This window comes from Pseudomonas kilonensis, from assembly GCF_001269885.1.
Classification (GTDB): Bacteria; Pseudomonadota; Gammaproteobacteria; order Pseudomonadales; family Pseudomonadaceae; genus Aquipseudomonas; species Aquipseudomonas kilonensis.
The window spans coordinates 1-55911 of record NZ_LHVH01000027.1 but is presented as its reverse complement, the minus strand read 5'-3'; the positions used below and the strand labels follow the sequence as shown (position 1 = coordinate 55911).

Below are 55911 nucleotides of genomic sequence, written 5' to 3'. Positions count from 1 at the left end.
GGAAGGCAAGCAAGTTGCTCAGTTCGCCAAGATCTTCGTAGGTCTGGCCAAGCTGTTCAAGGATCACGACCTGGCGCTGCTGGAAGTGAACCCGCTGGTGATCAAGGCCGACGGCGACCTGCACTGCCTCGATGCCAAGATCAACATCGACGCCAACGCCATGTACCGTCAGCCTAAGCTGAAGACTTTCCACGATCCGTCGCAAGACGATCCGCGCGAAGCGCACGCTGCCAAGTTCGAACTGAACTACGTAGCCCTGGAAGGTAACATCGGCTGCATGGTCAACGGTGCTGGCCTGGCCATGGGTACCATGGACATCGTCAACCTGCATGGCGGCAAGCCAGCCAACTTCCTCGACGTGGGCGGCGGTGCTACCAAGGAACGCGTAACCGAAGCGTTCAAGATCATCCTGTCCGACACCAACGTCGCTGCAGTACTGGTCAACATCTTCGGCGGCATCGTTCGCTGCGACATGATTGCCGAAGGCATCATCGGCGCCGTGAAAGAAGTTGGCGTGAAAATCCCGGTTGTTGTTCGCCTTGAAGGCAACAACGCTGAGCTGGGCGCTAAAGTACTGGCAGAAAGCGGTTTGAACATCATCGCTGCTACCAGCCTGACCGACGCTGCTCAACAAGTTGTCAAAGCTGCGGAGGGCAAATAATGAGCGTCCTGATCAATAAAGACACCAAGGTTATCTGCCAGGGTATTACCGGTTCGCAAGGTAGTTTCCACACCCAGCAAGCCATCGAATACGGCACCAAGATGGTTGGCGGCGTAACACCGGGCAAGGGCGGCACCGAGCACCTGGGCCTGCCAGTGTTCAACACCGTGAAAGACGCTGTAGCCGCCACTGGCGCCACCGCCAGCGTGATCTACGTTCCAGCTCCTTTCTGCAAGGACTCCATCCTTGAAGCAGCGTTCGGCGGCATCAAGCTGATCGTCTGCATCACCGAAGGCATCCCGACCATCGACATGCTGGAAGCCAAGGTCAAGTGCGACGAGCTGGGTATCACCCTGATCGGCCCTAACTGCCCAGGCGTGATCACTCCAGGCGAATGCAAGATCGGCATCATGCCAGGTCACATTCACTTGCCAGGCAAGGTCGGTATCGTTTCCCGTTCCGGCACCCTGACCTACGAAGCTGTGAAGCAGACCACTGACGCCGGTTTCGGTCAGTCGACTTGCGTCGGCATCGGCGGTGACCCGATCCCAGGCTCGAACTTCATCGACATCCTGAAGCTGTTCCAGGAAGACCCGAAGACCGAAGCGATCGTCATGATCGGTGAGATCGGCGGTTCGGCTGAAGAAGAAGCGGCTGCCTACATCAAGGCCAACGTGACCAAGCCGGTTGTTTCCTACATCGCTGGTGTGACTGCTCCTCCGGGCAAGCGCATGGGCCATGCTGGCGCAATCATCTCTGGCGGCAAAGGCACTGCAGACGAGAAATTCGCTGCTCTGCAAGACGCAGGCGTGAAAACCGTGCGTTCGCTGGCAGACATCGGCAAGGCCCTGGCCGAGCTGACTGGCTGGGAAATGAAGAAGTAAGCTTCGGCTGACTTTTTTGTTCCAGCAACAAAGGCCACCTTCGGGTGGCCTTTGTCGTTTCTGGGGCCGTAGGGGCAAGGTTTTTGGGGTGCAGTCCACTCTGTGGGAGCAAGGCCCTGTGGGAGCAAGGCTTGCCCGCGATGCAGGCGACCCAGTTCTATCTGTCAAGTTCACGCTGACGCCATCGCGGGCAAGCCTTGCTCCCACAAAGCCTTGCTCCACAGATAAAGGCCCTTGCCACAGGGCCTTCGCAGGAAAATAGATACGTAAACGCGACACACGAACGTCGTGCATCGGATAGTTCGCCCCTTAACAGTGCGTTCTCTCGCTAAATTCGTTAGGCTAGCAGCCATTTTTGCGACCGCTGCCCACAAGGAAGCGCCGCGCTAAACGGGTCGGTCCCATACGGATCGGCAGCATTTCCCTCACCCATAAGGGAAATCCCTCTCTAAATTCCGATTCAGTAGTGTGGTTTCCTTAATGAAAGTGTTGAAAGGCCAGGACATCCTGGCGCTCGGTTTCATGACATTTGCCCTGTTCGTCGGGGCCGGCAACATCATCTTCCCGCCTATCGTCGGTTTGCAGTCCGGGCCTCATGTCTGGATGGCGGCGCTGGGCTTTTTGATCACGGCGGTCGGGCTGCCGGTCATCACGGTCGTTGCACTGGCCAAGGTGGGCGGGGCGATGGACGCCTTGAGCAGCCCCATCGGCAAGGTCGCCGGCGGCTTGCTGGCGGCGGTGTGCTACCTGGCCGTCGGCCCGTTGTTCGCCACGCCGCGTACCGCCACCGTTTCGTTCGAAGTCGGCTTGGCGCCGTTGACCGGTGAAAGCCCGCTGGCGCTGTTCCTCTACAGCGCAGCGTATTTCCTGCTGGTGTTTTTCATCTCGCTCTACCCGGGCCGCCTGCTGGACACCGTCGGACGCTTCCTCGCGCCACTGAAGATCATCGCCCTGGCCGTGCTCGGCATCGCGGCGTTTGTCTTGCCCACGGGTGATATCGGCGTGGCCACCCCCGAGTACATCGCGGCACCGTTCTCCCAAGGGTTCATCAATGGCTACCTGACCATGGATACCCTGGGCGCCTTGGTGTTCGGCATTGTCATCGTCAACGCGATCCGTTCCCGGGGCGTCGAGTCGCCGGCCTTGATCACCCGCTATGCGATCATCGCCGGGCTGATTGCCGGGGTGGGCCTGGCGCTGGTCTACGTCAGCCTGTTCCGCCTGGGTTCGGGCAGCCATGAAGTGGCCATGGGCGCGACCAACGGCGCGGCTGTGCTGCATGCCTACGTGCAACACACCTTCGGCAGCCTGGGCAGCGGTTTCCTGGCGGTGCTGATCTCCCTGGCGTGCCTGGTGACTGCTGTCGGCCTGACCTGCGCCTGCGCCGAGTACTTCAGCCGCGTACTGCCGCTGTCCTACAAGACCCTGGTCGTGATCCTGGCGGCCTTTTCGCTGCTGGTGTCCAACCTGGGCCTGACCAAGCTGATCGCCTTCTCGATTCCGGTCCTCACCGCGATCTACCCACCGTGTATCGCCCTGGTGGCCCTGAGCTTCTGCAAGGACTTCTGGCACGAGCAGGGGCGCATCGTTGGCCCGGTGATGCTGGTGTCATTCCTGTTTGGCCTGATCGATGCGCTCAAGGGCGCCGGCCTGGCGGACTGGATGCCGACGCAATTGGCCCATCTGCCGCTGAGCGAGCAAGGCCTGGCCTGGCTGGTGCCTTCGGTGATGACCCTGGCGGTCGCGGTGGTGTGCGATCGCCTGCTGGGCAAACGCAGCGAAGCGTTGGCTTAAGCGGCGATCGACAGGTCCACTGGTAAAACCCGAAATGCCCCGTATCAATCGATACGGGGCATTTTTTTTGAGTGCAGTGTCTTTTTCCGTGGACTGTGGGAGCGAGCCTGCTCGCGATAGCGTTGGAGCTGCCGACATCGAAGTGAACGTTATACCGCTATCGCGAGCAGGCTCGCTCCCACAGGGTTCGCTGATACTATTGCCACAGATTTTGTTTCGTCACAGGAAATCGAATGTCATTCATCCAAGCCAACCTGATCCATCTGCTTGCCGCCGCCTGGTTCATCATCTGCTGGGCGGGCTACACCCGTTATGCCACCTGGAAGGCGCGCGACACGGCCTGCCTGGCCAGTGTGATGCACCTGTACCGCGAAGACTGGATGCGCCGCATGCTGCTGCGTGAGAACCGTATCGCCGATGCCAGCGTGATCGGCAACCTGGAGCGCAACGCATCCTTTTTCGCCTCCAGCACACTGATCATCCTGGCCGGTATCCTGACAGTACTCGGGGCGTCCGATCGGGCGGTGTCGTTGCTGGCGGACATCCCCATGGTGCAGCAGGCTTCCCAGGGCATGGCGGAGGTCAAGTTGCTGTGCCTGGCACTGGTGTTCGTGTATGCGTTCTTCACGTTCAGTTGGTGCATGCGCCAGTACAACTTCGCGGCGGTCCTGATTGGCTCGGCCCCGATGATCGGCGAGCGCCATGTGTCGGAGCAAGAGCGCAAGGCCTTTGCACTAAGAGCGGCGCGAGTGATCTCCATGGCCGCCAACCAGTTCAACTTCGGCCTGCGTGCCTATTACTTCGGCATGACCATGTTGGCGTGGTTCGTCAGCCCCTGGTTATTCATGTTGATGAGTGCCGGCGTGGTGTTTGTGTTGTACCAGCGCGAGTTTCACTCCGATGTGCTGGACGTGATGGTCTATACCCCCACCGAAGCGCCAGTGTCCGAGGTGGGCAAGGAAGCGGCCTGACAGGCGACGCCGCCAAATCGCAGGCAAAAGAAAACCCGCACCAGGCGGGTTTTCTTTTGCCGCTAAAACCGTATCAGTTGGTTTTAGCTGGAGTAGCTGGAGTAGCTGGGGCTGCTTCTTTCGCGGCCGCTTCGTTCGATTCAGCCTGCTTTTTGGCGGCTTCGGCGTTTTCTTTCGCCGCGTCGTTCACTTTATCCTGTGCTTTGTTCATGTCTTGCTGAGCTTGCTCAGCGTGTTGTTGGGCATCTTGAGCTTTGTCCTCGGATTTTTTATCGCAGGCAGCGAGACCGAGGGAAGCGGCCAACATCAAGGCAATAGCAAAAGTCTTACGCATGGGGTGTTTCTCCTTATGGAAATAACTACTGGCCTTTTGAACGCCACCCCTCGGATTAAGTTCCTGTTGCATAACAGATATATAACTTTGCACTGCAACGGAACTTTGTGGATCGCGCCTGTCGTCAGGTCTCGTCACTCACTGGAGCGTTAATCAAATGGCCGAAGACCCCGTTTTTGAGCGTGCGACACGCTTTTTATCCGCACTCAGGCATTGCCAGGTGCTGGGCTTGAAGCTGCACAGCGCCAGCCGTGACGGGCTGACGGTCATCCTGCCGTTCAGCCCGCAAATCGTCGGCAATCCACTGACGGGCATCATCCACGGTGGCGCGTTGACCTCATTGATGGACACCGCGTGCGGCATGTCGACCCTATGTGTGCTGCCGCAATTCGAAGTCTGTCCCACCCTCGACCTGCGTATCGACTACATGCACGCCGCCGAGCCCCACAAGGATGTCTACGGCTTCGCGCAATGCTATCGGGTCACCCCGGACGTGATCTTCAGCCGGGGTTTCGCCTATCAGGACGACCCCGAGCAACCCATTGCGCATGCGGTGGGCACCTTCATGCGCCTGGGCCAGCATGCCAGGGGCATGGGGAAGGCCAGCCCGATGACCGCCGTGGGCCAGCCATGACCGATACCACTCAGGAACAACTGCGCCGCGCCTGTGAGCAGGGCGACTACGCGCTGCTGCTCGCCTCGATCCCCTATGCGCAACTGATTGGCGTCGAATGCACGCGCCAGGGCGACGACTTGGTGTTTCGCCTGCCGGCCAACAAAGACAACATTGGTAACCCTTTACTGCCGGCCATCCATGGCGGCGTCATCGCCGGTTTCATGGAACTGGCCGCTGCCGTGCATCTGTTGATCGCCACCGGCACGCCAGGCATACCGAAAATCATCGACTTTTCCCTGGATTACCTGCGCACCGGACAGTTTCGCGACACCTACGCCAAATGCCAGGTCTGGCGCCAGGGCCGGCGGGTCGCCAACGTCGCGATCACCGCCTGGCAAGACGTCGAGGCACAACCCATCGCCACCGCCCGGGCGCATTTCAAGATTCAGGAGCCGTCAAAACCGGATCGCCCTTGAGCTGATCACTCGGAGCTCGGTGAAGTTGACGATGGCATGTTCCTTTGTTCGACCCGGAAGGGCAGATAGTTTGAGGCGAAGATAATCACTGCGCCGACCAATACCCAGATTTCGAGAGGCTCGCTGTAGAGAAAAAAACCAACGACGGCAATGAGTGGCACCCTGAAAAAATCAATCGGGATGGCAATGGAGGCTTCCATGACGCTCAGTGCCTTGGCCATGGCGAAGTGTGCACTTAAACCCGTTATGCCCAACAGCAGGATCCAGGGGAGGCAGGCGAGCGTAGGGGTACGCCATTGTGCCAGGGACAGACCAAGGCCCAAGGGCAATTGTAGAAGCACCATCCAGATCACGATGATGGCGGGACTGCTGGTCAACGTCAGTTTTTTCACCATGATGATGGATGTTGCGTAGCCCATGGCGGCCAGAAGAACGATAAACGCGGCGGGTTCAATGCTATCAAGGCCGGGCCTTAGAATGACCAGGACGCCCAGGAAACCGCCGATGGCGGCGAGTACCCTGGCGGTGGAGAGTTTTTCCTTCAAGAATAAAAACGCCAGGAGGGAAACCCATATCGGGGTGGTGAACTCCAGGGCAAAGACCTTAACCAACGGAAGCGATGCCACGCCAATGGTCCAGGCATATTGTCCGGCGAAGTGAACTGCGTTCCTGCCAATCTGTAGACCCAGGTCACGGGCTTGTTTGAGCTTGGCGCGCTGTTGGTAAATAACCGGAAAAATAATGATCAGTCCGACCAAGGACCTGAAAAACAGGATCTCGAAGATCGACATGAACGTGGAAAGCTCTCGGGCCGCGACGGCCATGCCTATGAATGAAAGCAGGCTTGCTGCCATCCATAATGCTCCACCTAATGGCAGCTTTACCTGATGCATTGACGCTCCTTTTTACTCGGCCATTGTTCTTCGTGAACCGCCGTCGGGTATTAAAGCAGCGATTATCCGTGGCTCAGGCAATTTCTTCGCAACACATTTCCATCAGTACCCGGCCAGGTGCCAGAGGCGGGTGGCCAACGTTGCGATCACCGCCTGGCAAGACGTCGAGGCCCAACCCATCGCCATCGTCCGCGCCCATTTCAAGATCCAGGAGCCGTCAAAACCGGATCGCCCTTGAAATCACCAGCGTTGCCCCCACCTTGAGGACATCCCGCCGCCAATCTCAGCGAGGCGGACACCACCATCCACTTGGAGTTTGATGACCATGAGCGTGGAAACTCAAAAGGAAACCCTGGGCTTCCAGACCGAGGTGAAGCAACTGCTGCACCTGATGATTCACTCGCTGTATTCCAATAAGGAAATTTTCCTTCGCGAGTTGATTTCGAACGCCTCTGATGCTGTCGACAAATTACGTTTCGAAGCCCTTTCCAAGCCTGAATTGCTGGAAGGCGGCGCTGAGCTGAAAATCCGTGTGAGCTTCGACAAGGACGCGAAAACCGTCACCCTCGAAGACAACGGTATCGGCATGAGCCGCGAAGAGGTGATCACGCACCTGGGCACCATCGCCAAGTCCGGCACCGCCGACTTCATGAAGAACCTGTCGGGCGATCAGAAGAAAGATTCCCACCTGATCGGTCAGTTCGGCGTCGGTTTCTATTCCGCGTTCATCGTTGCCGACCAGGTCGAAGTGTTCAGCCGCCGTGCCGGCCTCGCGGCGAGCGAAGGCGTGCACTGGTCGTCCAAGGGCGAGGGTGAGTTTGAAGTCGCCACCGTCGACAAGGCTGATCGCGGCACCCGCATTGTGCTGCACCTCAAGTCCGGCGAAGACGAGTTCGCCGATGGCTGGCGCCTGCGCAACATCATCAAGAAGTACTCCGACCATATCGCGCTGCCGATCGAGCTGCCGAAGGAAGTCACCGCTGCCGAAGGCGAAGAAAAGCCTGAAGTGGAATGGGAAACCGTCAACCGCGCCAGTGCCTTGTGGACCCGTCCGCGCACCGAGGTGAAAGACGAGGAATACCAGGAGTTCTACAAGCACATTGCCCACGACTTCGAGAACCCGCTGAGCTGGAGCCATAACAAGGTCGAAGGCAAGCTGGAGTACAGCTCGTTGCTGTACGTGCCGGCCCGTGCACCTTTCGATTTGTACCAGCGCGAAGCGCCACGCGGCCTGAAGCTGTACGTGCAGCGCGTGTTCGTGATGGACCAGGCCGAATCGTTCCTGCCGCTGTACCTGCGCTTCATCAAGGGCGTGGTGGATTCCAACGATTTGTCGCTGAACGTTTCGCGGGAAATCCTGCAGAAAGATCCGATCATCGATTCCATGAAGTCGGCACTGACCAAGCGCGTGCTGGACATGCTGGAAAAACTGGCGAAGAACGAGCCCGAGCAGTACAAGGGCTTCTGGAAAAACTTCGGCCAGGTCATGAAAGAAGGTCCGGCCGAGGACTTCGCCAACAAAGAGAAGATCGCCGGCCTGCTGCGCTTTGCGTCGACCCAGGGTGACGATGGCGAGCAGATCGTTGGCCTGGCCGATTACCTGGCCCGTACCAAGGAAGGCCAGGACAAGATCTACTACCTGACCGGTGAAACTTATGCACAGGTCAAGAACAGCCCGCACCTGGAAGTCTTCCGCAAGAAAGGCATCGAAGTGCTGCTGCTGACCGACCGCATCGATGAATGGCTGATGAGCTACCTCAGCGAGTTCGACGGCAAGAGCTTCGTCGATGTGGCACGTGGTGACCTGGACCTCGGCAACCTGGATTCGGAAGAAGACAAGAAAGCCGCCGAAGAAGTCGCCAAGAGCAAGGAAGGCCTGGTCGAGCGGATCAAGGCGGCCCTGGGCGATGCTGTCAGCGAAGTGCGTGTCTCGCACCGCCTGACTGACTCCCCGGCGATCCTGGCCATCGGTGAGCAGGACCTGGGCCTGCAAATGCGCCAGATCCTCGAAGCCAGCGGCCAGAAAGTCCCGGACTCCAAGCCGATCTTCGAATTCAACCCGGCCCACCCGCTGGTGGAAAAACTCGACAACGAGCAGAGCGAAGAGCGTTTCGGCGATCTGTCGCACATCCTGTTCGACCAGGCGGCCCTGGCGGCCGGCGACAGCCTGAAGGATCCGGCGGCGTATGTACGTCGCCTGAACAAGCTGCTGGTTGAACTGTCAGCTTAAGCAAGTGCAGGAAAAACCCGCTTCGGCGGGTTTTTTCATTTCTGGTGTTCCGTTCAAGAGGAGTCCGCCATGAGTCAGGTTACGGTTCGTTCGCTGGTCTATCAGATCGATGGTCAAAGTTATGAAGGTCGCCTGGCCTTCGACATCAGCCAACAGGGCTCGCGCCCGGGTTTGCTGATGGCGCCGAATTGGATGGGCGTAGGGGTGGGGGCCGAGGACATCGCCAGATCGGTGGCGGCCAACGGTTATGTGGTGTTGATCGCCGACCTGTACGGGCAGGCGGTCCGCCCGAGCAATGCCGATGAGGCGGGAGCGGCGATGATGCCCCTCAAGAACGACCGGGCGTTGTTGCGCAAGCGCATGCAGGCGGCGCTCGAGCAACTGCAGAGCCAGGGCGAAGCGCAGGTCGACGCTTCCAGGCTGGCCACGTTCGGCTTTTGCTTCGGTGGCTGCTGCGCCCTGGAACTGGCCCGCAGCGGCGCACCGCTGAAGGCGGCGATTTCCTTCCACGGCACCCTGGATACACCGAACCCGGCCGATGCGCAGAACATCAAGGGCGCGGTGTTGGTCATGCATGGCGCCTCCGACCCGCTGGTGCCGAAAGAGCAGCTACCGGCTTTCGAAGCGGAAATGAACGCCGCCGGGGTGGATTGGCAACTGCTGAGCTACGGCGGTGCGGTGCATTCGTTCACCGACCCGCAGGCCAATGTGCCGGGCAAGATGATGTACGACGCCAAGGTGGCCGGGCGAGCGTTCAGGTCGATGCATAATTTGTTGGATGAAGTGTTCAGGGGCTGAGGTTGGGACTGGATCTCTGTTGTCTGCTACAAAGCCATCGCGAGCAAGCTCGCTCCCACATTTGACCTAGGTGCTCACAACGTTTGTGAATGGCACCGATCCAGTGTGGGAGCGAGCTTGCTCGCGATGACTGCCTGACAGGTGACCCTGGGTCTAGGGCAACTCGATCCGCTCGCTTTCCCCCGGCACCGTCGGCCAGTCTCCAGCCGCCCAGCGCCGGCGAGCTTCATCGATCCGGGCCGGGTCGCTGGAAACGAAATTCCAGTTGATCCGTCGCGGCCCGTCCAGGGGCGCACCGCCGAACAGCACGGCATGGCAGTCACTGTCGGCAAACAGCGTCATTTCTTCCCCTGTCGGCAATATCACCAAGGAGTGAGCCTGCACCGGCTCGCCGTCCAGCAACGCCTCGCCGCTCAACACATACAGGGCCCGCTCTGCATGCTCGGTGGGAATCAGCAAGGTCGTTGCAGTTTGCAGGTTCAACTCGGCATAAAGCGTCGGCGACAGCACCGGCACCGGCGATTCCAGGCAAAAGCCTGACCCGGCGATCATGCGGATGCTGACCCCCAGGTTCTCGCTGACCGGCAGGCTGTGTGCCGGGTGATGACTGTAGTGCCCCGGGCCCTGTTCGTGGGACTGGGGTGAGGCCAGCCAGACTTGTAACCCGTGCATGACAAAAGCGCTGCCCAGCAATGACTCAGGGGTGCGCTCGACATGGGCGATGGCGCTGCCGGCAGTCATCCAGCTGACATCCCCGGCGTTCACTACCTGGTCGGAACCCAGGCTGTCCTTGTGCTGGAGTTTTCCTTCGAACAGGTAAGTGAGGGTGGACAGGCCGATATGCGGATGCTGGCGGATGTTCATGCCTCTGCCGGCCGGGTAGGTGGTTTGCAGCATGTGATCGAAGAACACGAAAGGCCCGACGCTGCGGCATTTGGCGGACGGCAGCGGGCGAAGAATCGGCTGGCCTTCGACATCTTCGGCGCGGGGGCGAATGGTCAGGGGAGTGGTCATGTTGTCTTCCAGGTTGAACAACGGTTGCACGAAGCATAACCCGCCGCCGGCAGGCGCGGCAGATGCGCCTTGAACCCGAGCGGGACGGTTGGGGTCTACGGTGTTCATGGCTTTTGGAGACTGCCCGTGCCCTTGACCCGTTTGATCTTCGCCTGGTTGCTGGTCGTTTCGAGTAGCGGCGCCGTGGCCCGCGAATATGCCTACAGCGATGCGCACCTGCATTACGTCGATTTCTTTCAGGAAACCGCCGGCATGCCCAAGCTGCTCCAGGCAATGGCGGACAATCGCATTGAACATGTGATGATTTCCGGTGTGCCGGTGGCCAAGAAATGGCATGAGGACGAACCCAAGCGTCCGCGCTATTACGCCGGTGACGACGCGGATGCCTATTGGTACAGCGCCACCGACGTGATTGTCGCTGCAGCGGTGAGCAAGCTGACCGACGAACAACGCCGGCACTTCCATCCATTCCTGTCGGGCTTCAACCCCAACGACAAGAACTCCGCCGCCCACATCCAGCGCATGCTCGATCTCTACCCGGGGTTGTGGCAAGGCATCGGCGAAGTCTTCACCCGCCATGACGACCTGACGGCGCTGACCTCGGGCGACACCCCTCGGGCCAACAACGAAGCCATGACGCGGATCTATCACCTGGCGGCCGAGAACGACCTGCCGGTGATGCTGCATTCCAACATCACTTCCAAGCGTGAGAAAAATCCGCTGTACCTGGCAGAAATCGAGGAGCCGTTGCGCAATCACCCGCACACGCGCTTCATCTGGGCCCACGCCGGTACCAGCATGGAAATCCATCGCCACCAGACCCGCTTGGATTTTCTGTTGCCGACCCTGACCCGCATGCTCGAGGCTTACCCCAATCTGTACATAGACCTGTCCTGGAGCGTGCTCACGCCGTACTTGCTGGACGAGGCGGGTAAGCCCCGGGATGAGTGGGTAAAGCTGGTGGAGCGCTTTCCTGAGCGCTTCATGGTGGGGTCGGATGTCGTCGGGCGGTTCAACAAGTTGGGCAAGGAGCTGCGCAGCTTCGATCCGTTTCTCGATGCCTTGCCGCAAGACGTGGCGCGGAAGGTGGCGCGGGATAACTTTCTGGCGGTGTTGTGTGGGAGCAAGGCTTGCCCGCGATGAAGACGACGCCGGCTTCCGGGGAAACGAGGTGCCTGCATCGCGAGCAAGCTTTGCTCCCACAGACCAACATCGCTTTGTCATCAGCCTGTCACTCCCGCGTCATACCCTCGCGCTCATCTCAATCAAGGAGCGCACTATGCACCTCACCCGTTCAAGCGCACTGGTCGCGCTGTTGTTGACCTGCGGCCTGGCACAGGCCGAAGTCCGTGTCGAAGGCCCGGTGGAATACGGCGTCTTCGAAGGGCCGCAAGCCGAGCTGCAATCGGGAGAGCGGGTCCTGCGGCGCAGCAACGAGCAGATCCGCCAGACCGAGAGCGTGCCGGCGAAGCTGGGCACCAAGTTCGGCATGCGCTATCAGTTGGCTGGCAAGATCGCGGACGACCAGCCGTTGACCCTGTTGTATTTCACCCCCGGCATCCGCACCCCCGATGGCGTGCGCCACGATAAGTTCGAGGTCATCCAGAAGCTGGTGCCCGGCGCGTCTCAGGATGTCATGGCCTACGAATTCACCGAAAGCCACGAAGTGGTGCCGGGGGAATGGCGGTTCATGGTGTTCCAGGGTGATCGGCTGCTGACGCAGCAGCGGTTTGTCGTGCGCTGAATTCCACCCACTTTAGATATCATGTGGGAGCGGGCTTGCTCGCGAATGCGGTGAGTCAGACGGCACATTTGCTAGCTGACCCACCGCATTCGCGAGCAAGCCCGCTCCCACAATGAACTCAGGCATATTTGCCAGGCAAAAAAACGCCCCGAACCAGTCGGGGCGTTTTTGTGTGTGGCGTAGCGGCGGGGCTTACTTGCCCTGCCAGCGCTGCATGACCAGGGTGGCGTTGGTGCCGCCGAAGCCGAAGCTGTTGCTCATCACGGTATTGATGGTGGCGTTTTCGCGAGTCTTGGTCAGGATTGGCAGGTCGGCCACTTCCGGATCCAGTTCGTCGATGTTGGCGGAACCGGCCATGAAATTGCCTTCCATCATCAGCATGCAGTAGATCGCTTCGTGAACGCCGGCGGCGCCCAGGGAGTGACCCGACAGGCTCTTGGTGGAGCTGATGGCCGGGGCCTTGTCGCCGAACACTTCGCGCACACCTTTCATTTCCGCGACGTCGCCGACCGGAGTCGAGGTGCCGTGGGTGTTCAGGTAGTCGATCGGTGCGTCAACGGTGGACATGGCCATCTGCATGCAACGCACGGCGCCTTCACCGCTGGGTGCGACCATGTCGTAGCCGTCGGAAGTGGCGCCGTAGCCGACGATTTCCGCGTAGATCTTGGCGCCACGGGCCAGGGCGTGTTCCAGCTCCTCGACCACCACCATGCCGCCGCCGCCAGCGATGACGAAGCCGTCACGGTCTGCATCGTAGGCGCGGGAAGCCTTGTCCGGGGTGTCGTTGCGCTTGCTGGACAGGGCGCCCATCGCGTCGAACAGGAACGACTGGCTCCAATGTTCTTCTTCGCCGCCACCGGCGAACACGATGTCTTGTTTGCCCATCTGGATCTGCTCGACCGCATTACCAATGCAGTGGGCACTGGTGGCGCAAGCGGAGGAGATCGAGTAGTTCAAACCCTTGATCTTGAACGGCGTGGCCAGGCAGGCGGAAACGGTGCTGCCCATGGTCCGCGTGACGCGGTACGGGCCAACGCGCTTGACGCCTTTTTCGCGCAGGATGTCCAGCGCTTCCATCTGGTTCAAGGTGGAGGCGCCACCGGAGCCGGCGATCAGGCCGGTGCGCGGGTTGGAAACCTGCTCTTCGGTCAGCCCGGAGTCAGCGATGGCGTCCTTCATGGCCAGGTAGGCGTAAGCCGCCGCATGGCCGACGAAACGGTAGATCTTGCGATCGATCAGCTCTTCGAGGGGAAGGTCAATGGAGCCGGAAACCTGGCTACGCAGACCCATTTCGGCATATTCCGGATTGAACCGGATGCCAGGGCGACTTGCACGCAGGTTAGCGGAGACGGTCTCTTTGTCATTGCCCAGGCACGAAACGATGCCCAGACCAGTGATAACGACGCGGCGCATGCGGATAACCCTTAGAAGTTGTCAGTGGAGGTGAAAACGCCAACCCGGAGGCCTTCGGCGGTGTAGATCTCGCGACCATCCACGGCGACCGAACCATCGGCAATGGCCATGTTCAGCTTGCCCTTGAGGACACGCTTGATATGAATGTTATAGGTGATTTTCTTGGCGGTCGGCAGGACCTGACCAAAGAACTTCACTTCGCCCGAGCCCAGGGCGCGACCGCGACCCGGCAGGCCTTGCCAGCCGAGGAAGAAACCGACCAGTTGCCACATGGCGTCCAGGCCCAGGCAGCCCGGCATGACCGGATCACCTTCGAAGTGGCAGGCGAAGAACCACAGGTCCGGAGTGATATCCAGCTCGGCGACCAATTCACCTTTGCCGTACTTGCCACCCTCTTCGCTGATATGGGTGATGCGATCCACCATCAGCATGTTCGGGGCGGGCAGTTGCGCGTTACCTGGGCCGAACAGCTCACCGCGACTGCAGCGCAGCAGATCTTCCCGGGTAAAGGCGTTTTGTTTGGTCATGCGAGCTCCTCAATAGTCCCATGCGGCAGGGTGGGGCAAATCTTCCCGGCCGACCGAAGCGTTCATGCCTCGAGTCGACAGCCTACTCATAGACTATTGCGTTGTAGTGAAAGTCACAGCACACGGGAAATGAATGTACACCTGTGCACTGAAATTTTTATTCAAGCCCCAATCGAGACTTGTTCGGGTGCCTAAGACTGCCGCACTTTCGCCTTTCACGCCAGTCACAGATGGTCCAGTGACCTGTTCTAATTCACCCAGCGCTGCAGAATCTGCTGCAGGTCGTTCCTTTTGAACGGCTTGGCCAGGTAATCGTTCATGCCCGCCGCGAGGCAGGCTTCGCGGTCACCCTGCAAGGCGTTGGCCGTCAGGGCGATGATCGGCACCTCGCCGCAGCCCGGCAACTGGCGAATCTGCCGCGTGGCTTCGTAGCCATCGATGATGGGCAAACGGCAATCCATGAGGATCGCTTCGAAAATCAGGCTTTCGGCGCTGCGTACCGCTTGGGCGCCATCGGTGGCGATGCTGACGGTGAAGCCCAGGCTGCGCAGCATGGCTTCGACCACCGTCTGGTTGACCGGATTGTCTTCCACCAGCAATACGTTGCGGCCTCCGCCATCGCCGCTGCCGCTGCCGATAGACAGGCGCGGCGCCAGGGTCGCTGGCGTCTGGCGCGACAGGGCCAGCGGGATCTCAAGGGTGAACACCGAACCCTGGCCTTCTTCGCTCTGGGCCCGCAGTGTTCCGCCCATGCGCTCGGCCAGGGTACGGGCGATCGGCAGGCCCAGGCCAGTGCCGCCGTAGCGCCGGGAGATCGAATTGTCGGCTTGCTGGAAGGCGTCGAACATGCGCTCCAGGCTCTCGGCCGGGATTCCGATGCCACTGTCGCGCACCGTGCAGGTGAACCACAGCAGTTCGTGGTCCAGGGCTTGCCACTGGCATTGCACGGTGACACGGCCTTGCTCGGTGAATTTCAGTGCATTGCCGATCAGGTTCACCAGGATCTGCCGTATCCGCGTCGGATCGCCCTGGACCTGCAAGGCCTGCATGTCGTCCGGGACCAGCAGGTCCAGGCCCAGCTTGCGCTGCGCGGCGCTGTGCTGGAACGACTGCGCGCAACTGCCCACCAGCTCGGCCAGGTTGAACGGGATGTGCTCCAGTTCCAGGGCCGAGCGTTCGATGCGCGAAAAGTCGAGGATGTCGTTGATCACCTTCAGCAGGTGTTCGGTGGATTCCGACGCCAGCGCCGTGTACTCGTGCTGCTCGTCGGTCATGCGGGTGGTTTCCAGCAACTGCAGCATGCCCAGCACGCCGTTCATGGGCGTGCGCAGTTCATGACTCATCATTGCCAGGAATTCGGACTTGGCGCTGTTGGCTTTTTCCGCTTCTTCGCGGGTCTTGATCAACTGCGCCATGGCCTGGTGCTGTTCGCGGCTGGCTTGTTCCAAACCGCCGGCCAGGTTGTTGATGTGCCGCGACAAGGCCCCCAGTTCGGCATCATCGACGATGGGCAGCGGGGTGCTGTAGTCGCCTTGCTGGATGGCCTTGACCGCGTTGCCGATGTCGCGGATCGGCCGGGACAGGTTGGTCGCCAGCCGGCGCGCCACCAGGAAGGTGAACAGCAGGGCGAACAGCGCCAGGATCGCGGCCTTGAACAGGATTTCCTGCTGCCGCTGACTGAAGGCGTCGCTGGACATGCCGACGATCACGCGGCCCAGGTAATCTTCGCCGGCCGCTTCGCCGGAGGTGGTGTTGCCTTGCAGGAAGTCATTGTTCAGGGCAATGCGCTGCAGGCGCACCGGGGCCTGGAAGACTTCGATCTGCTGGGCACGGCTGCGGGTTTGCTCGGGTTGTTCGACGTACACCAGGACCTTGTCGGTGCTGTCCTGGACCTCCAGGAAGCGCACGTGCGGGGTCGCCAGGGTGGCGGTGAGCAGGCTTTCCAGCACTTCATTGTTGCCGGAAATCACTCCGTATTCTGTGGCGGGGGCCAGTTGGTTGGCGATCAGCTGCCCGGTGTGATTGAGTTCCTGGCGCAGGTCCTGGATCCGTACGAAGGTAAAGAAGCTGATCAGCAGCACGGTCAGCAGCAACGCCGGGCCGAGGGCGATGAGCTGGGTACGGGTGTTGATGTCCCAACGGCGACGCAAGGTCATGGGCGGTGTTCTCCTTCGGCCAACATTGCCGCGACGGATTCGGCGTCAATCGGTTCGATCCCCAGTGAGCGGGAGACCTGCCGGTTGCCCAGGACCTTGAAACGGTCCGGATACAGCGTGCGCGGCCAGGTCGTGGCGGGGCGGTCCAGCAGCTCGTCGAGAATCGCCAGCCAGTCTTGTTGGTCGCTATAGGTGCTGGCCAAGCTACCGGCCTTGACGAACGCGGCGCTGGGCCCGATCAGGGCGCGTTGCCGGGCGTAGCTGCTGAGCAACAGGTTCTTCACGGTCTTGGGGTTGTACAAGTCGGGGTCATCGAGACCCAGCAGTACGTCGCTCTGGCCCAGCAGGTTTTGCAGGGGACGGCTGTCGTTGGTGTCGTCCCAGCGTTCGCTGACGATGGCCAGGCCCAGCGGTGCCGCGGCCTGTTGAATGTCCTTGAGCAGGAACTCACTGTGGGTGTCGTAAAGCACGCCGACCCGTCGCACTTGCGGCAGGATGGTGCGGATCAGCCGCAATTGCCGCGCCATCGGCGGATCGCTCCACAGCAGGCTCAGGTGCGCAGGCGTTGCTTCGCCCAGGCGATCGTGGGCTTGCTGGCGGCTGATGCGCAGCACCAGGGTGGCCGGCCCCCGGGCGTCTTGCAGGCGCCAGTCGAGGCTGGGCAGGTCAAGCAGGACCAGGCGGACATTGCCTGGCAACTTGTCCGGCGCCGGCAGGTTGGCCAGCGGGGTAAACCGCACGCTGTCTTCGGGGCGCAGGGTTTTCAGGGCCTGGGTGAAAGATTGCACGCCGGGGCTGTCCTCGGCACCGGTCAACAGGACCTCGGCGGCCCGAGCCTCGATGGTCGCCAGCCAACCGGCAAACACCAGGCATAAGGCTAGCGTCAGGCGGCCATGAAATGGCGTCTTGCGGGGTGGGCGTCGGGACATCTAGAAAGACAACTCCGCGCTGAAATACACGACATGGCGGGAGTCGTAGCGGTTGTCGATAAAGGTGGTGGGCTGGTTGTCCAGGCGCTGCTGCAGGACGCCCGCCAGTTCCAGGCTGGCCTTGCCCAGCGCAATGCGCCGGGCGAGACGGGTGTCGACCCGTTCGTAGCGATAGCCATTGAGGGCGTCGGCGGCGTAATAGAACAACGCACTGTTCCAGCCTTGGCCCCAGTCCCGTAGCCAGCCAGCCGAACCGCTGTTGCGGGCGGTCAGTTGTTCGTCGAGGGGGTTGCTGGCCTGGGCGTCGACATAGGCATAGGTCAGGCGCAAGCGGTCGGCGCTGGTCACACGCCAGTCGAATTGGGTTTCGGCCCCGGAGAATTGCGATTCGTTGCTGTTGCTGGCGATGTACTGATTGTTGCGCAACGGTTCGCTGATCATGCCGGTGATTTCGTCATGGAATAGTTTCACGTCGACCGCCAGCCCCAGGTCCACGAAATAACCGTTGTAGCCCAGTTCCCGGGAGCGCATGTGCTCTTGTTCCAGGTTGCCCGGGCCGCGTGTCCGGACGAAATAACGGGCACTGCTCTGGCCGAAGGCGGCGGGTTGCACGTTGGTGACCTGATAGCTCCAGTTGACGTTGTTCTCGAACATGTCCGGGGAACGCACGGCTTCGGAGTACACCGCCCGCAGGCCGTGGCGCGGGGTGATCAGGTAGTTGACCGCGACCCGCGGGGTCAGCGAACTGCCGGTCAGGCGGGTGTCTTCGAACATCGCGCCGCCCTGCAACAACCAATGTTCGGTGGCCCGCCATTCGAGCTGGCCGAACAGGCGCCAGGTGGTGTCGTCCAGGGTGCCGTTGAAGTATGTCTGCGAGTCAGCCCGGTCATAACGATAGTTGGCGCCGGTGACCAGTCGCAGGCTGTCGGACAGGCTCAGGGTGTCCTGGATCTCCAGGTCGTAGCGCGATTCCCGGGCGCTCTGGTCGATGTCGCCGCACAGGGTTTGCGAGGCGCCGTTGCGCCACTGGTCGAGCACCTGATTGGCCAGCGCCTGTTCCTGTGGCGTGCCGGCTGGCGCGCCGCTGCTGACGTAGCTGGGGATATTGCGTGCCAGCCTCTCGGCATAGTAGGGGTTGAGCTGCCACAGATCGGTCAATTGCGGGCTGAAGGACACCTCGGCGTCGCAGGCGCGCCAGGTCTGCTGGCGATCCCAGTGCTGGATCGAGCCCTGTACATAAAGACTGTGGTTGGGGTCCAGGTCCAGGTTCCAGCGCAGCGAACCGGCATAGTCCTTGGCGATGACGTCAGAGTTGTCGCCGGCGGCGGTAATCCCGGCGAACACCGGGTGGTAGGTGTAGGGCCGCTGATTGGTCCCGTCCTTGGCATTCAATTGCCAGTCGATACTTTGCTGCTCGTTCAACGTCTGGCTGACGGACAGGTTGAAGCGGTTCAGGCGGCGGCTGTCGCGGTAATCGGCGCCGTTGCGGTCGCTGTCAAAGCCATCGTCTTCCTGGCCGGACAACGACAGCCGCAGGTCGCCGCCTTCCCAGCCGCTGCCCTGGCTGGCGTACCAGTCGCTGATGCCGCGCTGGCCACGGGTGATTTTCAGCCGGGTGCCGTGGCTGTCGGCCGGGGCGCGGGTGATGATGTTGACCACCGCCATCAGCGCATTGGCGCCGTAGCTGACGGTGTTGGGGCCGCGAAAGACCTCGATCCGCTCGATGTCTTCCATGGCCACCGGAATATCGCTCCAGTCCACCGTGGCCAGGCCGGCGCGGTACACCGAGCGGCCGTCGATCAGCACTTGCATGCGGCGGGCTTCGCTGGCGTTGGTGCCGTGGTAGTTCACAGCGGCCTGGTTGCCGCTGATGTTGCCAACCATCATGCCCGGCACCAGGCGCAGCAGTTCGCTGATATCGCGGGCGCCGCTGGCCTTGATCAACTCGCTGTCGAGCACGGTCATGCTGCCTGGCACTGCCGCTGGTGATTGCTTGAGGCGCGTGGCCGTCAGCACCTGGGGCATGGACTGGCTGTCCACGAACAGATCGTCGCCCAGCAATGGCGGACTGATGATCAGTGCCAATAGCAGGGACGAGCCTGGACGGGAAGGGCCAATGGACACGGCACAGCCTTTGAGAAGGGGTGGATGGCGGGCATGTTAACCGAGCTGAGCGACTTTTCCATTTACGTTGACAGCATTTTCCTAGGAATTGATGGTCAGCTTGCTACAGCTGGTGGTAATTGTTGCCGGGGCTGGTCGCGCTCTGGCCGCTCCGTATAATGCCCCGCATTGCCACTTGGTATGGAAGAACGGATTGCATATGACTGAACAGCGCCCGATTGCGGTCCTGGGAGGCGGGAGTTTCGGTACCGCCGTGGCTAACCTGCTGGCCGAGAATGGTCACCCGGTGCGCCAGTGGATGCGTGACCCGGAGCAGGCCGAGGCCATCCGGGTCAACCGCGAGAATCCGCGTTACCTCAAGGGCATCAAGATCCGCCCGGAAGTGGAACCGGTGACTGACTTGCAGGCAACCCTGGAGGGCAGCGACCTGTTCTTCGTTGCCTTGCCGTCCAGCGCCTTGCGTTCGGTGCTGGCACCCTACGCCGAGCGCTTGAGCGGCAAGCTGTTGGTGAGCCTGACCAAGGGCATCGAAGCCCAGACCTTCAAGCTGATGAGCGAGATTCTCGAAGAAATCGCGCCCAAGGCTCGGATCGGTGTGATCTCCGGGCCGAACCTGGCGCGGGAAATCGCCGAGCACGCGCTGACCGCCACCGTGGTCGCCAGTGAAGATGAGGAACTGTGCCAACGGGTCCAGGCGGCGCTGCATGGCCGCACCTTTCGGGTCTACGCCAGTGCTGACCGTTTCGGTGTGGAGCTGGGCGGGGCGCTGAAGAACGTCTATGCCATCATCGCCGGCATGGCGGTGGCGCTGGGCATGGGCGAGAACACCAAGAGCATGTTGATCACTCGCGCGCTGGCGGAAATGACCCGCTTTGCCGTCAGCCAGGGCGCCAATCCGATGACCTTCCTGGGGTTGGCCGGCGTGGGTGACCTGATCGTCACCTGTTCCTCACCCAAGAGCCGCAACTATCAGGTCGGTTTTGCCCTCGGCCAAGGCTTGAGCCTTGAGGAGGCCGTGTCGCGCCTGGGTGAAGTGGCCGAAGGGGTCAATACCCTCAAGGTGCTCAAGGCCAAGTCCCAGGAGGCCGGGGTGTACATGCCGCTGGTCGCCGGGCTGCATGCGATCCTGTTCGAAGGGCGCACGCTTGAGCAGGTGATCGAGTTGTTGATGCGTGGCGAACCGAAGACCGACGTCGATTTCATTTCCACCAGCGGTTTCAACTGAACCGCTATTGACCGCAAGCAGGAGCGAGCCATGAACGATCCGCAAGGGCAACCCCAATACGAATCCATCCTGCTGCGTGTGCTGTGGATGGTGATTTATCTGCTGGTCTGGCAGGTGGCGCAATTCATCCTCGGCGCCGTGGTGCTGGTGCAGTTGATCTATCGGCTGATCTACGGCGCACCCAGTGCCAGCCTGATGAATTTCGGCGACAGCCTGAGTCAGTTCCTGGCCCAGATCGGCCGTTTCGGCACCTTCCACAGCGACCAGAAACCCTGGCCGTTCGCCGATTGGCCGACCCCGCGCACGCCGGAAGGTGAAGCGCCTCACGCCGTGGCGCCGGCCGCGCATCCTGTCCGGGACGAGGAGCCGAAGCTATGAAATTGTGGGTGTTGCGTCATGGTGAGGCCGAGCCGTACGGTTCCCGTCCCGATCCGGAGCGGGCCCTGACGGCTCACGGTCGCGAAGAAGTGTTGCGCAGTGCCGCGCAGTTGATCGGCCAGCCCCTGACCGCCATTTACGTCAGCCCCTACCTGCGCGCCCAGCAGACCGCGCAACTGGTGCGCGAAGCGCTGGGTTTCGAGCCGGAGTTGAGAACGGTTGACTGGCTCACGCCAGAAACCCGGCCGCAAAAAGTCCTGGAACGCCTCGAGGATCAGGACAACGTGCTGCTGGTCAGCCATAACCCGTTGGTGGGCAGCCTGCTGGGCTTTCTGCAGCACGGCCACCTGCAGCACCCCGAGCAAGTGCAAACCGCCGGCCTGGCCGAGTTGGAAGGCGACATGCCGCTGGCCGGGGCGCTGAAGCTCAAAGGGATCAGGCATCCCTGAACCGGTCGGTTGCAGGACTGGGCAAAACAATAATCACACAGGAAGGGCAACGATGAGTCTGTGGCGCACCACCCCCAACATCGAGCAACTGAACGCCGCCGGTAGAAACACCATCAGCGAAGTGCTGGACATTCGTTTCGAGTCTTTCGACGACCAATCCCTGACCGCCAGCATGGTGGTCGATCATCGCACCCACCAGCCGTTCGGCCTGCTGCATGGCGGTGCTTCGGTGGTGCTGGCCGAAACGGTCGGGTCCATGGCCGCCTATCTCTGCGTCGATGCCAGCAAGTTCTATTGCGTGGGTCTGGAGATCAACGCCAACCACCTGCGCGGCGTGCGCAGCGGACGGGTAACCGCCACGGCCCGGATGGTTCACCTGGGCCGTACCACCCAGGTCTGGGACATCCGCCTGGTCAATGATGAGGGCAAGGTCAACTGCGTGTCGCGCCTGACCATGGCCGTGGTACCGCTGGGCGAGCAGCCGCCGGCGCGTTGAGATGGGGTTGACCCCGGCCCCTGTGGCGAGGGGATTCTCTGTGGGAGCAAGGCTTGCCCGCGATACAGGCGACTCGATTTCTGAAAGACCGCATCGCCACCATCGCGGGCAAGCCTTGCTCCCACAAATCTCCTAACCACATGGAGGGTATGTGCTCACAGTTTCATAAACCCATAGCCCAAGCCCGACTGTCATCATTCCTGTCAGTTACGGTCATTGCCGTGCCGTCGGGTTCTGCGGACAATCTGCCCCAGTTCCCCCAATGGATCGGCTGTCATGTCGCAACAGATTTTCTTCGCCCACGCCAACGGTTTTCCCTCGGCCACCTACGGCAAGCTGTTCGCCGCGCTGGCGCCGCAGTACCAGGTCGCGCACTTGGAGTTGCACGGCCATGACCCGCGTTTCCCGGTGGACGATAACTGGCACAACCTGGTGGACGAACTGATCCATCACCTGGAGCAGCAACCGGCGCCGGTGTGGGGCGTCGGTCACTCACTGGGCGGCGTGCTGCACCTGCACGCGGCGTTGCGCTGCCCCGAGCTGTATCGTGGCGTGGTCATGCTCGATTCGCCGCTGCTGACCCGTACCGACCAGTGGGTGATCCTGGCCGCCAAGCGCCTGGGCTTCATCGACCGCCTGACGCCGGCGGGCCGCACCCTGGGGCGGCGTGAAGAGTTTGCTGACCTGGAATCGGCCCGGCAGTATTTTGCTGGCAAAACCCTGTTCCGCGGTTTTGATCCGGATTGCTTCGACGCCTACCTGCAACACGGCCTGCAACAAGTCGGCGACCGGCTGCGGCTGCGCTTCGACCCGGCCACTGAAATCAGCATCTACCGTGGCGTGCCGCACACCAGCCCCGGCCGGCCCCGTAAGCTCAAGGTGCCGCTGGCCGTGGTGCGCGGCCGGCAGAGTCGCGTGGTGATGCGGCATCACACCCGTTCAGTGGGGCGTATGCTCCATGGCGAATCCCTGAGCATGCCCGGCGGCCATATGTTCCCCCTTGAACGCCCACAAGACACCGCCAACCTGCTCAAGAACCTGTTCCAGCGTTGGGAAGGGCGCAGCGCATGAGTGGGGTCGAGGAGGTCCGCCTGAGCCTGCCGCACATCGAACTGGCGGCCCACCTGTTCGGGCCGGAAGACGGACTGCCGGTGATTGCCCTGCACGGTTGGCTGGACAACGCCAACAGCTTCGCCCGCCTGGCGCCCAGGCTCGAGGGCCTGCGGGTGATTGCCCTGGACATGGCTGGCCACGGTCACTCCGGGCATCGGCCGCCCGGTGCCGGTTATGCCCTCTGGGACTACGCCCACGATGTGCTGCAAGTCGCCGAACAACTGGGCTTGAAGCGTTTCGCCCTGCTGGGGCATTCCATGGGCGCCATTGTCTCGCTGGTGCTGGCCGGCTCTCTGCCGGAGCGGGTGACGCACCTGGGTTTGATCGACGGGGTGATTCCTCCTACAGCCAAAGGCGATAACGCGGCCGAACGCATGGGCATGGCCCTGCAAGCCCAGTTGGATCTGCAGCAAAAACGCAAGCCGGTCTACAAAACCCTCGAGCGGGCCATCGAAGCGCGGATGAAAGGGCTGGTGGCGGTCAGCCGCGAGGCCGCCGAATTGTTGGCCCAGCGCGGCCTGATGCCGGTGCCCGGGGGCTATACCTGGCGCACCGACAACCGCTTGACCCTGCCATCGCCTTTGCGCCTGACCGATGAACAGGCCATGGCGTTCGTGGCGCGGGTCGCTTGTCCGGCGCATCTGGTGGTGGCAGCCGACGGCATGCTGGCTCAGCACCCGGAGTTGCTGGAGCGTCTACCCTTCAGTCATGAGCAGTTGCCCGGCGGCCATCATCTACACCTGAACGATGAGGTCGGCGCCGCGCTTGTAGCAGACTGTTTCAATCGGTTCTTCACCGCTCCTTGACTTGTGTCGGGCAACTGTCGAGGCTGGGCGGGTTGAAAGGGAGACAACCATGACAGACCTCTGTTTGCCAGCCTCGCGGTGCATCGACGGCGCCCGTTGCGTCCAAGCTTCCAAGGCCAAGCCGATCCGATGAAATTATCCGTTCACTCACTCGTCCTGCTGGTGCTGGCCTGCTTCAGCCTGGCGTCGTTCGCCGTCGATGTAGCGGGCAGTCGCGATCTGGAGCGTGTGCCGCGCATGCCCGACGCGCAGATTGTCGATTACCGGCAAACCAGCGACCTGGAACGCGTCTACCCCATGGGCTCGATCCGCAAGATCAGCGGCCAACTGCGCTTCGACGGCCAGGTCGATGCCCGTGGGAATGTCACGTCGGTCACCTACGAACTGCCGCCGGAACATTCCGCCACCCAGGCCTTCACCGCGGCGCGCGAAGCGCTGCAGAAACAGGGCGCCGAGCTGTTGTTCTGGTGCCAGGCCCGCGATTGCGGCGAAAGCAGCCTGTGGGCCAACGAGGTCTTCGGCAATGCCAAGCTCTATGGCGCCGACAACGGCCAGGCCTTCCTGTTGCTGCGCCTGGCGCCACCGGCGGACAACACTCTGGTTGCGCTGTATGCCATCACCCGCGGCAATCGCAAGGCCTACCTGCATGTCGAGCAGTTCGAGGCGAACGCACCGCTGGGGGACTTGCTGCCGACATCGGCCACGCTGTTGCGCCAGCTCAAGGACACCGGGGTCCTGGATTTGCCGCGTCTTGCCGGCGAGCCAGACGACAGCTGGTTGCGTCTATTGTCCCGGGCGCTGAACCTGGACACGGGCCTGCGGGTCAGTATCGCCGGGCCCCGGGCCGAGGACTGGCTTGAGGCGCTGGCGGGCCAGGGCGTCCGGGCGGCGCGTATGGAGGCCGCCAGCGGCGAGGCGCCGGGATTGCACCTGGAGCTGCTGCGCTAAGCTGTCTCGGGGCAGCGGGTTCACACGGTTGCCCCGGTCCTGTTCATTTTTTCGAGACCCTACATGCTCAATAACGATCGGCTGTTGGTGCAGATCCTGCTCCTGGTGTTGTTCGGCGCAAGCCTCTGGGTCATGGCGCCGTTCTGGTCGGCGCTGTTCTGGGGGGCAGTGCTGGCTTTCGCCAGTTGGCCGCTGATGCGCCTGCTGACCCGCTGGGTCAATGGCCGCGAATCCCTGGCGGCGGCATTGCTGACGATGGGCTGGATGCTGCTGGTGGCGGTGCCGCTGGTGTGGCTGGGGTTCAACCTGGCCGACCATGTACGCGATGCCACGGCGTTCATCAAGGATGTGCAGGTCGACGGCTTGCCGCAAGCCCCCGACTGGCTGGCCGGCGTGCCGCTGGTGGGCGGGCGGCTGGTCGGCATCTGGAACAGCATCGACCAGCAGGGTGCGGCAATGATGGTGTCCATCAGGCCGTACCTGGGGCAAGTCGGCAACTGGCTGTTGGCGCGCAGTGCGCAGATTGGCGGTGGCATACTCGAGCTGACCCTGAGCATCGTGTTCGTGTTCTTTTTCTATCGCGACGGCCCGCGCCTGGCGGTGTTCGTCCACGGGTTGCTGGAGCGTCTGATCGGCGACCGTGCCGGTTACTACATCGAACTGGTGGCCGGTACCGTGCAACGAGTGGTCAACGGCGTGATTGGCACCGCGGCGGCCCAGGCCGTGCTGGCGCTGATCGGTTTCCTGATCGCCGGGGTGCCGGGGGCGCTGGTGCTGGGCATCGTCACATTCCTGCTCAGCCTGATCCCCATGGGGCCACCCTTGGTGTGGATCCCCGCCACGGCGTGGCTGGCGTGGAAGGGTGAGTACGGGATGGCGGTGTTTCTTGGCATCTGGGGCACGTTCATCATCAGCGGCGTGGACAATGTGCTCAAGCCCTATCTGATCAGCCGTGGCGGAAACCTGCCCTTGGTCATCGTGCTGCTGGGGGTGTTCGGCGGGTTGATCGCTTTCGGTTTCATCGGCCTGTTCATCGGCCCGACCCTGTTGGCGGTGGCGTACAGCCTGTTGACGGACTGGAGCAAAAGCCAGGCGCGGTAACCCCCTCCTGAGGCGAGCACAAACCTTTGTGGCGAGGGGATTTATCCCCGCTGGGTTGCGAAGCGACCCCAAAAACTGCCGGCTCGGTCAGCCTGACACTCCGGGTCGTCTGATTTTAGGGCTGCTGCGCAACCCAGCGGGGATAAATCCCCTCGCCACAAAGTGAGCGTCGATCCAGGCAGGTAAGCCTGGCTCTGAAAGGCCAGGCTTACCGGTGAATCAGGTCGCCACGTTCAGGTGTTTCCCCACGGTGGCGACGTTATCCAGCGAGTATTGCCGGCTGAGGTTGGCGATCATTCTGTTCAACGCTTCGCTGACGTTGGCCTGGTCGGTGTTCGTGGCGCTGCTGTCGCTGGCCTGCAAGGCGCTGCTCAGTTCGCTGGCGGTGACGGTGGCGTCGCCATCGGCATCGAGCTGGCTGAACAGCTCTTCACTGGAGGCCTGTTGCGGCGGTGGCGGTGGTGCGAGGCTGGCGGCGAGTTCGTCAAGGCTGACGGTGCCGTCTTCATTCTTGTCCAGCGCCGAGAACACTTGCTGGCTGTCGGCATCGCTGCCAGTGCTGGCCAGGCCGTTGCTCAACTCATCGCTGCTGACCACGCCGTCACCGTCGGCGTCCAGGGCGCTGAGCAGCGCATCGGCCAGTTCTGTATTCGGCGCCTGGTCCCGTGGCGGCGGAGGCGGCGGAGGCGGCGGTGCCATCGCGGCCATTTCCTCGCTGCTCAGGTCACCACTGTCGTCACTGTCCAGGTCGCTAAAGTTGTCGCTCAGGCTGACCAGGATGCCATCGTCGCTTTTTTGCGACAGGGCGCTGCTCAACTCTTCCTGATTGACCGAACCATCGCCGTCGCTGTCGAGCTTGCTCAGCAGTTCCTTTTGAAACTGCTGGCTACGGGCACTGCTGGTGGTGGTACTGCTGGTGCTGGTATAGGTCGAGTAACTGCTGACGCTACCAATCATGGGCGCTCTCCTTGGGCTGGGATAGCCGGTGGGTGCACCGGCTTATGCAGCCTCGGCGGGGCAGTTGTCGTGGGTGTGTGGAGTTTGTACCGGCGGGTGTACAAACTTGGTCCCGGCGCAGTTTCGAGTGTGGGAGCGGGCTTGCTCGCGAATGCGGTGGTTCAGTCGATACAAGGTTGGATGACATACCGCATTCGCGAGCAAGCCCGCTCCCACAAGGGAAATCGGTGGGGTTCAGGTGCGAGGCAGGCTGATCACCGCCGTCAACCCACCCCCTGGTGTCTCTTCCAGGGTCAATTGCCCGCCCAGGCGTTCGCTGGCTTCCCGGGCGATGGTCATGCCCAGGCCGACGCCGCCGGAGTTGCGGTTGCGCGAGCCTTCCAGGCGAAAGAACGGCTCGAATACCGCCTCGCGTTTGTCCGCCGCAATACCGGGACCATGGTCGATGACTCGAATCAGCACCTGCTTGTGTTGGTCTTCCAGGCTAATCAAGGCATGGCCGGCGTAGCGCAGGGCATTGTCGATGAGGTTGTTGAGGCACGAACGCAGCGCCATCGGTTGCACCTGCAGCGGCGCGCAGGTACCGCTGACCTGCACATCGGCGCCCTGGTCCTGGGCGTTTTCGCTCAACGACTCCACCAAGGCCTGCACGTCCATCCATTGCAGCGCTTCACTGGTGCGCTGTTCGTGCAAGTAGGTGAGGGTGGCGTCGAGCATGCCGATCATGTCGTCCAGATCCTGACGCATCTGGCCTTGCAGCTTGATGTCATCAATCTGCTCCAGGCGCAGCTTGAGCCGCGAAAGCGGCGTGCGCAGGTCATGGGACACCGCGCCGAGCATGCGCGAACGCTGCTGTACCTGCTCGCGGATCCGCTTCTGCATCAGGTTGAACGTATGGGCCGCCTGCCGCGCTTCACGGGGGCCGTTTTCATCCAGCGGCGGGCTGTCGAGGTTTTCGCTCAGGCGCTCGGCGGCATCGCTCAAGCGCTGGATGGGTCGGGTCAGGAGCTTGGCGCCGTACCAGGCTGCGATAATCAGGAACACGAACTGAAAGGTCAGTGGCACCACCGGGCCGCCGAACCAGGGCCGCGGAGGGCGGTTGGGGGGCGGACCGAAGCGCGGGGGGCCTTCGGCCTGTCGGGAAAATTCCGGCGCAGGCCCGGGAGGCGGCCTGTCGTAGTGAGAAAACCAGGCAAACGCCAACAGGTGCGCCAGGACAATCGCCAGCAGCAGCACGCCAAACAGGCGACCGAACAGGGAGTCGAGGCGCAGTTGCATCAACCGATGTCTCGCGCGTCGAACAAATAGCCCTCACCGCGCACGGTCTTGATCAGTTGCGGGGCCTTGGGGTCGTCGCCCAGCTTCTGGCGCAGGCGTGATACAAGCAGGTCGATGCTGCGGTCGAAGGCCTCGATGGAGCGCCCGCGAGCCGCGTCCAGCAGTTGTTCGCGGCTGAGCACCCGGCGTGGCCGTTCGATGAAGACCCACAACAGGCGGAACTCGGCATTGGACAGCGGCACCACCAGCCCGTCGGCGGAGATCAGTTGGCGCAGCACGCTGTTGAGCCGCCAGTTGTCGAAACGGATATTGGCCCGCTGCTCGCTGCGGTCGTCGCGCACCCGGCGCAGGATGGTCTGGATACGCGCCACCAGTTCCCTGGGTTCGAACGGCTTGGCCATGTAGTCATCGGCGCCCAGCTCCAGGCCGATGATGCGGTCGGTGGGCTCGCAGCGGGCGGTGAGCATCAGGATCGGGATGTCCGATTCGGCGCGCAGCCAGCGGCACAACTGCAAGCCATCTTCACCCGGCAGCATCAGGTCGAGCACGACCACGTCGAAGTGCTCGGCCTGCATCGCCTGGCGCATGGCCGCGCCGTCGGTCACGCCGCTGGCCCGTATGCTGAAACGGGCCAGGTAATCAATCAGCAGCTCGCGGATCGGCACGTCGTCATCGACGATCAGTGCGCGGGTGCTCCAGCGCTTGTCATCGTCGGGGACTTTTTGATCGTCAGAATTTGCGACAGGGGTGTTCTGCATGGATGCATCATCTGCCAGGTAGGCTGCCAACCGCAAAGAAGGCGGCGAGGGTAAGGCTTCAGCATAGGCGTCGTGCCGCGGGGCGTGAAGCGCTGAAAGGGCGGGGTGCGGTGGCGGACGGTAGCGTGTCGACGTGTTGTACGCATGTCATGAGTGTATCGGCTTCGACACAAAGACCGGTATCGTCCATGCTGCACAGGGACGATGAGATTTACCGATCATCGGGTCCCGCACGGGCGCTCGTTCCGCTACAATGCGCGCCGATTTCGACTTGCCTGAGAGCCCGCTCATGTCCGCCTGCCAGACGCCCATTATCGTCGCCCTGGATTTCCCCACCCGTGACGCCGCCCTGAAGCTGGCCGACCAGTTGGACCCCACGCTTTGCCGGGTCAAAGTCGGCAAGGAACTGTTCACCAGTTGCGCTTCGGAAATTGTCGGGACCCTGCGTGACAAGGGTTTCGAAGTGTTCCTGGACCTGAAATTCCACGATATCCCCAACACCACCGCCATGGCTGTCAAGGCTGCCGCGGAGATGGGCGTGTGGATGGTCAACGTGCACTGCTCCGGTGGCCTGCGCATGATGGCGGCCTGCCGTGAAGTGCTGGATCAGCGCAACGGCCCGAAACCGTTGCTGATCGGCGTGACCGTGTTGACCAGCATGGAGCGCGAGGACCTGGCCGGGATCGGCCTGGACATCGAGCCCCAAGTGCAGGTGCTGCGGTTGGCGGCGCTGGCGCAAAAGGCCGGCCTGGACGGTCTGGTCTGTTCGGCGCTGGAAGCCGGCGCCCTGAAAGCGGCCCACCCGGCGCTGCAATTGGTGACCCCGGGGATTCGTCCGGCGGGCAGCGCCCAGGACGACCAGCGTCGCATCCTGACCCCGCGCCAGGCGCTGGATGCCGGTTCCGATTACCTGGTGATCGGCCGCCCGATCAGCCAGGCCGCCGATCCGGCCAAGGCGCTGGCGGCGGTCGTGGCCGAACTGGCCTGAGCAAACACTGATAACCCCTTGTGGGAGCGGGCTTGCTCGCGAATGCGGTGGGTCAGCAGGCATAAATGGTGCCTGACACTCCGCCTTCGCGAGCAAGCCCGCTCCCACAGTTGTTTTGTGTCTGGCCTTGAGGGTCAGCTCCCACAGCTGATGTGTATCAGACCTTGAGCACTAGCTTCCCGAAGTTCTCCCCACTGAACAATTTGGTCAGTGTCTCGGGGAATGTCTCCAGTCCTTCGACAATGTCTTCCTTGCTCTTGAGCTGCCCCTTGGCCATCCAGCCGGCCATTTCCTGCCCAGCGGCGGCGAACTGCGCGGCGTAGTCCATGACCACGAAGCCTTCCATGCGCGCCCGATTGACCAGCAGCGACAGGTAGTTGGCTGGACCCTTTACCGCTTCTTTATTGTTGTACTGGCTGATGGCGCCGCAGATCACCACGCGGGCCTTGAGGTTCAAGCGGCTGAGCACGGCATCGAGGATGTCGCCCCCGACGTTGTCGAAATACACATCAACGCCCTTGGGGCATTCGCGCTTGAGGCCGGCGTGGACGTCTTCGTTCTTGTAGTCGATGGCGCCGTCGAAGCCCAGTTCATCGATCAGGAATTTGCATTTGTCGGCCCCGCCGGCAATGCCCACCACGCGACAGCCTTTGATCTTGGCGATCTGCCCGGCGATGCTGCCCACTGCACCAGCGGCACCTGACAGCACCACCGTCTCGCCCGCCTTGGGTGCGCCGACGTCCAGCAGGGCGAAATAGGCCGTCATGCCCGTCATGCCCAGTGCGGACAAGTAACGGGGCAACGGTGCCAGTTTCGGGTCGACCTTGTAGAAACCTCTTGGCTCGCCGAGGAAATAATCCTGCACCCCCAACGCACCGTTTACGTAGTCCCCGACTGCGAACCCCGGGTTGTTCGAGGCAATCACTTGGCCGACACCCAATGCCCGCATCACTTCGCCGATGCCGACGGGTGGGATATAGGACTTGCCCTCGTTCATCCAGCCGCGCATGGCCGGGTCCAGGGACAGGTATTCGTTCTTCACCAGGATCTGGCCGGCTGCTGGCTCGCCCACCGGTACTTGCTGATAGGTGAAAGTCTCGCGGGTCGCGGCGCCTACCGGGCGTTTGGCGAGCAGGAACTGGCGATTGGTCTGGGCAGTCATGACGGGCACTCAAGATGAATGAAGTCTTGTTGATAGACCTTCGAAGCGCTTGTCGCAAGGTTTGCTGACATAGCGAATGCAGTTCGATCCAACACAGTGATAGTTCGCCCAGTGGCTTTATCACTGGCGCCCATGAATGCTCAAACGGCAATTGGATAGTGCTGCCGCGTCCCCGGGACCTGTGACTAGACTGGCGTCATCTCCCGCATTCTTCGAGGAACAGACAATGAGCATGACGTTTTCCGGACAGGTCGCCGTGGTTACCGGCGCTGCCGCTGGCATCGGCCGGGCCACTGCCTTGGCGTTCGCGGCAGAGGGCCTGAAAGTGGTGGTGGCCGACCTCGACGTGGCGGGCGGCGAGGGCACGGTGCAATCGATTCGTGATTCGGGCGGCGAAGCGGTGTTCGTGCGTTGCAACGTGACGTTGGAAAGCGATGTGCAGCAGTTGATGGACGAAGTGATCAAGACCTACGGTCGCCTGGACTACGCCTTCAACAACGCCGGGATCGAGATCGAGAAGGGCAAGTTGGCCGACGGTACCCTCGACGAGTTCGACGCGATCATGGGGGTCAATGTGAAGGGCGTCTGGTTGTGCATGAAGTACCAGTTGCCATTGCTGCTGGCCCAGGGCGGCGGCGCGATCGTCAACACGGCCTCGGTGGCTGGCCTGGGCGCCGCGCCGAAGATGAGCATCTATGCGGCGTCCAAGCATGCGGTGATCGGCCTGACCAAATCGGCCGCCATCGAATACGCCAAGAAAAAAATCCGCGTGAACGCGGTCTGTCCAGCGGTGATCGACACCGACATGTTCCGTCGTGCCTATGAGGCGGACCCGAAAAAAGGCGAGTTCGCCAATGCCATGCACCCGGTGGGGCGTATCGGCAAAGTCGAGGAAATCGCCAGCGCTGTGCTGTATTTGTGCAGCGATGGCGCGGCCTTCACCACGGGCCATTCCCTGGCGGTGGACGGCGGCGTCACAGCGTTCTGAGGACATGCCCCTCAGCTTGTAGGACGAAGCCCGTACTGGTTGCGGGCTTTTTCGTGTGGGGCCGAAAAAGCCTCGGAACGGCCCCTCATTGTGTTTCAAAGGGTGAGAATCGGCGGTTTTGGCGGCGTTGGCGTACATCGTCTCCTAGCGGCCTGTGCTTAACTGTTTCCGGAAATAAAACAAACGCTTAGGAGTTTGGTTACTCATGGAGTTGAGAATCGACCGACAGGCCCTGGTGCCTGTCGTGCAGCAAATCGTCGACGCGCTGACCGGCTGGATCCGACAGGATGCGGTGCAACCGGGGACTCGGCTGCCGTCCGTCCGCCAACTGGCGCGGGAGAACCTGCTCAGCCAGTCCAGCGTCAATGAGGCGTGTGAACGCCTGGTCGCCCAAGGCCTGTTGGCGTCCCGCCATGGCTCCAGCTTTTTTGTCGCCCCACCCCCTCCGCCCGGGCCCGAGCCCACCGATCAGAATCGACAGCAGGACACGCTCGCTGAAGGGGGCGACAGCCCGCAATGGGAATTGAAACTGGGGTGTGGCGGGCTGCCCGAGAGCTGGCGTGAAAGCGATGACCTGGGCTATGCGATCCGTCAGGTCACCCGCACCGACATGGCGGGATTGTTCAACTACAGCACGCCGTTGGGGTTGCCCGCCCTGCGTGAGCAACTGTCCAGGCGCCTGAAGCAATTCAATATCGAGGCCGGTAAAGACCTGATCCTGACCACCACCGGGGCGACCCATGGGCTGGACCTGATCGTACGGACCCTGTTGCCGCCGGGTTCCTGCGTGGTGGTGGAGAGTCCCGGTTATTCAAGCCTGTTCGACCTGCTCAGGTTGCACAACATCGACATGATCGAACTGCCCAGGACCCCGCGCGGTCCGGACGTCGACGCGCTGCAAGACCTGCTGGCGAGGCACCGGCCCACTGCGCTGTTCGTCAACAGCGCCTGCCATAACCCGACCGGCAGCAGCCTGGCTCCGGCCGTTGCTCAACGGCTGCTGCAATTGACGAAGGAACACGGCGTACGGGTGATCGAAGACGATGCCTATGGCGATTTCCAGAGCTCGGCACGGACCCGGCTGGCGGCACTGGATCCCGAGGTGGTCTACGTGGGCAGCTTCTCGAAAACCCTGAGCAGTTCGTTGCGCGTCGGTTTCGTGGTGGCCGGGCCGTCTATCATCGCGCGCCTGAGTGAGGTCAAGGGCATTACCAGCATGGGTGGCTCGCGGTTCTGTGAGTCGGTCCTTGCCTGCCTCCTGGCCAATGGCGCCTATCGCAAGCTGGTACAGCGCCAGCGGCAGCGTCTGGGCGCCGATATGGCGGCGTTGTTGCAGGTACTGGAGGATGCCGATTGGGAGGTCTTTGGCAAACCGGCAGGGGGGCTGTTCATCTGGGCAAGACCGCCATTGTGTGACTACGCTGGAGTACAGCGTCTGGCCAGGCGGTTCGGCGTGCTGTTGTCTTCGCGTACCGCGTTCAGCCCTTCGGGCGCCGACAGCGACTGGCTACGGATCAATGTGGCCTATGCCCGTGACCCCAGGGCGCTGGCGTTCTTCCGGGCCGCGGCTCTGGATCGACCTCGAGTGTCCTGAAAACGACGCGGCTGTAGCTTTTTGCCATTATTCCGACGCCAGCATCTTGTGTTGCAGGGCGTCTCGTTGCGAATCTGCAATCAACACACACTGGCAGAGGACTGAGCGCAATGATTTCGGCCGTGCAAGGACGTTTTGCCAACCTGGGTATGGCAAAGAAACTGGGTATCGGATTTGTCCTGGTGCTGCTGCTGACCGCCGTGGTCGCTGCCATCGGTGTCTGGTCCCTGCAGACCATCAGCTATCGCTTCGATGGCCTGAAACAGATGTCGGCCCTCAACAGCGGATTGCTCAAGGTCCGGCTGCTGGAGCAGGAGTATGCCTCGCGCTCCGATCCCAAAACGGCCGATGCTTTGCGCCAGGGCGTCGATGGGCTGGTGGCCCAGGCGAACGAACTCAAGGTGCAGTCGGCTGCCAACGTGCCGGTGATGAACGACGTGGAGCAGGCGCTGGCCGCGTATCGCAAGGCGTTCGACGAATTTGTCGGGTTGAGCCAGAGCAAGGACCTGGCGCTGGAAATGGCCAGTTGGTCGGTGTCCAGCGTCGCCAATAACCTGGACGTGTTGCAGGCCGGGCTGGCGGATGACGGCGCCTATACCTTGAAAGACACCGAAGGCAAGGAGGGGGCCGAGTTCATCGAGCAGGCCAACCAGGTCAGCGAAGTCTCGCGGTTGATGTTGCAGGCCATGAACGAAGCGCGGGTCCGCCTGGACCAGAGCCGCAAAGGCAATGTTGAAGGTGCCGGAGAAGGCAACATCGAACAGGCCGAGCAGGCGATGAAACAGGCCGACGTGCTCAAGACCACCGTCAAGGACCCGGGTTACCAGACCGTGCTGAATGAGGTGGCCGGGCATATTGCCGGGTTCAATGAACAATTGGCCGAATACACCGGCCTGCTGGCGAAGGAAAAAGTCGTCTACCAGCAACTGCACGAGCGGGCCGATCAAGTGGTGGCGCGGGTTGACCAGGCCTTCAGTGCCGAAGACCATGCCATGCAGACCGAACTGAAGAAGAATTCGCTGCTGATCATCGGTTCGTCGGCCTTGGCGTTGTTGGTGGGATTGATCGCGGCATGGGTCATAACCCGGCTGATCGTGACGCCGCTGCGCAGTGTCATTCGCGTGGCCCAGCAGATTGCGGCGGGCGACTTGAGCGCTACGGTCGAGGTGACGCGCCGGGACGAAATTGGTCAGTTGATGCAGGCGATGCAACAGATGGGCGCGGGGCTGAGCAGTATCGTCAGCGGCTTGCAGGCCGGTATCGAGCAATTGGCCAATTCGGCCCAATCGCTGTCGGCCGTGACTGAACAGACCAACCTGGAAGTCAGCAGCCAGAAAGAAGAAACCGAGCAGGTCGCCACGGCGATGAACCAGATGACGGCCACCGTGCATGATGTGGCACGCAACGCCGAAGAAGCCGCACAAGCGGCCCAGACTGCCGACGACAAGGTCGAAAGCGGCCAACAGGTGGTGCGTCAGAGCATGGTGCGCATCGAGCAATTGGCCGATTCGGCCACGTCGGCCAGTTCCAGCATCGAAAGCCTCAGCGCCGAGATCCAGAACATCGGCACGGTGCTGAGTGTGATCAAGAGCGTGGCCGAGCAAACCAACCTGTTGGCGCTCAATGCCGCTATCGAGGCAGCCCGGGCCGGTGAGCAGGGCAGGGGCTTTGCGGTCGTGGCCGATGAGGTGCGGGCGTTGGCCAGGCGCACGCAACAGTCCACCGAGGAGATCGAGCGACTGGTGAGCGCCTTGCGTTCAGCGGCCCAGGCTTCAGTGCAGCAAATCCAGAGCAGCGGCGAGTTGGTGAAGATGGCGGTCAGCGATGCACTGCAGACCGAAAGCGCCTTGGGCAGTATTGCGGCGGCGGTATCGCTGATCCAACAGATGAACCAACAGATCGCGGCGGCGGCCGAGCAGCAGAGTTCGGTGGCCGAGGAGATCAATCGCAGCGTCACCAGCATTCGCGCCAGCGCCGATCAATCGTCCCTGGCGATGCGCGGCAATGCCGCTTCCAGCATTGAGCTGGCGCAGTTGGGGGTTGAGCTGAAAGGGATGGTGGGGCATTTCAAGTTGTGACGAAGACGACGCAAACCCTTGTGGCGAGGGGATTTAGCGAAACGTCGCACCGCCCCGCTGGGCTGTAGGAGCTGACGAGCGCAACGAGGCTGCGATCTTTGCGCCGGCGCTTGAGTCGAAAATCAAAAGATCGCAGCCTTCGGCAGCTCCTACAGGGTACAGCCCAGCGGGGCGGTGTATCCGACAAAGAATCCTCAGTCGTAAACCTTCTTCTTCTTCCACTCGTCGTTGACTTCGGCGTCCTTCAGCCCTTCGGTCAACTGGTTGACCTCGCCTTCGACCGGCTGGGTGCTGGCCAGGACCTGGGCATTGGCGCGGGCCAGGAGTTTCTCCAGGTAGGCCAGTTGTTCGGCGTAGACCTGGGGTTCCTGTTGCTTGCGCAGGTACTGCACGCCGCGCTCGAAGGCCAGGCGGGCCTGCCCGGGTTGTTCTTGCTGCAGGGCTTGCTGGCCGAGGTTGTTGAAGAACTCGATGTGCAGCAGCACCAGGATGTGCCGCACTTCGCGAATCCAGCGCTTGGCTTCGTTAGACGGCAGGAAACCGTCCTGGGCAGCGCGGGTGATCTGGCCGTGCAAGGCCTCGAGCAGAAAACGTACGTCCTTGGCCTTGGCTTCGGTCAGGATCGGTGCCGGTGGATTGTTCACCGGGATCGATTCACCTTGGGCGGCCAGTGCGCTCAATTCGTCCAGGCGTGCCTTGACCGCAGGATTGGTTTTCTCCAGGTTCAGCAGGCGCTGACAGACGTTCATCTCAAGGCGCGTCATCAACAACTTCAGGGCAGGGGTCATCAACTGCCCGGGGAAGGTTTCGGTGAGCTCGCCACAGCGACGCATGCGGTCGTTGAGTTCCACCTTGGTGCGGGCCTTTTCCAGCTTGTTGTTTTCCACCACGTGGTTCATGTAGCCAATGGCGATCAACAGGGCGATCCCGGCTACGACGAGCAGGGTGATCATGAGTGGTGTCACCGGTAAGACCTCTTTATTGTGGTACGCATGTCATGAGTGTAGTGGCTTGGCTTTTAAGCGCATAGGCCCGAGCGACGCGATTAGACGGGCGTCGTGCTGTTTATAGGAAGCATAACCGGGTGAGTGCACATTGCCATCATTTGCCGGGCGCGACTATAGCGTCTCGGCGGGTGACAGAATATAGGCGTCAGAGACCGAGCGGGCAAAATGTCCGGATCGCTCCCAAACCGGGCGAAGTCATTGATTTAAATAAATTTATATCTGGGGGTTGACGACCCTTCAATCCATCCATAGAATGCGCGCCACTTACAGCGTAAAGCACTCAGCCAAACGCTATAAGCAGTGAATGTTGTACGTGTGTCCCCTTCGTCTAGTGGCCTAGGACACCGCCCTTTCACGGCGGTAACAGGGGTTCGAGTCCCCTAGGGGACGCCAATGCGGGAATAGCTCAGTTGGTAGAGCACGACCTTGCCAAGGTCGGGGTCGCGAGTTCGAGTCTCGTTTCCCGCTCCAATTTTAAACAGCGTTGCTTTCGGGCAGGGCTGAGTGAAACCAGAACCCACTCTTCGGAGGTGGATCTGGGCACTGGAACACACACCATGTGTTCCGGGCAGCGTGTCCCCTTCGTCTAGTGGCCTAGGACACCGCCCTTTCACGGCGGTAACAGGGGTTCGAGTCCCCTAGGGGACGCCATTTGCGGGAATAGCTCAGTTGGTAGAGCACGACCTTGCCAAGGTCGGGGTCGCGAGTTCGAGTCTCGTTTCCCGCTCCAAATTCAAAAAAACGCCGCTCATTTGAGCGGCGTTTTTTTATGCGCGTAAAAAAGCCATCTCAATGCCCAAGGTTATGTATCCGGCGCCCAAGGGCCTTTAACCAGCGATTTGCCTTGTCTGAGGGGGCTGGAGACGATTTTCCTTAATATTGAAGGGGAGTGGAGAATACTTCCTGCAAAACTTAAGGGAAAACGCTCAGGAAGATTAATAGTTCATTCCTAAAGAAATGCACTTCTCCTAACCTTCCAGTACCCCTTCTGGAGATGCATTTATGCTGATTTTCGTTAAATCGATGGTCATTGGGCTGTGCATTGCAGCCCCTGTAGGACCCATTGGACTGTTGTGCATACAGCGAAGTCTGATGCTTGGGTGGAGAGCCGGTTTCGCGACGGGATTGGGCGCGGCCACAGCCGATTCGATCTATGGATTCATCGGTGCCCTGGGTGTCACGGCCATCATTGCGACGCTTATCAGCTTTAAACCCTGGTTGTGTATTTTTGGTGGGTTGTTCCTCGCCTACATTGGCTATCAGACAATACGATCGAAGGGCGGCTCGACGGCCATGGCGGGCGAGCGGGCCAATATGTTCAAAGCCTACTCCACGACGCTGTTCCTGACCCTGTCCAACCCCATGACCATCTTGTCGTTTATCGCGATATTTGCCGCGTTGAGTGATGGTATGGCCAGTGACCAAGGCGGCCAGCACGCCTTGCTGCCGATGGTGACCGGTATCTTCCTGGGCTCGGCTGCCTGGTGGCTGGGGTTGAGTGGGTTCTCCTCCATTTTCAAGGCGCGGATTGCCGAATCAAAGCTAAGGCTGATCAACTACTTTTCAGGGGCAACCATCACCATCCTGGGGGCCTACCAGGTCGCCACTGGCGTCATGCTGGCCACGGCAACCTGACCCGGAGCTTATGCCTCGCTGAGCGAGGCATAAGCCTTGGTATCCCCTGCAATGCATGCAGACGTTTTATTGCAACCTGAACTCGACGTACGCCCTGAAACGGCCTATCGCCTGGGTGATTTGCGAGGTGGTTGCATTGCTGAACGACAGCCTGACCTGGGTGGTGGCCTCATTCATCAGCGAAAACAAGCTGGTGGGAAATACAATCACCTTGAACAGCCTGGCGCATTCGCGCATTTCAGAATATCCAAAGACGAAAGGCAGCTGCACATTGATGAAGAAGCCGCCTGCCGGATGATTCCAGCTGACCGCTCTTTGGGCGCCGACCTTGAATGGGAATTCGCGCTCAAGGCACTCAAGCATGTGATTTCTTTTCTTTGTGTAAGACAACACCCTGGGTTGGTTCAGCCCTTTCAACGAGTAGTCGTGCTCGATCAGCAAGCCTGCGACAACCGCTTGGCACAGGGCCGGGGTATTCACCGTGATCAGGCTTTTGGCCTTGCACAATCGGCCGCTGAAGGACATGACCCCAGCGCCCTCTGGGGCGACCACATAGCCCATGCGCAAGCCCGGGAAAATCGATTTGGCAAAGGAGCCCAGCAAGAACACCCGACGGCTGTCGATGGACTTCATGGACGCAATGGCATCGCCTTCGTACCTGAAGTAACGGTAGGCAGTGTCTTCGAGGATGAAAAAGTTCTTTTCATCGGCCAGGGAGAGCATGGCTCTCCTGCCGTCATGGGAAAGGCTGTCGGCGGTAGGATTGCTAAAGTCCGCAATTGCATAAAGCGCCTTGATTCTTTCACCTCTGGATTCCAGTGCTTCGATGAGCCTGCGCAGGGCGATTGGATCAAGAAAGACCGTCATGGGGACGGGGACTATTTTTATCCCCAGCAATTTTGCGATCCCCGTGATCCCGGAAAACACCGGGTCAGGTACCAATAAAACCCCACCGCCGTCAAAAATGGACAGGAGCGTCAAGGTGCAGGCTTCTTGAAAGCCCATGCACACCACAATGCTTTCAGGGTTGGATACGTTGATCGCTTCATCCACCTGCAAATGGCTGGCGATTATTTCATTGATGATCCCAGAGGTTTTTCCATATTGGCAAAGCAGCGTCGCCAGTGACTGTTCGGTGCCGGCAACGTGATCCTTGTATCGGGCCAGGCCCCTGTCGATGAGCAAAGGGTCGCACTGCTCATCATCGGGTCGACCGGAGGCCAGTGAAATGGCCTCCGGGTTTTCTTGAGCAATGGAGTTTAGTAGGTGGATGACGTTCAGGATGGGGTCGTCGAATATCGTGTTTTCGAATGCGCTGGACACTTCGCTTCTCCATAAAAAAAGCAACGAGCCATTGAAGGCTCGTTGCTCATGATCAACACCCGCTACGCAGGATCGAGTGAGCGTTCTTGATCGACCTGGCTCTCCGTGGCTTCGAATGCTTGCAGCAGGTCCTCCTTGAGGTCTTCCAGATCCTCCAGGCCAAAGCACAATCGAACCAGGCCTTTCTCAATGCCCATGTCCGCTTTTTCCTGATCCGTCATCGAGGCATGGCTGCCACTGAAGGGCTGGGCAACCATTGACGTCACGCAGGCCATTCCGGTGCCTGTGCCAAACCACTTGAGCGCGCTGGTGAACGTTTTGTAGAAGGGAACCAGATCGGGCCGAATATCAACAAACACAATGCCGCCATAACCGGTCAGCTGTTTGCCATCCACGCGTGGGTAATAGACATGCTCAATAAAAGGCAGCTCGCGCAGATAGTTGAGCATGCTGGATGTCGTCTGGCTGTGTTTCTCCATGCGCAGGTTGAATGTCTGCATGCTTCTGCGAAGCAGCCATGCGCTATTGGGGGTTAATATCGTGCCTGAATAAAAGCGGCCTTCAAGCAGGCGGTTATAAATCTTCTCGTTGTTGACCAGCACCAGGCCGCCCATGACATCGCTATGCCCAGAGAAGTATTTGGTTGCGCTGTATAGGGAAATGTCGGCGCCAAAATTCAACGGCTTCTGGAATATCGGCGTGGCCCAGGTATTGTCAACGACCACCAGCGCCTGCGGGTTGATTTGCTTGACGGCCCGGCTGACCGCATGAATATCAATGTCTTTGAGGAACGGATTGGTCGGTGTTTCGAAAATGACCATGTCGACGTTCGCCGGCAATGCCTTCAACCCGTCTGCCGTGGTGAGATCCAGAATCGTCAGGTCTGCGCCAATGCGTGCCGCATACCGCTGGAACAGTTTATAAGAGCAGCCATAGATGTATTTGTTGATGACCAGCGAAGCACCCGGTTTCAACAGTTCCAACACCATGTAGATGGCGCTCATCCCGGTGCTGTAGGCCAGGGCATATTCGCTGCCCTCCAGGGAGGCGACGACCTGCTCCAGTTCAGTCACATTGGGATTGGCCTTCCTTGAGTAGAAGAAGGCTGAGTCAGCACTGAAAGCACTGCACTGGTAAATGGGCGTTACCGAAGGGCGAGCGTCCCGGTCATCGACCTTGATATGAAGTATTTCAGTAGACACTTTCATGCTTGGCTGACCAGTTTGATGACCTGTTCATACATGTTCTGCTTGCCCTCATAACCAATGGTCGGGGTGATGTCATTTTGCGAAATACCAATCTCTTCAATCGACTCCGTCGGGAAGTGAGCCCTGTCGAATACTTCATGAAGGTTCGAGTTCACGCCGTTGGGAAGCCAGACCTCAGGACCGGTTTCATCGATGCGTGCCTTGGCAATAATGAATCGATAGCTTTCATGCGGCCGCAGCGTCAGTGATTTCCAATCGCTGTTGTGCCCGTCCGTATAATTGCGCCGCAGGTAGACGGTCTGTTCGAAATCTTCGGTATTGAGCACTTGGGCATGCAGCGACACGATATCGCCATGCCACTCGAACTTGCGTTTCTCGTAAGCGGTCAGCGCGTCCTCTCGCAGCTCGACAGGGGCGTTCGCCTGATGCTCGCCGAGTAATTTGAAATGCGCGTCGTGCCCGCATTGAGAGCAGCAACCCTTGCTGTCCAGCCCGATGATTTCAGCGTTCAAGCCATAACGGGTGACGAGCAGGGCGTTACAGTTGTTGCAGCTGGTATTGGTTCCCTCGACGTCATTCACGTTGCCCAGGTAGACATGCTCAACGCCCATGCTCCGAGCAACGTCCCGAGCCTTCAGCAGACGGTCCACAGGGGTGCGGATGCTGTTGCTCATCTTGTAATCGGGGTGGAACCTGACGAAGTGCAGCGGCACATTCGGGCCCAGTTCATCCAGGACCCACTGGCTGATCTTCCTGGCCGTTTCCTCGTCGTCGCTGATGTCGGTCACCATCAAGGTGCTGACCTCAACATACTTGCCCGCGTCATAGACTTTCTTGATGCCGGCGAGGACTGGCTCTACCCAGCCGGTGGTGACCTTGCGGTAGTATTCCGGGGAAATGGATTTCAGCGAAATCGAGAAAATATCGATGACCGGCAATAATTCATCAATGGCTTCTTCACTGATAAAGAACGCCGATTTATACAGGTTGATCAGGCCCGCTTCCTTGGCCAGCTTTGCCGTGTCGAGAATGAATTCATGCCAGACAACCGGATCGTTATACGTCCAGGAAATGACGCGTATTCCGTGCTTGAGTGCGGTTTCCACAACTTGTTCAGGGGTGTAGTAGTAAACGTCTTTGTCGGTGACGTACTTGGCTTGCGAGGTCTTCCAGTTGTGGCAATAACCGCAGTTGAGCATGCAGCCGATATTGCCCAGGGACAGGATCCGCTCTCCAGGGGCAAAGTGGAAAACGGCTTCGGTTTCTATCGTTTCTTCTGTGCTGTGAACGCCTTTGCCATAGTTCAATGTAACGAGTCTGCCGCCGCGGTTTCCGCGCACTTTGCAAAAACCTACCTTGCCCTCCTGTATGACACAATTTCGCGGGGAGAGATGACACTTGACGACGCCCCCCGGAAGTATTTCTTCCAGTTTTGCCGGGCTGCTTTCCAAGGTCCAGTTTTTATTTTTTGTAGTGTCCATCTTTCTCACTCCTCATCACGGAAGTTGCTATCAATATCAACGGTTGAAAAAGTCGAGGCGAAACAATCCGGCTGCCATGGATGGCAGCTATCTTTATGGGTATTAGTAGGCGGATGAAGCGCGAATCAATCCATAGTTCTTGAGAGAAAAGCGCTTGGCATTCATGTTCATGAAGGGTTGAATAAGCGGGCCGATCACTAGCAGGAATGCAATCGTTCCCACGCCGAACGGGCCGCCTAAAAGCCATCCGCTCGAAAAGATGCCGATTTCAATGATCATTTTGGCTTTGGTGAATGACCAGCCCCACTTGGAGACCATGGTCAGGACCACGAGGTCCATGATTCTGATTCCAATGCCGCTCATGATGATCAACGCGGAGGAGTAGGCACATAACATCAGCCCCGTCGCCAATAACGTGTACTCATTCATTCTCGCGATCAAATACTCTCCGAGCCCCAACCATGACCAGAGATCAATCAATAGACCGGTCAGTGTTGTTGTAATAAAGGGACTTATCGGCGGGTATTTTTTGTTCCAGAGCATCCACCATGTGAGGAAGAAGAGGGACACGATAGCCGAACAAATGCCCATGCCAAGCATAAGTATTTTATCGATAGAAATGATCAAGACGTCTAATGGATCGGTGCCCAGTTGACTGATGATGAAGCACTTGGCACCCAGCGAAAAGAAACCGACACCCGTCAAGTACATCAGGATCTGGTCCTTCTTGAAACGGCGAAGATTTAGTACTTGCGTGCCAATGTGCTGGGCGAAAGAGTATGACTTTTTTTCACACTTTATCTTTTCATCTTCCATGCGAATACCATCCCTGGAGAGAATATTTTATTATGAGTGCGTCACGCTAAAGAGCAGGGCTATTGATTGCCCTCAGGCTTTCAGGCTGGAAATAGACTAGCGTCCTGCTTTATTTTGGTGCATGCTTTTTTTAATGAAAAACGCGGTCTTTTCATTAAAATTTATACTTTTAACCGGGGAAAACGCACATGGATCGTATAGACGTCAAAATCCTGGGTAAGGTACAGGACTGTGGTCGCATTTCCATCACAGAGCTTTCCAAGCACGCGGGTCTTTCTATTCCTGCCACCAATGACAGGTTGCGCAAACTGGAAGACTCAGGGGTCATCAAGGGCTATTGCGCTCAGTTAGATCCCACCAAGCTGGGGTACGGCATATCGGCTGTCGTCGGCATCACCACCCTCAAGCCGGCGAAATCCAAACTGATCGCGACGCTCACCGACATACCCGAAGTCGTTGAGTGCCTGCACATCACGGGAAACGACTCCTACCTGATCCGGATCTACGCCAGATCCATGGCTGAGATCGAAGACATTATTGCGAAAATCAACGCGTACGGAGAGACGCGTACCAGCATTGTCCTGTCCATTCCTATCGAGAGAAGAAAACTCGCCCCATGAGCCTGGGGGCTGCGCACTGACTACGTGCTTTGCTGAACACGCTCACCCCTCAAGGCTGTGCACCAGGTTTTCAATCGCTTCCAGAGCCGCCTCATCCGCAGGCGCCGGTGCAGGACTTGCGCTGCGCATCTGGTACGCGAGACGGTATTCACTGGGGGTGCAACTGGCGTATTGCTTGAAGGCGCGGGCGAAGTAGGACGGGTCCTTGAAGCCAGCCTCATAACCGATGCTGGTGATGGGCATCTGGCTGTTGTCGAGCAGTTCCTTGGCAAAGCTCATGCGTTTGTTCAGCACGTAGTCGGTGAAGCCGAGCCCATTGGCTTCCTTGAACACCCGGCTGAAGCGAAATGTCGTCATGCCGCAGCGCTTGGCCAGATCGCGCTGATCGATGCTTTCGCGAAAATGCTGGTCGATGTACAGCATGATGTGGCTGAGGGCCTGGTGCTTCTGGTGCCCGGAGGTCAGGCGAATGCTGTCCGGCAGGGTCGGGGAGTGGTCGATCTGCGAGGTCTTTCCCCGGCCATGGGTATTGCGGCGCAGCTCGCACAGTTGCACCACGGCTGTCAGGTAGCGCTTTCTCTCGGCGGCAGTCAGGGGCAGCACCATGTATTCCCAGACGCTGGAGCGCATGGCCCACACCGCCAGTTCTTCGGAGTGCTGCACGGTGAACATGGTGATGGGGATGGTCGGAACGGTTCGCTTGATCTCCAGCAGGCGCCGCAAGCCTGGTGTGTCCGGGCGATCGAAGTGGATGCAGATCATGTCGACCTGTTCCCCGCTGGGCAGCATGGCGTTTTTTGCCAGCGTGCAGTCGCACGTGTCCTGAAACTGGGAGGCGAGTTCCTTGGTGGACCGATCATGGGTCAGATCGAACCATAACAGCTTTGGCTTTCCAGTCGGATTGAACGTCATAGGACGACTACTCACAGGTGCTTACTGCCCTTTAGCTAGCAGTATTGTCACTGTGCCATCACTTCGCCGAATAATTTCTTATAAAAATTCGATCTTTTAGCGCCACCCCCGTCACGGAACGCCGGCGAGCGCCCGTTTGCGCTGCGGCACGGATGTATTTCCCGCCCCCTGGCGCCTTTTCCATCCCCGCAAAAAAATCCTAGCGATGTGCAAAATCCTCCTAACGGCTATGACCACCTGCTGACTAGGGTTGCATCAGGCAGTTCGCAATGCACTGCCCCTTGAGAAAACAATCCCGATGAGGTGTGCGAAATGACTCTTCAAACAATCAAAGCTTCGGTACTGAAGTTCGCCAAAGATGAAGACGGCCTGACCATTGTGGAATACGCCGTGGCCGGTGGGTTGATCACCGTATTGGTGGCGGCAGCCTTCGTTCTTCTGGGCGGTGCCGTGAATACCAAGATCCGTGCACTGTGCCAGGCGGTCAACGGCAACGTTGCCTGCTGACAGCGGTAACTTGCAGTGAAGGGGACACGGTCACTCTCAAGGAATAACGCTTGCGACTCTTTAGCAGTGAGTACAACGAATAAATCAAATGGACTTTGCGCTGTCCCCTCCCACCAGGTTTTTAGCAGTACTTCTTATCAGCGTGAGGTTCATGAAATGACTTTCCAGACAATAAGAACTTCGATCAGCAAGTTCGCCAAAGATGAAGACGGCCTGACCATTGTGGAATACGCGGTGGCGGGTGGCTTGATCACGGTGCTGGTAGCCGCCGCATTCGTCCTTCTGGGCGGTGTGGTGGATACCAAGATCCGGGCGCTGTGCCAAGCCGCCAATGGCAACGTCGCCTGCTAACAATAACCACACTAGGGAGACGCATCATGTCCATGGAATTGCTGGTGTCGACGGTACTGCTGGTAGGACTGCTGGGTGTGGCGGTGGTGAGCGATCTGCGTCGCCACCGCATCCCCAACACGCTGGTCCTGTTGGGCCTTGCCCTGGGGTTGGCCGGCCAGGTTTATACCGGTGGGCTCGGCGGCCTGGGCGACAGCCTGTTGGGCATGCTGATCTGTTTCGGGTTGTTCCTGCCCATGTATGCGGTCGGTGGCATGGCTGCCGGTGATGTCAAGCTGATGACCATGGTCGGCAGCTTCCTGCCTTTTCATTACGCACTGTGGGCGGCGCTGTTCAGCCTGATCGCCGGCGGTGTGTGCGGTTTCCTGATCGTCCTGGCCCGTGGCCAACTGCTCCAGACCCTGGGGCGCTACTGGCTGATTGTGCGAGCCCAGTCCTATCTGGCGCCGACTTCCGATGAAGTGGCCGGCAAACCCTTTCCTTATTCGATTGCGATCCTGATCGGTACTTTGAACAGCGTCTACTGGCAACTGGTTGCCGGCGGCTGGGGAGTCTAGTCATGCACGTCATCAACGATAGCGATGCCTACCCCAGCGAACGGGAAGCGGTACAACGCCTGGCGCCACAGCCCTGCACCATTCGCGACACCGGCCTGAGCGACAGTTTCCTCGGAGAGCTGGTGTGCAAGCACCTGCACGACGCCGGTGTGCTGGACATGACGCGGCTGGTAGAGCGCCTGGCCCTGACCGGCGCGGTGCTGGAAGAAGTCCTGGCGTTCCTGCGCAAGGACGGTCGCGTCGAAGTACTGGGCCAGTTGGGGCAATCGGGCGGACAGACGCTGCGTTATGGCCTGACCGAGCGCGGCCGCAGTTCGGCGCGTGACGCCCTGTCCCGTAGCGGCTACATCGGCGCAGCGCCATTCCCGGTGAGCACCTATCGCTCGCTGATCAAGATCCAGACCATTCACCATGGTCGCATCACCGCCAAGGACATGCACCAGGCCCTGGCCGGCCTGGTACTGAGCCAAGGCATGCTCGACCAGTTGGGCGTCGCCCTGAATTCCGGGCGGGCAATCATGATCTACGGCCCGGCGGGCACGGGCAAAACCTACGTCAGCAGCCGATTGATCCGGCTGTTCGCCGAGGCGATCTGGGTGCCCCATGCCATCGTCATCAACGAGTCGGTGATCGAGATCTACGACCCGCAGGTGCACCAGCGCCTGGATGACAACGGCCAATCGAACAACCTCATGCTCAACGAAGGCATCGACCGCCGGCTGCTGTGCTGCAAACGCCCGATCGTCATCACCGGCGGTGAGCTGAGCATGGAACAGCTGGACGTGCGCTACGACCCCTTCACCCGGCAATACCAGGCGGCGTTGCAGCTCAAGGCCAGCAACGGCCTGTTCATCATTGATGACATGGGGCGCCAGCGCATGGCTCCAGCCGAGTTGCTCAATCGCTGGATCGTGCCCATGGAGGAGAAGCGCGACTTCATCAACCTGGGCGGCGGCCGGCATTGCGAGCTGCCGTTCGACCTGGTGCTGGTGTTTTCCACCAACCTCAATCCCCTCGAATTGGCCGACGAGGCCTTCCTGCGGCGCATTGGCTACAAAGTGCAGTTCGGCTACCTCAAGCCTGAGGAATACGAACAAATCTGGCGGCAGGAGTGCGAACGCCTGGGCATCCCGTATGACCCGCTGCTGGTGCGTTATGTGTTGCAGCGGCTGTATGCAGGCGAAGGCATGCCGCTGGTGCCTTGCCATCCCCGTGACCTGTTGAACATGGCGCTTGACCGCCAGCGTTACCTGGGCGGTTCCGGGCCCCTGTCGCCGCAAGAGCTGGAATGGGCCTGGCACAACTACTTCGTTCAGCTCGACTTCCTTTGATCTGGAGATACCGACATGAGCTCTCGTACGCTTCCCCTGATAGGCGTTTCCCTGGTAATGGGCCTTGGTGCCGCATGGATGGCCGACTCCTGGTTGAGCGCGCGACTCAACGCGACCCCCGATGACCACTTGCGAAGCGTGGTGGTCGCCACGGTGGAAATCCCCTTCGGGCAAATGGTCGAGGCCCAGCAAGTCACGACCGTGCGCATGCCCATGGATACGATCCCGGACGACGCCTTCGATGCCAGCGAACAGGCCGTGGGCAAGATCGCCACCTTCGACATCCTGCGTGGCGACATCGTGCGGGGTGCGCGGCTGAGCGAGCACTTGGGTGGCAGCACCCTGGCTTCGCTGATTGCGCCGGACAAACGCGCCATATCGGTACGCGTGGATGATGTGGTCGGCGTGGGCGGCTTCCTCTTGCCGGGCAACCGGGTCGATGTCTTGGCCACCAAGACCACCAGCGCCGGCAGCAACAGCGCGACCTCCCGGACCATCCTGGAAAACCTGCGGGTGCTGGCGGTGGACCAGACGGCGGGCACCGACAAGACCCAGCCGGTCGTGGTGCGGGCGGTGACGCTGGAAATGTCGGCCACCGAAGCGGAAGCGCTGGTCACTGCGCAGACCGAGGGCAAACTGCAATTGGCCTTGCGCAACCCGTTGAACCTGGAGAAAAAGGCCGTGGCCGTTGCACCGCCAGCCCCCGCGCCAGTCATCGCCATGGCGGCCGCCCCGGCGCCAAAACCTGCGGTGCAGCGCAGTGCCAAGCCGCAAGGCGGGGCGATCACGCTGATCCGCGGAGTTGAAAGCAGTGTGATCAATGTCCGCTGAGTAACACCCTCCATGCCAGGCCCTTGCGGGCCGCGGCGATACCGATCCTCAAACGTTGTAAATGAGGGCTCGATGATGAATGCCAATATCCGGCGCCAGGGAGGGGCGGTGAGTGTACTGATGGTGATTGCCCTGGTGGCGATCTCCATGATGGCGGCGTTGGCCCTCGATGGCGGGCACATGCTGCTGAACAAGACGCGCCTGCAAAATGCGGTGGATGCCGCCGCCTTGGGCGGTGCCAAGACCCTGAGCCAGGTGAGTGGCGGCGTCAACATGGCCAGCACCACCCGCGCGGCGGCCCTGGACACGCTCAACAGAAATGCCAATGCCTTGGGCAACACCGAGCTGGCCACTGCGGTCGCCGGCAACCCGGGTGCGTTGGCCGTGGTGGAGCTGTCCAGCAGCGTCTACGGTCCGTTCTCCTATCCCGGGCCTGCCGATGCCAAATACGTACGGGTGTCGGTGGCCAGTTATCAACTGAACGGTTTTTTCTGGAGCTTCGTGCAAACGATGGGCAGCACCGGCTTGGGCAACAAGCGCGTGGCCGCGATTGCCACTGCCGGTCCCAGCCCCACCTCTCCTTGTGACCTGGCGCCGTTGATGGTCTGTGGCGATCCCACTCAATACAACCCGGCCGCCGGCAATTTCTGGGGGTATCAATTTGGCGACCTGGAAGTCTTGAAGACGGCGGCGGGGAACACCTCGCCCATCGGTCCGGGCAACTTCCAATTGCTCGATTTTGGCTCAGGTGGCAGTGCAGTCCGCGAGGATCTGGCCGGCGGTGGCTCGGTCTGCCGCAGCGTCGGCGACAACGTCCAGACCGCGCCAGGTAATAAAGCGGGTCCAACTTCCCAAGGCTTGAATACGCGCTTCGGTATCTACAACGGCCCGGTCAGTTCTTCAGACTATCCACCGGACCTGGTCACGTCCTCAGGCACCCCGGCGATCACCTACAACGATTCGCTCTCCCAGGCGCAATATAAAGGCCAGCTCATCACCTCCAGCAACGGCGATCTCTCGGCGGGTGGCGAGGCGGTACAAGACTATAACGACTGGCGGGCCCAGGTCGCCGCCTGCGTGGCGGGGGGCGCCAGCGGCTGTGAAAGCAACGGGGTTTTCGAGCGCCGGATGCTGAAGATCGTGATTGGCGATTGCGCCGGGAAACTGAGCGGCTCGACGTCGATTCCGGTCTTGGGGTTCGGCTGCTATTTCGTCCTGCAGCCGGTGAACGGCGGTGGTTCGGAGTCGATCATCTTTGGCCAGTTCGTCCAGGAATGCGAGGGCGACAACGTACCTGGCCCGACGCCGTCCACCGACTCCGGCCCACAGATCATCCAGCTCTACAAAACCTATCTCAACGGCAGCGGCACTCCGAGCACTGACTCGTAGGAGGCGTCATGGGACTTTCTCATTTCAAACCAGCGCAAGCCCAGCAAGGCGTGGCGCTGGTGGAATTCACCCTGGTGTTGCCATTGCTGCTGTTGTTGCTGCTGGCCTTCGGCGAGTTCGGTCGCATGCTTTACCAGTACAACGTGCTGTTGCAGGCCAGTCGCGATGCCGACCGCTTCGTCGCCAGTCAGGCGTGGAACACCACCCTAGGCAGCATCACGCTGAACAACACGCTGCTGACCCAGACAAAAAACGTTGCCGTGTATGGCGTGCCCAGTGCTACCGGCACCGCCGTGGTGTCAGGGTTGACCACGGCTAACGTGCAGGTCGCTGCCGAGGGCATCGATCATGTGCGCGTCACGATTACCTACACCTTCTGCCCGGTGATTGGTGCGGGCAACTGCACGGGTTCGATTCCAGGATTTTTCGGCAATGCCATTCCCTTGGGCATCCAGTTGGTCGCAACCACCGTCATGAGGGCGCTGTGATGAATAACAAACACATGCGCGGCACCTACATCGTGGAGTTCTCGTTCGTGGGCTTGCTGGTGTTCATCCTGCTGTTCGGCGTGGTGGAAATGGGCCGGCTGTACTTCACGGTCAACGCGCTGGATGAAGCCGCGCGGCGCGGTGCGCGCCTGGCGGCGGTGTGCAATGTCAGCGACCCGGTGGTGTTGCGCCGGGCCATCTTCAACGCCGCGACGGACGCCGGCACCAGTCAACTGATCAGCAACCTGGCGACGTCTAACCTGGCCCTGACCTACCTGGACGTCAATGGCGCCGTGGTGGCGAACCCGGCCAACACCACAGGCACCACCGGCTTTCGAGCCATCCGCTATGTCCAGCTGAGCGTGCAGAACTTCGTTTTCAACCTGTTCATTCCCGGCTTAGGCGTGCCCATTACCTTGCCCACGTTCAGGGCAACCTTGCCACGCGAAAGCCTTGGGCGTCATTCCGATTCCGGGGAGATCACACCATGCTGAACACTAGGGAAACTCCGCTTTCGACCGCGACTGGCAGAGCCGGGCTGCGGATACTGATCAGCAGCCGCGATGCCACGTCCCTGCGCGACCTGCAATGCGTCTGCCAGCGCATGCCTGGCCTTGAGGTCAGCACGCGGCTGGTCAGCAACGGGCATGTCGACCCGCTCTACGGTCTGGACCGTATGCCCGACCTGTTGCTGCTACGCGTCAGCCACCTGTGGCGCGAAGAATTGTCAGCCTTGCTGCAACGTCCGGCCCATGAACGTCCGCCAATGCTGGTGTGTGGTCCCTTGGGTGAGCAGGAGGGCATGCGCCTGGCGATGCAGGCCGGCGCCCGGGACGTGCTGCCCGAGCCCATCGCCGATACAGAATTGGTGGCGGCCCTGAATCGCCTGGTGACGGAAGTCCGCCTCGGCAGCGGCAACGAAGGGAAGCTGATCGCGGTGATCAGCGCCAAGGGTGGCTCCGGCGGAACCCTGGTGGCGTGCAACCTGGCCCAGCAACTCAGCGCCCGGGCAGGCAATACCTTGCTGCTGGACATGGACCTGCAATTTGGCAGCGTGACCCATTACCTGGACGTCGCGCAGTCCCACAGTCATCTGGAAGTACTGCAACAGGTCGACGACATGGACAGCGTCGCGCTGCGGGGCTTTTGCAGCCACTTCAGCCCGACCCTGCATGTGCTGGGTGGTCGGGCCGGTGAGTTGTGCCTGCCCCAGGATGCCCAGCCCGAACAGCTCGACGCCCTGTTGCAACTGGCCCGCGCCAGTTATGACTGGGTGGTGGTGGACCTGCCGCGGCAGATCGATCACCTCACCGGCTCGGTGCTGGAACAGGTGGACCGGGTGTACGTGGTGGTGCAACAGAGCGTCAGCCACCTGCGCGATGCCAGCGCCCTGGTGCGGATCTTGCGCGAAGACCTGGGCGTGCGCGGGGATCAATTGCAGATCGTGATCAACCGCTATGACAAAAACGCCGCTGTCAGCCTCAAGGACATCGGCGAGGCCCTGCGTTGCCCGAACCTGTTGAAATTGCCCAATGACTTCAACCTGGTCAGCCAGAGTCAGAACACTGGCGTGCCGTTGGGGCTGCATGCGCCGAAGGCGGCAATCACCGCCGCCCTGCGCGATTTGACCGAAGACCTGGTCGGTCACCAGATGGCCACAGACAAGGGCCTGCTTAAACGTGCCTTCAACCGTTTTTTCGGGGGATGACCCATGATCAGCGACTTTCGTAACCGCTTGCGCAAACAGCCCGCCAAATCCGCCGCCTCAGCGGGCACCCAGCCCGAGGACGGCCTGCCGGACCCGACCGACGCGTTGATGGCCTGGGAGCAGGCCATCCCCGACGTGCTTTACGAAACCCGCAGCCAGGTCACGCCGGTGGAGGCCGAATGGCGGGAGAAGATCTACCAGCAACTGCTCAAGGTCATGGACCTGTCGTTGCTCGATGCCCTCGAACACGTCGAGGCCACTCGGCAGATACGCGATATCTGCCAGCGCCTGCTCGAGGAACATTCGGCACCGGTGAGTACGGCCAGCCGGCAATTGATCATCAAGCAGATCACCGATGAAGTGCTCGGCCTCGGGCCGTTGGAACCGTTGTTGGCTGACCATAGCGTGTCCGACATCCTGGTCAACGGCTTTGCCTCGGTCTACGTCGAACGCTTCGGCAAGTTGCAACGCACCGACGTGCGTTTTCGCGACGACCAGCATTTGCTGAACATCATCGACCGCATCGTGTCCAGCCTGGGGCGGCGTATCGACGAGTCCTCGCCCTTGGTGGACGCCCGGCTCAAGGACGGTTCGCGGGTCAACGCGATCATTCCACCGCTGGCCATCGACGGTCCGAGCATGTCGATCCGGCGCTTCGCCGTGGACCTGCTCAACACCGACAGCCTGATCCAGGTCGGCACCATGACCCCGGCCATTGCCTTGCTGCTCAAGGCCATTGTTCGCGGACGCCTGAACGTGCTGATCTCCGGCGGCACCGGCAGCGGCAAGACCACCATGCTCAATGTGCTGTCCAGTTTCATTCCCCACAACGAGCGCATCGTCACCATCGAGGATTCGGCCGAGCTGCAACTGCAACAGCCCCACGTGGTACGCCTGGAAACCCGGCCTTCGAACATCGAGGGGCGCGGCGAGGTGGGCCAGCGGGAATTGGTGCGCAACAGCCTGCGGATGCGCCCGGACCGCATTGTCATTGGCGAGGTGCGCGGCGCCGAGGCGATGGACATGCTCACGGCGATGAACACCGGCCACGACGGTTCGCTGACCACCATTCACGCCAACACCGCACGGGATGCGTTGGGGCGAGTCGAGAACATGGTGTCGATGACCGGGGCGACTTTTCCGATCAAGGCCATGCGTCAACAAATTGCCTCGGCCATCGATGTGGTGATCCAACTGGAGCGTCAAGAAGACGGCAAGCGACGCGTGGTGAGCATGCAAGAGATCAACGGGATGGAAGGGGACATCATCACCATGACCGAGATTTTCTCCTTCGTGCGCCAGGGCATCGGCGAGCATGGCGAGGTGCTTGGGGATTATCGGCCCAGCGGGATGATCCCGGCCTTCCGCGATGTGCTGGCCAAGCGCGGCATCGAACTGCCGCTGACTCTGTTTCGCCCTGAGTGGATGGAGGGCCGGACGTCATGAGCAATATCCCCAGTGAATTCATCCTGATGTTCCTTGGCATGGTGTTCATCGCCGTATTCCTGCTGTCCCAGGGCGTGGTGGTGCCGGTGTTCGGCGAGGCCGGCAGGATGCGCAAGCGCATTCGCGGGCGCCTGCATGTACTGGAGAAAGCCAACCACTTGCCCAACATGCAGACTGTGTTGCGGCAGAAATACCTGACGCGCCTGTCCCCCCTGGAAGCGCGCCTGGAACAGCTGCCATTCATGGCCAACCTGACCCAACTGATCGAGCAGGCCGGGCATGAATACCGGGCTTATCGGGTCATGCTGCTCGGTCTGGCCCTGGGGGTGGCGGCGGGTGCCTTGGTGCTGATGGTCTCGCCCGTCTGGTGGATGGCGCTGCTGGCGGCATTCGCGGTGACCTGGGTGCCGGTGTTGAAAATCCTGCGTGACCGCAACAAGCGTTTCGCTGCGTTCGAGGAGGGTTTGCCGGATGCGCTGGACGCCATGTGCCGGGCCCTGCGCGCCGGCCATCCGTTCAACGAAACCCTGCGTCTGGTCGCCGAAGAGCACAAGGGGCCGGTCGCCCAGGAATTCGGCATGACGTTTTCCGACATCAACTATGGCAACGATGTGCGCCGGGCCATGCTCGGCCTGCTGGAGCGCATGCCGAGCATGACGGTGATGATGCTGGTGACCTCGATCCTTATCCACCGCGAGACTGGCGGCAACCTGACCGAAGTGCTGGAGCGCCTGAGCCGCTTGATTCGTGGGCGTTTTCGTTTCCAGCGCAAGATTCGGACGCTGTCGGCCGAAGGGCGCATGTCGGCCTGGGTGCTGGTGGCGATCCCGTTCGTGCTGGCGATCGCCATCGTGCTCACCAGCCCCAGCTACATGCCGGTGCTGATCAATGACCCCATAGGGCACAAGCTGATCATCGGCGCGTTCTGCGCCATGTTGATCGGGATTTTCTGGATAAGAAAGATCATCCGGATTCAGGTTTAAGCGCTGTCGCGCCGAGAGGTATCAGTCATGGACTTTTTGCTCGGATTGTTGAGTCGGTTTACCGGCAACGAAGAACTGGCACGCGTGTTGTTCATCGCCGCGATTGGCCTCAGTGCAGTGTTGGCGGCCGTCGCGCTCCTGCTGTTGATGTTGGGCCTGCAGGATCCGGTGCAGCGGCGCCTGGCGCTGATCAAGCGCGGTTACGCTGGCAACACCGCAGGGCAGGAGGCACCCGGTAACCTGCAGCTCTTGCTGGAGCGGGTCGGCCAGCGCTTTGCCTCGACCGACCAGGCCCACGCGTCGGCCACCCAGACCTTGCTCACCCACGCCGGTTACCGCTCTGCTTCGGCGGTGCAGATGTATTGGGCCGTGCGCCTGATGCTGCCGCTGTTGCTGGTCGGTGTTGCGTTGTTGCTGTTGCCGATGGTCAAGGTGTCAGTGGCTATCGGCTTGCTGGGGGTGACCCTCGTGGCGGGCATCGGTTGGTTGCTGCCGGCGATCTACGTCGGCAAGCGCAAGCAGGCACGCCAAGGCCGGCTGCGCGCCGCGTTCCCGGATGCGCTGGACCTGATGGTGGTTTGCGTCGAGTCGGGCCTGGCCCTGCCTACGACGATTGAACGGGTGGCTGAAGAGATGTCGGTCAGCCAGGTCGAACTGGCCGAGGAACTGGCGCTGGTCAATGCGCAGATCCGGGCGGGCATCACCAGCACCGAGGCCCTCAAGCAACTGGCCGTGCGTACTGGCCTGGAGGATATCCAGGGCCTGGTCAGCCTGCTGGCGCAAAGTATCCGATTCGGCACCAGCGTGGCCGATACCCTGCGGATCTACGCCGATGAGTTTCGCGACCGGCGTACCCAGGCTGCGGAAGAAATGGGCGCCAAGATTGGCACCAAGCTGATCTTTCCGCTGATTTTCTGCCTGTGGCCGAGCTTCTTCCTGGTTGCCATTGGTCCGGCCATGATCGGTGTGTTCAGGGCTTTCGGGAATATGTAGGTCAGTGTGGGTGTTCATGAGTCTTGTGTTCACCCCCAGTCCCATTGTGGGAGCGAGCTTGCTCGCGAAGGCGGCCTGACAGTTGGCCTGGATTTTGTTGAGTGAGTACATATCCATTGCTGCGGTAACGGCTGCTTAGGGTTTCGCCCTGACGGCGACTCACTTTTGAGAAGCGCAAAAGTAAGCAAAACGCTTCTGCCCCACCACTCGGTGCCTCGCCTAGGCTCGGCATGCCCTCACTCCGGCATTGCTCCGTGGGCCCGCCGCGAAGGGCCATCCATGGCCCAGCGCGGCTACCTCGGCATCCATGCCGAGGTGCCCACTGCGCAATGCCTGCGTTCGGCCATCGTGGTTAACGGGGCGCCGAGATCAACGTCCACCGCGAGGCGGCCTAGTAGCCGACCTGGCTCTCCCGGTTGTACACCTCATCAGATCTGTGGGG

54 protein-coding genes, 4 tRNA genes and 2 pseudogenes (1 of these 60 only partly in view) are annotated in these 55911 nt (G+C 60.7%); 42 read left to right on the top strand and 18 right to left on the bottom strand.

The window, feature by feature from the left end; genetic code table 11:
- From sucC to AD662_RS20800, 4 genes are all read left to right on the top strand, one after another.
- On the top strand, positions 1-661 hold the 3' portion of the coding sequence (gene sucC, locus AD662_RS20815) for an ADP-forming succinate--CoA ligase subunit beta (RefSeq protein ID WP_007919879.1). It extends 506 nt beyond the left edge of the window; 661 of the gene's 1167 nt are visible here — the last part of the coding sequence; its start codon lies off the left edge, out of view; it ends in the stop codon at positions 659-661.
- The gene (sucD, locus tag AD662_RS20810; RefSeq protein ID WP_003179236.1) at positions 661-1545 is read left to right on the top strand and encodes a succinate--CoA ligase subunit alpha; all 885 of its coding nucleotides are present in this window, start codon (positions 661-663) and stop codon (positions 1543-1545) included. The genes sucC and sucD overlap by 1 nt, the downstream gene beginning before the upstream one ends.
- A gap of 480 nt (positions 1546-2025) precedes the next feature.
- Positions 2026-3339, top strand: a complete 1314-nt coding sequence (gene brnQ / locus AD662_RS20805; protein WP_018610108.1) for a branched-chain amino acid transport system II carrier protein — start codon at positions 2026-2028, stop codon at positions 3337-3339.
- A gap of 233 nt (positions 3340-3572) precedes the next feature.
- On the top strand, positions 3573-4310 hold the full coding sequence (locus AD662_RS20800) for a DUF599 domain-containing protein (protein WP_018610109.1): 738 nt from the start codon (positions 3573-3575) through the stop codon (positions 4308-4310).
- A 73-nt stretch (positions 4311-4383) separates the two neighbouring features.
- Here the strand turns inward: AD662_RS20800 and AD662_RS20795 are convergent, their stop codons facing one another.
- Positions 4384-4644 (bottom strand): hypothetical protein, encoded by a 261-nt coding sequence (locus tag AD662_RS20795; protein WP_053189659.1) that lies wholly within the window; start codon positions 4642-4644, stop codon positions 4384-4386.
- Positions 4645-4801: 157 nt separating this feature from the next.
- Between AD662_RS20795 and AD662_RS20790 the strand changes: the two genes are divergently transcribed.
- Positions 4802-5278 carry a PaaI family thioesterase gene (locus AD662_RS20790; RefSeq protein WP_053189658.1) on the top strand — a complete coding sequence of 159 codons (477 nt, stop codon included), beginning with the start codon at positions 4802-4804 and terminating at the stop codon, positions 5276-5278.
- Entirely contained in the window at positions 5275-5736 is a 462-nt protein-coding gene (locus AD662_RS20785; protein ID WP_053189657.1) for a PaaI family thioesterase, read from the top strand. Before AD662_RS20790 ends, AD662_RS20785 begins: the two co-directional genes overlap by 4 nt.
- Positions 5737-5741: 5 nt before the next feature.
- On the opposite strand, the gene AD662_RS20780 is transcribed toward AD662_RS20785, so the two are convergent.
- On the bottom strand, positions 5742-6629 hold the full coding sequence (locus AD662_RS20780) for a DMT family transporter (protein ID WP_053189656.1): 888 nt from the start codon (positions 6627-6629) through the stop codon (positions 5742-5744).
- 118 nt (positions 6630-6747) lie between these two features.
- Between AD662_RS20780 and AD662_RS28775 the strand changes: the two are divergent.
- The 3 genes and pseudogenes from AD662_RS28775 to AD662_RS20770 all read left to right on the top strand — a co-directional run.
- Positions 6748-6867, top strand: a pseudogene (locus tag AD662_RS28775) (PaaI family thioesterase); the annotation flags it as partial.
- Positions 6868-6954: 87 nt separating this feature from the next.
- A complete protein-coding gene (gene htpG, locus AD662_RS20775; RefSeq protein WP_024617132.1) occupies positions 6955-8859 on the top strand; it encodes a molecular chaperone HtpG in 1905 nt (634 codons plus the stop codon).
- Positions 8860-8928: 69 nt separating this feature from the next.
- Positions 8929-9657 (top strand): dienelactone hydrolase family protein, encoded by a 729-nt coding sequence (locus tag AD662_RS20770; RefSeq protein ID WP_053189655.1) that lies wholly within the window; start codon positions 8929-8931, stop codon positions 9655-9657.
- A gap of 153 nt (positions 9658-9810) precedes the next feature.
- Here AD662_RS20770 and AD662_RS20765 read toward each other — a convergent pair whose 3' ends face one another.
- A complete protein-coding gene (locus tag AD662_RS20765) occupies positions 9811-10671 on the bottom strand; it encodes a pirin family protein (protein WP_018610118.1) in 861 nt (286 codons plus the stop codon).
- Between the two features lie 126 nt (positions 10672-10797).
- Between AD662_RS20765 and AD662_RS20760 the strand changes: the two genes are divergently transcribed.
- A complete protein-coding gene (locus AD662_RS20760) occupies positions 10798-11814 on the top strand; it encodes an amidohydrolase family protein (protein WP_018610120.1) in 1017 nt (338 codons plus the stop codon).
- Positions 11815-11950: 136 nt separating this feature from the next.
- Entirely contained in the window at positions 11951-12415 is a 465-nt protein-coding gene (locus AD662_RS20755; RefSeq protein WP_053189654.1) for a DUF3859 domain-containing protein, read from the top strand.
- Positions 12416-12607: 192 nt separating this feature from the next.
- On the opposite strand, the gene fabB is transcribed toward AD662_RS20755, so the two are convergent.
- The 5 genes from fabB to AD662_RS20730 form a co-directional block, all read right to left on the bottom strand.
- The gene (gene fabB / locus AD662_RS20750) at positions 12608-13828 is read right to left on the bottom strand and encodes a beta-ketoacyl-ACP synthase I (RefSeq protein WP_014339570.1); all 1221 of its coding nucleotides are present in this window, start codon (positions 13826-13828) and stop codon (positions 12608-12610) included.
- An 11-nt stretch (positions 13829-13839) separates the two neighbouring features.
- Positions 13840-14355, bottom strand: coding sequence for a 3-hydroxyacyl-[acyl-carrier-protein] dehydratase FabA (gene fabA, locus AD662_RS20745; protein ID WP_003204400.1), 516 nt, complete (start codon positions 14353-14355; stop codon positions 13840-13842).
- A 248-nt stretch (positions 14356-14603) separates the two neighbouring features.
- Positions 14604-16511, bottom strand: a complete 1908-nt coding sequence (locus tag AD662_RS20740) for an ATP-binding protein (protein ID WP_053181057.1) — start codon at positions 16509-16511, stop codon at positions 14604-14606.
- Positions 16508-17440, bottom strand: coding sequence for an ABC transporter substrate-binding protein (locus AD662_RS20735; protein WP_018610125.1), 933 nt, complete (start codon positions 17438-17440; stop codon positions 16508-16510). The genes AD662_RS20740 and AD662_RS20735 overlap by 4 nt, the downstream gene beginning before the upstream one ends.
- Entirely contained in the window at positions 17441-19564 is a 2124-nt protein-coding gene (locus AD662_RS20730; RefSeq protein ID WP_053189653.1) for a TonB-dependent receptor plug domain-containing protein, read from the bottom strand.
- Between the two features lie 199 nt (positions 19565-19763).
- Here AD662_RS20730 and AD662_RS20725 point away from each other — a divergent pair, with 199 nt between their 5' ends.
- From AD662_RS20725 to AD662_RS20690, 8 genes are all read left to right on the top strand, one after another.
- The gene (locus AD662_RS20725; RefSeq protein WP_018610127.1) at positions 19764-20789 is read left to right on the top strand and encodes an NAD(P)H-dependent glycerol-3-phosphate dehydrogenase; all 1026 of its coding nucleotides are present in this window, start codon (positions 19764-19766) and stop codon (positions 20787-20789) included.
- 30 nt (positions 20790-20819) lie between these two features.
- Complete coding sequence (locus AD662_RS20720; RefSeq protein WP_018610128.1) at positions 20820-21167, top strand: DUF4389 domain-containing protein; 348 nt, start codon at positions 20820-20822, stop codon at positions 21165-21167.
- Complete coding sequence (gene sixA, locus AD662_RS20715) at positions 21164-21616, top strand: phosphohistidine phosphatase SixA (RefSeq protein WP_053189652.1); 453 nt, start codon at positions 21164-21166, stop codon at positions 21614-21616. Before AD662_RS20720 ends, sixA begins: the two co-directional genes overlap by 4 nt.
- 52 nt (positions 21617-21668) lie before the next feature.
- A complete protein-coding gene (locus AD662_RS20710) occupies positions 21669-22112 on the top strand; it encodes a hotdog fold thioesterase (protein WP_018610131.1) in 444 nt (147 codons plus the stop codon).
- 276 nt (positions 22113-22388) lie between these two features.
- On the top strand, positions 22389-23183 hold the full coding sequence (locus tag AD662_RS20705; protein WP_024617122.1) for an alpha/beta fold hydrolase: 795 nt from the start codon (positions 22389-22391) through the stop codon (positions 23181-23183).
- A complete protein-coding gene (locus AD662_RS20700; RefSeq protein ID WP_018610136.1) occupies positions 23180-24031 on the top strand; it encodes an alpha/beta hydrolase in 852 nt (283 codons plus the stop codon). The genes AD662_RS20705 and AD662_RS20700 overlap by 4 nt, the downstream gene beginning before the upstream one ends.
- A gap of 129 nt (positions 24032-24160) precedes the next feature.
- A complete protein-coding gene (locus AD662_RS20695) occupies positions 24161-24979 on the top strand; it encodes a DUF4892 domain-containing protein (protein WP_053181054.1) in 819 nt (272 codons plus the stop codon).
- A 63-nt stretch (positions 24980-25042) separates the two neighbouring features.
- The gene (locus AD662_RS20690; protein WP_018610138.1) at positions 25043-26080 is read left to right on the top strand and encodes an AI-2E family transporter; all 1038 of its coding nucleotides are present in this window, start codon (positions 25043-25045) and stop codon (positions 26078-26080) included.
- Between the two features lie 219 nt (positions 26081-26299).
- On the opposite strand, the gene xopAW is transcribed toward AD662_RS20690, so the two are convergent.
- From xopAW to AD662_RS20675, 3 genes are all read right to left on the bottom strand, one after another.
- Complete coding sequence (gene xopAW / locus AD662_RS20685; RefSeq protein ID WP_053189651.1) at positions 26300-27037, bottom strand: EF-hand domain-containing protein; 738 nt, start codon at positions 27035-27037, stop codon at positions 26300-26302.
- A gap of 234 nt (positions 27038-27271) precedes the next feature.
- Positions 27272-28315, bottom strand: a complete 1044-nt coding sequence (locus AD662_RS20680; RefSeq protein WP_018610141.1) for a sensor histidine kinase — start codon at positions 28313-28315, stop codon at positions 27272-27274.
- Positions 28315-29073 (bottom strand): response regulator, encoded by a 759-nt coding sequence (locus tag AD662_RS20675; protein ID WP_018610143.1) that lies wholly within the window; start codon positions 29071-29073, stop codon positions 28315-28317. The genes AD662_RS20680 and AD662_RS20675 overlap by 1 nt, the downstream gene beginning before the upstream one ends.
- A gap of 289 nt (positions 29074-29362) precedes the next feature.
- Between AD662_RS20675 and pyrF the strand changes: the two genes are divergently transcribed.
- Complete coding sequence (pyrF, locus tag AD662_RS20670; RefSeq protein ID WP_162493982.1) at positions 29363-30061, top strand: orotidine-5'-phosphate decarboxylase; 699 nt, start codon at positions 29363-29365, stop codon at positions 30059-30061.
- A 157-nt stretch (positions 30062-30218) separates the two neighbouring features.
- Here pyrF and AD662_RS20665 read toward each other — a convergent pair whose 3' ends face one another.
- On the bottom strand, positions 30219-31223 hold the full coding sequence (locus AD662_RS20665; RefSeq protein ID WP_053189650.1) for an NADP-dependent oxidoreductase: 1005 nt from the start codon (positions 31221-31223) through the stop codon (positions 30219-30221).
- Positions 31224-31449: 226 nt separating this feature from the next.
- Between AD662_RS20665 and AD662_RS20660 the strand changes: the two genes are divergently transcribed.
- The 4 genes and pseudogenes from AD662_RS20660 (at position 31450) to AD662_RS30200 (ending at position 35883) form a co-directional block, all read left to right on the top strand.
- Positions 31450-32211 (top strand): SDR family oxidoreductase, encoded by a 762-nt coding sequence (locus tag AD662_RS20660; RefSeq protein ID WP_018610151.1) that lies wholly within the window; start codon positions 31450-31452, stop codon positions 32209-32211.
- Between the two features lie 205 nt (positions 32212-32416).
- Entirely contained in the window at positions 32417-33805 is a 1389-nt protein-coding gene (locus AD662_RS20655) for an aminotransferase-like domain-containing protein (RefSeq protein WP_018610153.1), read from the top strand.
- Positions 33806-33915: 110 nt separating this feature from the next.
- A pseudogene (locus AD662_RS30205) lies at positions 33916-35022 on the top strand (HAMP domain-containing protein); the annotation flags it as partial.
- Entirely contained in the window at positions 35002-35883 is an 882-nt protein-coding gene (locus AD662_RS30200) for a methyl-accepting chemotaxis protein (protein WP_371128556.1), read from the top strand. The pseudogene AD662_RS30205 and the gene AD662_RS30200, both read left to right, overlap by 21 nt.
- Positions 35884-36077: 194 nt before the next feature.
- Here AD662_RS30200 and AD662_RS20645 read toward each other — a convergent pair whose 3' ends face one another.
- Positions 36078-36836, bottom strand: coding sequence for a hypothetical protein (locus tag AD662_RS20645; RefSeq protein ID WP_018610157.1), 759 nt, complete (start codon positions 36834-36836; stop codon positions 36078-36080).
- A gap of 371 nt (positions 36837-37207) precedes the next feature.
- On the opposite strand from AD662_RS20645, the gene AD662_RS20640 reads away from it, so the two are divergent.
- The 5 genes from AD662_RS20640 to AD662_RS20620 all read left to right on the top strand — a co-directional run bounded on the left by AD662_RS20640 (position 37208) and on the right by AD662_RS20620 (position 38525).
- Positions 37208-37283, top strand: a tRNA-Glu gene (locus tag AD662_RS20640).
- 2 nt (positions 37284-37285) lie between these two features.
- Positions 37286-37361 (top strand) — tRNA-Gly (locus AD662_RS20635).
- 104 nt (positions 37362-37465) lie between these two features.
- Positions 37466-37541, top strand: a tRNA-Glu gene (locus AD662_RS20630).
- Positions 37542-37544: 3 nt separating this feature from the next.
- Positions 37545-37620: transfer RNA gene (locus tag AD662_RS20625), tRNA-Gly, on the top strand.
- A 272-nt stretch (positions 37621-37892) separates the two neighbouring features.
- Complete coding sequence (locus tag AD662_RS20620; RefSeq protein ID WP_018610160.1) at positions 37893-38525, top strand: LysE family translocator; 633 nt, start codon at positions 37893-37895, stop codon at positions 38523-38525.
- A 66-nt stretch (positions 38526-38591) separates the two neighbouring features.
- Here AD662_RS20620 and AD662_RS20615 read toward each other — a convergent pair whose 3' ends face one another.
- The 4 genes from AD662_RS20615 to AD662_RS20600 form a co-directional block, all read right to left on the bottom strand.
- A complete protein-coding gene (locus AD662_RS20615; protein WP_053189649.1) occupies positions 38592-39848 on the bottom strand; it encodes an aminotransferase-like domain-containing protein in 1257 nt (418 codons plus the stop codon).
- 62 nt (positions 39849-39910) lie between these two features.
- Entirely contained in the window at positions 39911-41056 is a 1146-nt protein-coding gene (locus AD662_RS20610) for a PLP-dependent transferase (RefSeq protein WP_053189648.1), read from the bottom strand.
- Positions 41053-42537: an AmmeMemoRadiSam system radical SAM enzyme gene (amrS, locus tag AD662_RS20605; protein ID WP_053181035.1), complete on the bottom strand. Its 1485-nt coding sequence runs from the start codon at positions 42535-42537 to the stop codon at positions 41053-41055. Before amrS ends, AD662_RS20610 begins: the two co-directional genes overlap by 4 nt.
- 102 nt (positions 42538-42639) lie before the next feature.
- The gene (locus tag AD662_RS20600; RefSeq protein WP_018610167.1) at positions 42640-43353 is read right to left on the bottom strand and encodes a YczE/YyaS/YitT family protein; all 714 of its coding nucleotides are present in this window, start codon (positions 43351-43353) and stop codon (positions 42640-42642) included.
- A gap of 188 nt (positions 43354-43541) precedes the next feature.
- Between AD662_RS20600 and AD662_RS20595 the strand changes: the two genes are divergently transcribed.
- Entirely contained in the window at positions 43542-43973 is a 432-nt protein-coding gene (locus AD662_RS20595; RefSeq protein ID WP_003204346.1) for an Lrp/AsnC family transcriptional regulator, read from the top strand.
- Between the two features lie 42 nt (positions 43974-44015).
- Here the strand turns inward: AD662_RS20595 and AD662_RS20590 are convergent, their stop codons facing one another.
- On the bottom strand, positions 44016-44885 hold the full coding sequence (locus AD662_RS20590; RefSeq protein WP_046063655.1) for a response regulator transcription factor: 870 nt from the start codon (positions 44883-44885) through the stop codon (positions 44016-44018).
- A gap of 312 nt (positions 44886-45197) precedes the next feature.
- On the opposite strand from AD662_RS20590, the gene AD662_RS20585 reads away from it, so the two are divergent.
- From AD662_RS20585 to AD662_RS20530, 12 genes are all read left to right on the top strand, one after another.
- Entirely contained in the window at positions 45198-45392 is a 195-nt protein-coding gene (locus tag AD662_RS20585) for a Flp family type IVb pilin (protein ID WP_008070254.1), read from the top strand.
- Positions 45393-45548: 156 nt separating this feature from the next.
- The gene (locus tag AD662_RS20580; RefSeq protein WP_014339543.1) at positions 45549-45743 is read left to right on the top strand and encodes a Flp family type IVb pilin; all 195 of its coding nucleotides are present in this window, start codon (positions 45549-45551) and stop codon (positions 45741-45743) included.
- A 26-nt stretch (positions 45744-45769) separates the two neighbouring features.
- Positions 45770-46300, top strand: a complete 531-nt coding sequence (locus tag AD662_RS20575; protein ID WP_014339542.1) for an A24 family peptidase — start codon at positions 45770-45772, stop codon at positions 46298-46300.
- Between the two features lie 2 nt (positions 46301-46302).
- Positions 46303-47631, top strand: coding sequence for a P-loop NTPase family protein (locus AD662_RS20570; RefSeq protein ID WP_018610175.1), 1329 nt, complete (start codon positions 46303-46305; stop codon positions 47629-47631).
- Between the two features lie 15 nt (positions 47632-47646).
- Positions 47647-48462, top strand: a complete 816-nt coding sequence (gene cpaB / locus AD662_RS20565) for a Flp pilus assembly protein CpaB (protein ID WP_053181021.1) — start codon at positions 47647-47649, stop codon at positions 48460-48462.
- A 72-nt stretch (positions 48463-48534) separates the two neighbouring features.
- Positions 48535-49851: a TadE/TadG family type IV pilus assembly protein gene (locus AD662_RS20560; protein WP_053189647.1), complete on the top strand. Its 1317-nt coding sequence runs from the start codon at positions 48535-48537 to the stop codon at positions 49849-49851.
- A gap of 8 nt (positions 49852-49859) precedes the next feature.
- The gene (locus AD662_RS20555) at positions 49860-50339 is read left to right on the top strand and encodes a TadE/TadG family type IV pilus assembly protein (protein ID WP_018610182.1); all 480 of its coding nucleotides are present in this window, start codon (positions 49860-49862) and stop codon (positions 50337-50339) included.
- On the top strand, positions 50339-50833 hold the full coding sequence (locus AD662_RS20550) for a TadE/TadG family type IV pilus assembly protein (protein WP_018610184.1): 495 nt from the start codon (positions 50339-50341) through the stop codon (positions 50831-50833). Before AD662_RS20555 ends, AD662_RS20550 begins: the two co-directional genes overlap by 1 nt.
- Complete coding sequence (locus AD662_RS20545) at positions 50827-52047, top strand: AAA family ATPase (RefSeq protein ID WP_018610186.1); 1221 nt, start codon at positions 50827-50829, stop codon at positions 52045-52047. Before AD662_RS20550 ends, AD662_RS20545 begins: the two co-directional genes overlap by 7 nt.
- 3 nt (positions 52048-52050) lie before the next feature.
- On the top strand, positions 52051-53493 hold the full coding sequence (locus tag AD662_RS20540; RefSeq protein ID WP_018610188.1) for a TadA family conjugal transfer-associated ATPase: 1443 nt from the start codon (positions 52051-52053) through the stop codon (positions 53491-53493).
- Positions 53490-54476, top strand: a complete 987-nt coding sequence (locus AD662_RS20535; RefSeq protein ID WP_018610190.1) for a type II secretion system F family protein — start codon at positions 53490-53492, stop codon at positions 54474-54476. Before AD662_RS20540 ends, AD662_RS20535 begins: the two co-directional genes overlap by 4 nt.
- A 27-nt stretch (positions 54477-54503) precedes the next feature.
- Positions 54504-55469, top strand: coding sequence for a type II secretion system F family protein (locus AD662_RS20530; RefSeq protein ID WP_018610192.1), 966 nt, complete (start codon positions 54504-54506; stop codon positions 55467-55469).
- Positions 55470-55911 lie beyond the last annotated feature (442 nt).

Coding starts and splice junctions, on each gene's coding strand:
- AD662_RS20795 (WP_053189659.1), bottom strand. CDS start 4,644: ATGCGTAAGACTTTTGCTATTGCCTTGATGTTGGCCGCTTCCCTCGGT.
- AD662_RS20710 (WP_018610131.1), top strand. CDS start 21,669: ATGAGTCTGTGGCGCACCACCCCCAACATCGAGCAACTGAACGCCGCC.
- AD662_RS20665 (WP_053189650.1), bottom strand. CDS start 31,223: ATGACTGCCCAGACCAATCGCCAGTTCCTGCTCGCCAAACGCCCGGTA.
- AD662_RS20585 (WP_008070254.1), top strand. CDS start 45,198: ATGACTCTTCAAACAATCAAAGCTTCGGTACTGAAGTTCGCCAAAGAT.
- AD662_RS20680 (WP_018610141.1), bottom strand. CDS start 28,315: ATGCAACTGCGCCTCGACTCCCTGTTCGGTCGCCTGTTTGGCGTGCTG.
- AD662_RS20700 (WP_018610136.1), top strand. CDS start 23,180: ATGAGTGGGGTCGAGGAGGTCCGCCTGAGCCTGCCGCACATCGAACTG.
- AD662_RS20555 (WP_018610182.1), top strand. CDS start 49,860: ATGGGACTTTCTCATTTCAAACCAGCGCAAGCCCAGCAAGGCGTGGCG.
- AD662_RS20765 (WP_018610118.1), bottom strand. CDS start 10,671: ATGACCACTCCCCTGACCATTCGCCCCCGCGCCGAAGATGTCGAAGGC.
- AD662_RS20545 (WP_018610186.1), top strand. CDS start 50,827: ATGCTGAACACTAGGGAAACTCCGCTTTCGACCGCGACTGGCAGAGCC.
- sucD (WP_003179236.1), top strand. CDS start 661: ATGAGCGTCCTGATCAATAAAGACACCAAGGTTATCTGCCAGGGTATT.
- pyrF (WP_162493982.1), top strand. CDS start 29,363: ATGTCCGCCTGCCAGACGCCCATTATCGTCGCCCTGGATTTCCCCACC.
- AD662_RS20580 (WP_014339543.1), top strand. CDS start 45,549: ATGACTTTCCAGACAATAAGAACTTCGATCAGCAAGTTCGCCAAAGAT.
- cpaB (WP_053181021.1), top strand. CDS start 47,647: ATGAGCTCTCGTACGCTTCCCCTGATAGGCGTTTCCCTGGTAATGGGC.
- AD662_RS20595 (WP_003204346.1), top strand. CDS start 43,542: ATGGATCGTATAGACGTCAAAATCCTGGGTAAGGTACAGGACTGTGGT.
- AD662_RS20770 (WP_053189655.1), top strand. CDS start 8,929: ATGAGTCAGGTTACGGTTCGTTCGCTGGTCTATCAGATCGATGGTCAA.
- AD662_RS20735 (WP_018610125.1), bottom strand. CDS start 17,440: ATGTCCCGACGCCCACCCCGCAAGACGCCATTTCATGGCCGCCTGACG.
- xopAW (WP_053189651.1), bottom strand. CDS start 27,037: ATGATTGGTAGCGTCAGCAGTTACTCGACCTATACCAGCACCAGCAGT.
- AD662_RS20790 (WP_053189658.1), top strand. CDS start 4,802: ATGGCCGAAGACCCCGTTTTTGAGCGTGCGACACGCTTTTTATCCGCA.
- AD662_RS20550 (WP_018610184.1), top strand. CDS start 50,339: ATGAATAACAAACACATGCGCGGCACCTACATCGTGGAGTTCTCGTTC.
- AD662_RS20610 (WP_053189648.1), bottom strand. CDS start 41,056: ATGAAAGTGTCTACTGAAATACTTCATATCAAGGTCGATGACCGGGAC.
- AD662_RS20725 (WP_018610127.1), top strand. CDS start 19,764: ATGACTGAACAGCGCCCGATTGCGGTCCTGGGAGGCGGGAGTTTCGGT.
- AD662_RS20620 (WP_018610160.1), top strand. CDS start 37,893: ATGCTGATTTTCGTTAAATCGATGGTCATTGGGCTGTGCATTGCAGCC.
- AD662_RS20655 (WP_018610153.1), top strand. CDS start 32,417: ATGGAGTTGAGAATCGACCGACAGGCCCTGGTGCCTGTCGTGCAGCAA.
- AD662_RS20755 (WP_053189654.1), top strand. CDS start 11,951: ATGCACCTCACCCGTTCAAGCGCACTGGTCGCGCTGTTGTTGACCTGC.
- AD662_RS20800 (WP_018610109.1), top strand. CDS start 3,573: ATGTCATTCATCCAAGCCAACCTGATCCATCTGCTTGCCGCCGCCTGG.
- AD662_RS20780 (WP_053189656.1), bottom strand. CDS start 6,629: ATGCATCAGGTAAAGCTGCCATTAGGTGGAGCATTATGGATGGCAGCA.
- AD662_RS20690 (WP_018610138.1), top strand. CDS start 25,043: ATGCTCAATAACGATCGGCTGTTGGTGCAGATCCTGCTCCTGGTGTTG.
- htpG (WP_024617132.1), top strand. CDS start 6,955: ATGAGCGTGGAAACTCAAAAGGAAACCCTGGGCTTCCAGACCGAGGTG.
- AD662_RS20675 (WP_018610143.1), bottom strand. CDS start 29,073: ATGCAGAACACCCCTGTCGCAAATTCTGACGATCAAAAAGTCCCCGAC.
- AD662_RS20600 (WP_018610167.1), bottom strand. CDS start 43,353: ATGGAAGATGAAAAGATAAAGTGTGAAAAAAAGTCATACTCTTTCGCC.
- AD662_RS20540 (WP_018610188.1), top strand. CDS start 52,051: ATGATCAGCGACTTTCGTAACCGCTTGCGCAAACAGCCCGCCAAATCC.
- brnQ (WP_018610108.1), top strand. CDS start 2,026: ATGAAAGTGTTGAAAGGCCAGGACATCCTGGCGCTCGGTTTCATGACA.
- amrS (WP_053181035.1), bottom strand. CDS start 42,537: ATGGACACTACAAAAAATAAAAACTGGACCTTGGAAAGCAGCCCGGCA.
- AD662_RS20740 (WP_053181057.1), bottom strand. CDS start 16,511: ATGACCTTGCGTCGCCGTTGGGACATCAACACCCGTACCCAGCTCATC.
- AD662_RS20645 (WP_018610157.1), bottom strand. CDS start 36,836: ATGATCACCCTGCTCGTCGTAGCCGGGATCGCCCTGTTGATCGCCATT.
- AD662_RS20705 (WP_024617122.1), top strand. CDS start 22,389: ATGTCGCAACAGATTTTCTTCGCCCACGCCAACGGTTTTCCCTCGGCC.
- fabA (WP_003204400.1), bottom strand. CDS start 14,355: ATGACCAAACAAAACGCCTTTACCCGGGAAGATCTGCTGCGCTGCAGT.
- AD662_RS20575 (WP_014339542.1), top strand. CDS start 45,770: ATGTCCATGGAATTGCTGGTGTCGACGGTACTGCTGGTAGGACTGCTG.
- AD662_RS20660 (WP_018610151.1), top strand. CDS start 31,450: ATGAGCATGACGTTTTCCGGACAGGTCGCCGTGGTTACCGGCGCTGCC.
- AD662_RS20530 (WP_018610192.1), top strand. CDS start 54,504: ATGGACTTTTTGCTCGGATTGTTGAGTCGGTTTACCGGCAACGAAGAA.
- AD662_RS20590 (WP_046063655.1), bottom strand. CDS start 44,885: ATGACGTTCAATCCGACTGGAAAGCCAAAGCTGTTATGGTTCGATCTG.
- AD662_RS20560 (WP_053189647.1), top strand. CDS start 48,535: ATGATGAATGCCAATATCCGGCGCCAGGGAGGGGCGGTGAGTGTACTG.
- AD662_RS20695 (WP_053181054.1), top strand. CDS start 24,161: ATGAAATTATCCGTTCACTCACTCGTCCTGCTGGTGCTGGCCTGCTTC.
- AD662_RS30200 (WP_371128556.1), top strand. CDS start 35,002: ATGCAGGCGATGCAACAGATGGGCGCGGGGCTGAGCAGTATCGTCAGC.
- fabB (WP_014339570.1), bottom strand. CDS start 13,828: ATGCGCCGCGTCGTTATCACTGGTCTGGGCATCGTTTCGTGCCTGGGC.
- AD662_RS20785 (WP_053189657.1), top strand. CDS start 5,275: ATGACCGATACCACTCAGGAACAACTGCGCCGCGCCTGTGAGCAGGGC.
- AD662_RS20535 (WP_018610190.1), top strand. CDS start 53,490: ATGAGCAATATCCCCAGTGAATTCATCCTGATGTTCCTTGGCATGGTG.
- AD662_RS20570 (WP_018610175.1), top strand. CDS start 46,303: ATGCACGTCATCAACGATAGCGATGCCTACCCCAGCGAACGGGAAGCG.
- sixA (WP_053189652.1), top strand. CDS start 21,164: ATGAAATTGTGGGTGTTGCGTCATGGTGAGGCCGAGCCGTACGGTTCC.
- AD662_RS20720 (WP_018610128.1), top strand. CDS start 20,820: ATGAACGATCCGCAAGGGCAACCCCAATACGAATCCATCCTGCTGCGT.